This is a genomic window from Oceanospirillum beijerinckii DSM 7166, from assembly GCF_000422425.1.
In the GTDB taxonomy this organism is placed as follows: domain Bacteria; phylum Pseudomonadota; class Gammaproteobacteria; order Pseudomonadales; family Halomonadaceae; genus Oceanospirillum; species Oceanospirillum beijerinckii.
On the sequence record NZ_AULT01000033.1, the window covers coordinates 1 to 57,671 of the forward strand.

The 57,671-nt window shown below is 49.1% G+C and carries 50 protein-coding genes and 1 pseudogene (1 of these 51 running past the window's edge); 28 read left to right on the forward strand and 23 right to left on the reverse strand.

The genetic code is table 11. The annotated features are described in order from the left end of the window. The coding region (locus H579_RS29445; protein WP_036566081.1) for a hypothetical protein at positions 1-229 on the reverse strand (229 nt) is incomplete at its 3' end. A 308-nt stretch (positions 230-537) separates the two neighbouring features. After that, positions 538-684 (reverse strand): adenylyl-sulfate kinase, encoded by a 147-nt coding sequence (locus H579_RS30095; RefSeq protein WP_157834603.1) that lies wholly within the window; start codon positions 682-684, stop codon positions 538-540. A gap of 330 nt (positions 685-1,014) precedes the next feature. On the opposite strand from H579_RS30095, the gene H579_RS25275 reads away from it, so the two are divergent. Beyond that, the gene (locus H579_RS25275; protein ID WP_483814914.1) at positions 1,015-1,404 is read left to right on the forward strand and encodes a recombinase family protein; all 390 of its coding nucleotides are present in this window, start codon (positions 1,015-1,017) and stop codon (positions 1,402-1,404) included. Between the two features lie 296 nt (positions 1,405-1,700). Here H579_RS25275 and H579_RS25280 read toward each other — a convergent pair whose 3' ends face one another. The 3 genes from H579_RS25280 to H579_RS0110840 form a co-directional block, all read right to left on the reverse strand. Beyond that, complete coding sequence (locus H579_RS25280) at positions 1,701-4,604, reverse strand: bifunctional diguanylate cyclase/phosphodiesterase (protein WP_051227538.1); 2,904 nt, start codon at positions 4,602-4,604, stop codon at positions 1,701-1,703. A gap of 17 nt (positions 4,605-4,621) precedes the next feature. Then, positions 4,622-5,833, reverse strand: a complete 1,212-nt coding sequence (locus tag H579_RS25285; protein WP_051227539.1) for an MFS transporter — start codon at positions 5,831-5,833, stop codon at positions 4,622-4,624. Between the two features lie 79 nt (positions 5,834-5,912). Further along, positions 5,913-6,338: a YqaA family protein gene (locus tag H579_RS0110840; RefSeq protein WP_102049335.1), complete on the reverse strand. Its 426-nt coding sequence runs from the start codon at positions 6,336-6,338 to the stop codon at positions 5,913-5,915. A gap of 486 nt (positions 6,339-6,824) precedes the next feature. Here H579_RS0110840 and H579_RS0110845 point away from each other — a divergent pair, with 486 nt between their 5' ends. From H579_RS0110845 to H579_RS0110865, 5 genes and pseudogenes are all read left to right on the forward strand, one after another. Continuing rightward, positions 6,825-7,850 carry a hypothetical protein gene (locus H579_RS0110845; protein WP_028300698.1) on the forward strand — a complete coding sequence of 342 codons (1,026 nt, stop codon included), beginning with the start codon at positions 6,825-6,827 and terminating at the stop codon, positions 7,848-7,850. A 1-nt stretch (position 7,851) separates the two neighbouring features. Beyond that, entirely contained in the window at positions 7,852-8,217 is a 366-nt protein-coding gene (locus tag H579_RS0110850) for a CoA-binding protein (RefSeq protein ID WP_028300699.1), read from the forward strand. Positions 8,218-8,221: 4 nt separating this feature from the next. Further along, on the forward strand, positions 8,222-9,460 hold the full coding sequence (locus tag H579_RS0110855; protein WP_028300700.1) for an HDOD domain-containing protein: 1,239 nt from the start codon (positions 8,222-8,224) through the stop codon (positions 9,458-9,460). A gap of 150 nt (positions 9,461-9,610) precedes the next feature. Continuing rightward, positions 9,611-10,049, forward strand: a pseudogene (dtd, locus tag H579_RS25290) (D-aminoacyl-tRNA deacylase). Between the two features lie 37 nt (positions 10,050-10,086). Beyond that, entirely contained in the window at positions 10,087-10,866 is a 780-nt protein-coding gene (locus H579_RS0110865; RefSeq protein ID WP_028300701.1) for an SDR family NAD(P)-dependent oxidoreductase, read from the forward strand. 211 nt (positions 10,867-11,077) lie between these two features. On the opposite strand, the gene H579_RS0110870 is transcribed toward H579_RS0110865, so the two are convergent. After that, positions 11,078-11,893 (reverse strand): FadR/GntR family transcriptional regulator, encoded by an 816-nt coding sequence (locus H579_RS0110870; protein ID WP_051227540.1) that lies wholly within the window; start codon positions 11,891-11,893, stop codon positions 11,078-11,080. A 245-nt stretch (positions 11,894-12,138) separates the two neighbouring features. On the opposite strand from H579_RS0110870, the gene H579_RS0110875 reads away from it, so the two are divergent. From H579_RS0110875 to H579_RS25295, 3 genes are all read left to right on the forward strand, one after another. After that, the gene (locus H579_RS0110875) at positions 12,139-13,287 is read left to right on the forward strand and encodes an alpha-hydroxy acid oxidase (RefSeq protein WP_028300703.1); all 1,149 of its coding nucleotides are present in this window, start codon (positions 12,139-12,141) and stop codon (positions 13,285-13,287) included. Positions 13,288-13,436: 149 nt separating this feature from the next. Next, positions 13,437-14,042, forward strand: a complete 606-nt coding sequence (locus tag H579_RS0110880; protein ID WP_028300704.1) for a hypothetical protein — start codon at positions 13,437-13,439, stop codon at positions 14,040-14,042. 465 nt (positions 14,043-14,507) lie between these two features. Continuing rightward, positions 14,508-15,851 carry a glycosyltransferase family 4 protein gene (locus H579_RS25295; RefSeq protein WP_036566097.1) on the forward strand — a complete coding sequence of 448 codons (1,344 nt, stop codon included), beginning with the start codon at positions 14,508-14,510 and terminating at the stop codon, positions 15,849-15,851. Between the two features lie 218 nt (positions 15,852-16,069). Here the strand turns inward: H579_RS25295 and H579_RS0110890 are convergent, their stop codons facing one another. Next, positions 16,070-18,001 carry an ATP-binding cassette domain-containing protein gene (locus tag H579_RS0110890; RefSeq protein ID WP_028300705.1) on the reverse strand — a complete coding sequence of 644 codons (1,932 nt, stop codon included), beginning with the start codon at positions 17,999-18,001 and terminating at the stop codon, positions 16,070-16,072. A gap of 191 nt (positions 18,002-18,192) precedes the next feature. On the opposite strand from H579_RS0110890, the gene H579_RS27860 reads away from it, so the two are divergent. Together H579_RS27860 and bamJ are read left to right on the forward strand one after the other, a co-directional pair. Continuing rightward, complete coding sequence (locus H579_RS27860; RefSeq protein ID WP_028300706.1) at positions 18,193-18,729, forward strand: TIGR02444 family protein; 537 nt, start codon at positions 18,193-18,195, stop codon at positions 18,727-18,729. A gap of 266 nt (positions 18,730-18,995) precedes the next feature. Continuing rightward, the gene (gene bamJ / locus H579_RS0110900) at positions 18,996-19,712 is read left to right on the forward strand and encodes a BamJ family beta-barrel-assembly machinery protein (RefSeq protein ID WP_028300707.1); all 717 of its coding nucleotides are present in this window, start codon (positions 18,996-18,998) and stop codon (positions 19,710-19,712) included. Positions 19,713-19,799: 87 nt separating this feature from the next. Here bamJ and H579_RS25305 read toward each other — a convergent pair whose 3' ends face one another. Continuing rightward, positions 19,800-20,474: a prolyl hydroxylase family protein gene (locus H579_RS25305; protein WP_157834604.1), complete on the reverse strand. Its 675-nt coding sequence runs from the start codon at positions 20,472-20,474 to the stop codon at positions 19,800-19,802. A gap of 112 nt (positions 20,475-20,586) precedes the next feature. Continuing rightward, positions 20,587-22,407 (reverse strand): translational GTPase TypA, encoded by a 1,821-nt coding sequence (gene typA / locus H579_RS0110910; protein WP_028300708.1) that lies wholly within the window; start codon positions 22,405-22,407, stop codon positions 20,587-20,589. Positions 22,408-22,774: 367 nt separating this feature from the next. On the opposite strand from typA, the gene H579_RS0110915 reads away from it, so the two are divergent. The 6 genes from H579_RS0110915 (at position 22,775) to glnG (ending at position 29,390) form a co-directional block, all read left to right on the forward strand. Continuing rightward, the gene (locus H579_RS0110915; protein ID WP_028300709.1) at positions 22,775-23,824 is read left to right on the forward strand and encodes a tRNA (5-methylaminomethyl-2-thiouridylate)-methyltransferase; all 1,050 of its coding nucleotides are present in this window, start codon (positions 22,775-22,777) and stop codon (positions 23,822-23,824) included. Between the two features lie 275 nt (positions 23,825-24,099). Then, positions 24,100-24,330, forward strand: a complete 231-nt coding sequence (locus tag H579_RS0110920; RefSeq protein WP_028300710.1) for a sulfurtransferase TusA family protein — start codon at positions 24,100-24,102, stop codon at positions 24,328-24,330. Positions 24,331-24,565: 235 nt separating this feature from the next. Further along, entirely contained in the window at positions 24,566-25,972 is a 1,407-nt protein-coding gene (glnA, locus tag H579_RS0110925; RefSeq protein ID WP_028300711.1) for a glutamate--ammonia ligase, read from the forward strand. Between the two features lie 173 nt (positions 25,973-26,145). Beyond that, positions 26,146-26,580, forward strand: coding sequence for a DUF4124 domain-containing protein (locus tag H579_RS0110930; RefSeq protein ID WP_028300712.1), 435 nt, complete (start codon positions 26,146-26,148; stop codon positions 26,578-26,580). A 318-nt stretch (positions 26,581-26,898) separates the two neighbouring features. Continuing rightward, positions 26,899-27,969, forward strand: a complete 1,071-nt coding sequence (gene glnL / locus H579_RS0110935) for a nitrogen regulation protein NR(II) (RefSeq protein WP_028300713.1) — start codon at positions 26,899-26,901, stop codon at positions 27,967-27,969. Beyond that, positions 27,966-29,390 carry a nitrogen regulation protein NR(I) gene (gene glnG / locus H579_RS0110940; protein WP_028300714.1) on the forward strand — a complete coding sequence of 475 codons (1,425 nt, stop codon included), beginning with the start codon at positions 27,966-27,968 and terminating at the stop codon, positions 29,388-29,390. Before glnL ends, glnG begins: the two co-directional genes overlap by 4 nt. A gap of 90 nt (positions 29,391-29,480) precedes the next feature. On the opposite strand, the gene H579_RS0110945 is transcribed toward glnG, so the two are convergent. Continuing rightward, on the reverse strand, positions 29,481-29,945 hold the full coding sequence (locus H579_RS0110945; protein ID WP_028300715.1) for a tRNA (cytidine(34)-2'-O)-methyltransferase: 465 nt from the start codon (positions 29,943-29,945) through the stop codon (positions 29,481-29,483). 222 nt (positions 29,946-30,167) lie between these two features. Between H579_RS0110945 and H579_RS0110950 the strand changes: the two genes are divergently transcribed. Next, positions 30,168-31,796 carry a methyl-accepting chemotaxis protein gene (locus H579_RS0110950; RefSeq protein ID WP_028300716.1) on the forward strand — a complete coding sequence of 543 codons (1,629 nt, stop codon included), beginning with the start codon at positions 30,168-30,170 and terminating at the stop codon, positions 31,794-31,796. A 270-nt stretch (positions 31,797-32,066) separates the two neighbouring features. Further along, positions 32,067-32,603 carry a cell division protein ZapB gene (locus tag H579_RS29450; RefSeq protein ID WP_084624075.1) on the forward strand — a complete coding sequence of 179 codons (537 nt, stop codon included), beginning with the start codon at positions 32,067-32,069 and terminating at the stop codon, positions 32,601-32,603. A 40-nt stretch (positions 32,604-32,643) separates the two neighbouring features. Here H579_RS29450 and rimI read toward each other — a convergent pair whose 3' ends face one another. From rimI to H579_RS0110975, 4 genes are all read right to left on the reverse strand, one after another. Next, positions 32,644-33,111, reverse strand: a complete 468-nt coding sequence (gene rimI / locus H579_RS0110960) for a ribosomal protein S18-alanine N-acetyltransferase (protein WP_028300717.1) — start codon at positions 33,109-33,111, stop codon at positions 32,644-32,646. Beyond that, positions 33,108-33,920 (reverse strand): hypothetical protein, encoded by an 813-nt coding sequence (locus tag H579_RS0110965; protein WP_028300718.1) that lies wholly within the window; start codon positions 33,918-33,920, stop codon positions 33,108-33,110. Before H579_RS0110965 ends, rimI begins: the two co-directional genes overlap by 4 nt. Positions 33,921-34,114: 194 nt before the next feature. Beyond that, entirely contained in the window at positions 34,115-35,662 is a 1,548-nt protein-coding gene (locus H579_RS0110970) for a 2-isopropylmalate synthase (protein WP_211224706.1), read from the reverse strand. A 245-nt stretch (positions 35,663-35,907) separates the two neighbouring features. Beyond that, complete coding sequence (locus H579_RS0110975; protein WP_028300720.1) at positions 35,908-36,099, reverse strand: hypothetical protein; 192 nt, start codon at positions 36,097-36,099, stop codon at positions 35,908-35,910. 298 nt (positions 36,100-36,397) lie between these two features. On the opposite strand from H579_RS0110975, the gene dsbG reads away from it, so the two are divergent. The 3 genes from dsbG (at position 36,398) to rapA (ending at position 41,400) form a co-directional block, all read left to right on the forward strand. After that, positions 36,398-37,315 (forward strand): thiol:disulfide interchange protein DsbG, encoded by a 918-nt coding sequence (dsbG, locus tag H579_RS0110980; RefSeq protein WP_028300721.1) that lies wholly within the window; start codon positions 36,398-36,400, stop codon positions 37,313-37,315. 127 nt (positions 37,316-37,442) lie between these two features. Continuing rightward, on the forward strand, positions 37,443-38,264 hold the full coding sequence (locus H579_RS0110985) for a TlpA disulfide reductase family protein (protein WP_028300722.1): 822 nt from the start codon (positions 37,443-37,445) through the stop codon (positions 38,262-38,264). A 274-nt stretch (positions 38,265-38,538) separates the two neighbouring features. Then, a complete protein-coding gene (rapA, locus tag H579_RS0110990; protein ID WP_051227542.1) occupies positions 38,539-41,400 on the forward strand; it encodes an RNA polymerase-associated protein RapA in 2,862 nt (953 codons plus the stop codon). Between the two features lie 86 nt (positions 41,401-41,486). Here rapA and H579_RS0110995 read toward each other — a convergent pair whose 3' ends face one another. Together H579_RS0110995 and H579_RS0111000 are read right to left on the reverse strand one after the other, a co-directional pair. After that, positions 41,487-42,932, reverse strand: a complete 1,446-nt coding sequence (locus H579_RS0110995) for an HD-GYP domain-containing protein (RefSeq protein WP_028300724.1) — start codon at positions 42,930-42,932, stop codon at positions 41,487-41,489. A gap of 129 nt (positions 42,933-43,061) precedes the next feature. After that, complete coding sequence (locus H579_RS0111000; RefSeq protein ID WP_028300725.1) at positions 43,062-43,952, reverse strand: TIGR01777 family oxidoreductase; 891 nt, start codon at positions 43,950-43,952, stop codon at positions 43,062-43,064. A 117-nt stretch (positions 43,953-44,069) separates the two neighbouring features. Here H579_RS0111000 and H579_RS0111005 point away from each other — a divergent pair, with 117 nt between their 5' ends. From H579_RS0111005 to H579_RS0111020, 4 genes are all read left to right on the forward strand, one after another. After that, positions 44,070-44,438, forward strand: a complete 369-nt coding sequence (locus tag H579_RS0111005) for a sirohydrochlorin chelatase (RefSeq protein ID WP_036566086.1) — start codon at positions 44,070-44,072, stop codon at positions 44,436-44,438. 117 nt (positions 44,439-44,555) lie between these two features. Continuing rightward, complete coding sequence (locus H579_RS0111010; RefSeq protein WP_036566089.1) at positions 44,556-45,536, forward strand: YbgA family protein; 981 nt, start codon at positions 44,556-44,558, stop codon at positions 45,534-45,536. A 222-nt stretch (positions 45,537-45,758) separates the two neighbouring features. Then, positions 45,759-46,676, forward strand: coding sequence for a MerR family transcriptional regulator (locus H579_RS27865; protein ID WP_051227543.1), 918 nt, complete (start codon positions 45,759-45,761; stop codon positions 46,674-46,676). Between the two features lie 31 nt (positions 46,677-46,707). Then, positions 46,708-48,297 carry a cryptochrome/photolyase family protein gene (locus tag H579_RS0111020; RefSeq protein WP_028300728.1) on the forward strand — a complete coding sequence of 530 codons (1,590 nt, stop codon included), beginning with the start codon at positions 46,708-46,710 and terminating at the stop codon, positions 48,295-48,297. An 80-nt stretch (positions 48,298-48,377) separates the two neighbouring features. On the opposite strand, the gene H579_RS0111025 is transcribed toward H579_RS0111020, so the two are convergent. Further along, positions 48,378-49,949 carry a methyl-accepting chemotaxis protein gene (locus tag H579_RS0111025; protein WP_028300729.1) on the reverse strand — a complete coding sequence of 524 codons (1,572 nt, stop codon included), beginning with the start codon at positions 49,947-49,949 and terminating at the stop codon, positions 48,378-48,380. 376 nt (positions 49,950-50,325) lie between these two features. On the opposite strand from H579_RS0111025, the gene fabA reads away from it, so the two are divergent. Together fabA and fabB are read left to right on the forward strand one after the other, a co-directional pair. Next, complete coding sequence (gene fabA, locus H579_RS0111030; RefSeq protein WP_028300730.1) at positions 50,326-50,841, forward strand: 3-hydroxyacyl-[acyl-carrier-protein] dehydratase FabA; 516 nt, start codon at positions 50,326-50,328, stop codon at positions 50,839-50,841. A gap of 17 nt (positions 50,842-50,858) precedes the next feature. After that, a complete protein-coding gene (gene fabB, locus H579_RS0111035) occupies positions 50,859-52,076 on the forward strand; it encodes a beta-ketoacyl-ACP synthase I (RefSeq protein ID WP_028300731.1) in 1,218 nt (405 codons plus the stop codon). Positions 52,077-52,204: 128 nt separating this feature from the next. Here fabB and H579_RS25320 read toward each other — a convergent pair whose 3' ends face one another. From H579_RS25320 to H579_RS0111060, 6 genes are all read right to left on the reverse strand, one after another. Further along, positions 52,205-53,554 (reverse strand): DUF3369 domain-containing protein, encoded by a 1,350-nt coding sequence (locus H579_RS25320; protein WP_211224707.1) that lies wholly within the window; start codon positions 53,552-53,554, stop codon positions 52,205-52,207. Next, positions 53,538-53,738, reverse strand: coding sequence for a hypothetical protein (locus H579_RS29455; RefSeq protein WP_211224708.1), 201 nt, complete (start codon positions 53,736-53,738; stop codon positions 53,538-53,540). Before H579_RS29455 ends, H579_RS25320 begins: the two co-directional genes overlap by 17 nt. A 172-nt stretch (positions 53,739-53,910) precedes the next feature. Further along, complete coding sequence (locus H579_RS0111045; protein WP_028300732.1) at positions 53,911-54,786, reverse strand: AEC family transporter; 876 nt, start codon at positions 54,784-54,786, stop codon at positions 53,911-53,913. 132 nt (positions 54,787-54,918) lie between these two features. After that, positions 54,919-55,407 (reverse strand): universal stress protein, encoded by a 489-nt coding sequence (locus tag H579_RS0111050; RefSeq protein WP_028300733.1) that lies wholly within the window; start codon positions 55,405-55,407, stop codon positions 54,919-54,921. 178 nt (positions 55,408-55,585) lie between these two features. Continuing rightward, positions 55,586-57,472: a methyl-accepting chemotaxis protein gene (locus H579_RS0111055; protein WP_028300734.1), complete on the reverse strand. Its 1,887-nt coding sequence runs from the start codon at positions 57,470-57,472 to the stop codon at positions 55,586-55,588. A gap of 137 nt (positions 57,473-57,609) precedes the next feature. Next, positions 57,610-57,671 carry the final stretch of an FAD-binding and (Fe-S)-binding domain-containing protein gene (locus tag H579_RS0111060; RefSeq protein WP_028300735.1) on the reverse strand. Its footprint extends 2,770 nt past the window's final position, so 62 of the gene's 2,832 nt are visible here — the last part of the coding sequence; its start codon lies beyond the right edge, outside the window — the gene reads right to left on this strand; it ends in the stop codon at positions 57,610-57,612.

Consider the following 57,671-nt stretch of genomic DNA (forward strand, 5'->3'; position numbering starts at 1 on the left):
GATTGCCGTTTTCATCAGAACCCAGAAAAATAATGTGGCCCGACTGATAGGTTGACAGCACGAATGAGCCGCCTGTTTGTTTTAGCCATAGGTCAAACTGTGGCGACAGGTGAAACTGAGGCTTTCCTGCGGCTTTAATATTTTCCTTTGTACGTTGACCATCCTCATTAAAACCCGATTTTTTCAGGTCTGATGGTGTCCATTCATTTGGAGACTTGTTTGTTGTCAAAAGTGAGTCCTCTCGAATCCTTAAACTGTCTGCTTTCTAATAGTGACCGTTAGTTATACTTGCCAGAACGTGCTGCACAGAGGCATTAATGCTGAACTCTGTATCCAGCCTGAATTTAGGTCTCAGCGGGGTTCATAAGAGGGTTTCACACAGGTCAAGAGGCTTGAGCGTACGCTACCTAGGGTCAACGCTACTGAAATACCTCCAGCAATGTACTGAAGTGGACTTCTATAAAATGCCCTTCTGGTATCAGCTCCCTCACCATCACCTGCTGCCAGTTAAGCTGCGTAATAAAGAATGTCTGTGGGTTATTTAAGTGCGGCTGCCAACGTGGTTTTACCGCTGTCACTCAGGCCGGTAAACCAGATAAAGTAAGACTTACAAGATATCAGGTGATGCATAATATTTTGTGCAATAGGTTTATGGCTTTTGCTCCGCAGCGATATTTGACTCATCGTCAAAGCCTTCGCCAACAATACCTACCTGGACCAATATCGTCGCATTATAGGCATAACATATTGAATTATATAGATTTATAAAAAAAACAAGCTAAATAAATATATCAATAATACTCCTACTTATATATAAAGTAAAAATAACTATTCAGGTACCTAAAAAACCAGAGTAATCAATATGTTGAGTTTTTTGGCTTGACCCCACCTGAATAGTTACAATTTAGCTGTCTATAAATTAATAAGTTTGTAGACATTCAGCCTCCTCACACACTGTCTAAAAAATCGACTTAGGAGACAGTTTTCCATGCGACTCTTTGGATATGCACGAGTATCGACCAGTCAACAGTCATTGGATTACAAGCCAAGGTCCTCCAGGAAGAAAGCATAGAAGGCAAACGTATTTTTACCGACAAAGTGTCGGTCAGACATCTGGATCGTGAAGACCTACAGCGTCTCCGGGTAAAAGTGGAAGAGGGTGATCTCATTCTGGTAAAGAAGCTCAGCCAACTTGGCCTGGATACTGCGGATATGATTCAGCTGATTAAAGAGTTTGATGAGATGGGCGTGGCCATCCGATTCCTGGATGATGGAATCAGCACTGAGGGAGCCATGAGCAAGATAGTAGTGATGATCTTATCGGCAGTCGTCCAGGCAGAGCGGCAGCAGATATTAGAACGAACCAATGAGGGGAGACTGGAAGCGAAGGCTAAAGGGGGTTAAGTTCGGCCGCAAGCGCATTATCGGTAGGAAGCGAGTGAAAGAACTTCATTAAGGAAGGTGTAGGAGCTACGGATATCGCGAAGTAATTGGGGATCGGCCGATCGACGGTGTACAAGTTGCTTAAACTGTAGCCGTTGATAGTAATCGATGACGGTCTTCTTTAGCTCGGCATGAATCGGAGTAATTTTGACAATATTCCCCTAGCCGAGCTGTGTTAATACCTCCACCAGTAAGCTCAGTGCTGATTTGGGCATTTCAACAAAATGAGCCCCTTGTTTAAGCTATTTCAGGCTCATTCACTTTTTTTCTGTCTGATTTATGCCTGCCTCAGATTTTTTGCCCCCTACAGAGGTCGCCTCATACAACCGCTTAGCCGCATCTTCCGGCCACAGAGGCCGATCCAACAGATAACCCTGAGCAATATGGCAACCCTGCTCGTTCAAAAACGCCAACTGCTGCTCGGACTCGACCCCTTCCGCAACGGTCAACAACTTAAGGTTGCGAGCCAGTGCAATAATAGAGGAGGTAATCGCAATATCATCCGCATCCATTGGCAGATCACGGATAAATGCCTGGTCTATTTTCAGCTTATCCAACGGGAAGCTTTTCAGGTAAGACAGTGATGAGTATCCGGTGCCAAAATCATCCAGCGAGATCCACACGCCCAACTGTTTTAGCTCCCTCAATATCTGTACCGCCTGTTCAGCATCATCCATCAGAATGCTTTCTGTAACCTCAATCACCAACAAATGAGCAGGGAACCCACTGTCCTGTAACACTTTTTCCACCTGGGCCACTAAGCCATGACGGAACTGCAGCGCAGAAACATTAACGGCCATTTCCACTTCTATAAAGCCCTGATCCAACCATTCCCTGCCCTGTCGACAGGCTTCAGCCATCACCCAATCCCCCAAAGGCAGGATCAAACCAGACTCCTCCGCCAGAGGAATAAACTCATTAGGTGGCACCAAGCCTTGCTGCGGATGATGCCAGCGTACCAGCGCTTCCACACCACACAAACGGCCACTGTCGATACAATACTGAGGTTGATAGGCCAGACATAACTCTTCCTGTTGAATGCCCAGCCGCAAAGCGTTCTCCATCGCCAGGCGTTGAGACACTTCCTGATTCATCTTCTGGGTAAAGAACTGATACTGGTTACGCCCCTGAGCCTTGGCGTGATACAGCGCGGCATCTGCATTACGATACAGCGTCTCAAAGTCATCGCCATCTTCCGGGAAGAAGGCGATCCCCACACTCGGTGTACACGCGAGAGAATGCCCATCCAACTCAACCGGCGCAGCAACCACCTGAGTAATTCTATGGGCAATATTTGCTACCTGCCCCGGCAAACCCACTTCAGGGCACAGTACGACAAATTCATCTCCGCCGACACGACTGACTGAATCCTCATCCCGTACCGCCTGCTGCAGACGCTCTCCGATAACGCACAGCAAGCGGTCACCAATATCATGCCCCAGAGAATCATTCACATTTTTAAAACGATCAAGATCAACAAACAGTAATGCCAGACGCTGACCATTATGACGGGCCATATTGATCGCCTGAGTGGCTCTATCCGCTAGCAAACGACGGTTAGGCAGATCCGTCAAGGAGCCATATTCCGCTAGGTAGCGCAGGCGCTCTTCACTCTGTTTACGCAGACTGATATCGCTCAGAGTGGCAATATAGTTCTTCACCGCACCACTGCCGGAGCGCACGACACTCAGGGACAGCCATTCGGGAAACAGCACACCGTCTTTACGTCGGTTCCACACCTCACCCTGCCAACTGCCGCCCTCCAACAGTTTGCGCCACATCATCTGGTAGAAGTGCTCATCATGACTACCCGATGCCATAAACGAAGGGTCCTGACCAAGCGTTTCATGCTCCTGATAACCGGTAATCTCGGTAAAAGCAGAATTGACGGCAACAATACGATTATCAGGGTCGGTAATGATGATGCCTTCCGTAGCGCTTTCAAAGACCTGGGCCGCCAGTGATAACTCTCTGGCATTGGCCTTGAGCTGGCTGGCCTGCTGGTCAATATCCCTTTGATAACGTTTAAACAGCGTCTTCAGCCAACGCGAGAATACGATTGCCAGTAACAAAGTCGCCACACTTGAGAAGCACAGCACTAATAGAAAGGTCTGCAGGCTGTCCAGCCAGTCGCTCTCCAATTTGATCTTATGTTTTTCCAACAAGGGCGCAAGATCATCAGGATAAACCCCGGCTGTTAATATCCACCCCCACTCGGGCACTACCTTGATCATGGCCCGCTTGGTAACGGGGCCACGACCATCTGGATAAAACCACTGATACTCCGTCACTCCGCCTCCCTTGCGGGCAACATCCAGAATCTGCTCTACCGCAATTTGCTTCAATTTAGCCACAAGGGTGCTATCAGGCAGCATCTGCAAAGCGGTATTAATCAGCGTATCACCTTGTTGGTCCAGTACAGCGATATAACCGTGCTGACCAAACCGGAAATTGGATAAGCGGCGCAGGGACTCTTGCTTCAGATCATTTTCGATACGGTACAGATAGTCCCCGGCACCGATAATCCATTGGAAAGGCTCAAACAAACGCACATAAGCCAGCTTGTCAGCCATCTCCTGCGGGTTACCCGGTGGATACCAACGATAACGGGAGTAACCGGACTTATCAGGATTATTCACCGCATCAATCAGGCCGCGCATAATATAATGCCCGGTATCATCCTGATTGTCGTAAAGGGATTTGCCTTCAATATGAGGCGCGGTTGGCAACAGAATACACAGACCATCCATATCATCGATAAACAGATAGCCCCGACCATCAAAAAAGCGGATATCTCTTAACGCTTCACGAATCAGTTGCTTGATTTCAGCTTCAGGCAACTTATCTTTCTGCTGCTGGTAGATGCCCGTGGCCAGGGTGATCGCCTGATCCACCTGATTTTTAGCTTCCCGCTTCAAAACAGACTCTGTCCGAGTGCGCATATAGTGTATATAGCTGATTGAGGCCTCCAGCTCAGACTCCAACAGTGCCTCCTGCTGACTTAAAATCTCCTGCTCCAGCACAATCAACTGCTGCTCACGCTGCTGTTGCTGAGACCATAAAAAGTAGCCTCCCAACACCAAAGTAAACAGCAGTACAGTGGCAACCATGCCAATCATCTGCAAACGGGGAAAGCTATTGGCATCTACTTTAAATGACATAGCGTGAGAGGGATCCTTTAATCATCAAGACCCGACAAATGATTGTCGCGAGAGCACAACCAGCAGATCGGAAAGTTCATTGTGGCAAGTATTAAGAATAGCACGGGCAGAGACAGTTCCAGTATGCCTAGAATCACGATACCTAACGCTGCACTGGCAATCATAAATAACGCGTTATAGATGTTTGTCGCAGCGATCAGCCATGCGCATTCATCACCAGCAATCTGCTGTAAACGAGTGTACAGAGGCACCGCGTACCAGCCGCCACAAACACCCACTATGGCAAAGCCCAGTATGCTGGATAACACACTATCACTGAGCACCAGCAACCCCATAACCACAGATAAACCGACAGCGCCTGTCCACCAAAGCGAATTCACACCCATCCACTGTTTCAGATAACGACTGGACAGCGACCCGATACCCACGCCACTGGCGAAAGCAGCCAGGACCAAAGAGATCTGCCAGGGTTGAGCCTGAAGATGCTGACTGATCCAGGCCGGTAACTGAGTTAACAGGCTGGCGCCAATAAACCAGAACCAGCTGATCGACCATACCAGAGAGCGCATAGATTTGGAGTGATGACATAGCCTTAAAGTGGCGATAAAACCCAAACTATGGGCTTCGGGGTTATGATTGTTCAAAGGCGTTATCTTACGGCTCTGCCACCAGCCAGACAGTGCCAGGGCTATAATACTCAGGCAAACCAGGCCGGTGGCTTGCTCAGAAAAGCTCAAGAGTACGCCTGCAGTCAAAGAACCCAATAAAATCGCCAGAAAAGTGCCAAACTCCACCCAGGCATTGGCCTCTAACAGATCATCATGCTGAAACCACGCCGGTAATATGCTGTATTTCACCGGGCCAAACAGCGCGGATTGACTACCCATTAAAAACAGCAGTACCAACAGAACAGCGCCCTGATCCAGCCACAGCATCACTGCAGCCAATGACATCACGATGCACTCACTGAGCTTTAGGTACTGGATCAGGCGGGCATGATCATAGCGGGCAGCCAAATTGGCACCTATGGCCGAAAAGAGTAGAAAGGGCAAAATAAAGATCCCTGCGGCCAGATTATTGATCAGGCCGATATTGCCCACCGGCAGCGTTAACATACCGTAGGCAAATAAAATCAGCAGGGTATTTTTATAGACATTATCATTGAAGGCCCCCAGACACTGGGTAAACCAATACGCTCTGAAACTGCTGTGCTGCCGAATTAACATCATGATGATTATGTTCCCTGCCGCTTTTACTTGCCAGTTGTCCCAAATGCTTTCCCTGTAAAAGTCGACTCCCAAATCATTTTTAACTTAAAACACCAATCAGCAGAGCATACCTTAAACCTTTGCCCAGCGTTACCAGTACTAAAAACAGCACAAAAGGAACCCGCAACAAACCGGCTAACAGGGTTAACGGATCACCGACAACCGGCAACCAGGCAAGTAATAAGCTCACACTTCCCCAACGTAAAAAGTAGCCACGGGCTCTCTCTAGCTGAGCCTCAGCAACAGGAAACCAACGTCGATGCCGCAGATGATAACCAAAACGCCCCAGCCCCCAGTTCGCAACCGAACCCAAGACATTACCTGTCGTTGCCGACAACCATAGCAGGAGCAGGGATAAATCGGTATCCTGCATCAGGTATAACAACAACGCCTCTGATGAACCAGGTAATAAAGTGGCCGATAAAAAAGCCGAAGCAAACAGCGATAAATAGCTCAAATCAGGCACGTATGTTCTCTTCAAATCATATGGATGACCAATAAGGCAGGTTGGAACAAACCAGGCATTGTAGTGATTGTTTAAAGAAACAAAACCCTTTTTAGCAAGCAGATCACTTACTCTGTAACTGAACCTGCTCAATGATCTGCACTAATGAGTCGCCCTTCAAAAGAGACGTCTCTAGTCATTGCCTGACAATGGCCTAAACTATAAGCAGGACAAAAAGCAGTGAACCATTTTTCTTTTCACCGCTATACGCAGCTTTCCAGTACAAAACTGCTTCCCGCTGGCTTTTTTTACTTTTATCCTACCAAGGAGCGCGCTACATTAAGGCGTAAAGCAACAAACAGGGACGCTGCTAGACACCTATGCCAGACAGCAAAAAAGTCTGCGCACTGTTACAGGCTGAAACAGTCTTAGCCCTGACAATCAGGTTAACATTTGTTGTAGACCTCACATTAGTCACAAACTGAAGCTCAGTCAGAATTTGCCAGAATGGACGAAAAAAAATTAGCGGCCGAAAGCGGCTCACCCGATGACACAAAAGACAAAGTCAATATGCCGAATGTGGCAGGGGTTTACCCTACCCATCAGAAAATGACCGCTGAAGATGTCGCCGATATAGATGCGAGAAAAGAGCGGGAACGCATCAAGGCACAATGGGAAGCGCAAAAAGTCAAACAGAAGCAAGACGAGCGTAAAAAGGCTGAAGACGAGCGCCAAAAAGCGGAACGTGAAGCCCTGTATCGCGATTTGGACAGTTTCGACTATGATCTGCTCTCTCTGCGGGAGTATCCTACAGATTTTGAAATTGAAACCGCACGCCGTGCACGCCTGGGCTGGTTCATGGGACTGGGTTTTGCTGTCTTTCTCTTCACCAGTTCTCTGCTGAATCTGATTGATTCCTGGGTAGGAGGCATCGCAGGTGGTGTTGCTTTTGTGCTCTGGTTGAGCCGCGGCACTGGCATGCTCAGTATTCTTCCCGGTCTTTCACGGCACCCGGAGTTATTGGCAAAACGCCGCCGCATCAAAAATCAGGTCACAGAATATATTCAGCATATTGAAGGGAAACGCGGCTATATCCACCGTATCTACCCACTGGTACATCACAATGCTCGTCTACGCGCGCGTAAATTCCGTCGTATTGCCCTGATGTCCAAAGAGCACACCATCATCAGCAATATCAAGACCTTGCAGGATGTAGCCCTTTATAACGAATATCTGGAAGAGGCTAAAAAAGCCGCACAGGAATACTTCTTACGCGAAGCAGAAGATAAACTGTTAGCAGATGAAGGTATCGACCCGGATGTCGAAGATCTTGAGGTAGATTTGCATGAACAACAAGGAGAAGAGGATGAGGAAGGCGCTGTCAGCACTGCTCAGACTGACTCCGAGCAACCAGCCGAAGATCAAACCAACAAAAAACCGACTCACCTGAAGCCTGCGGCTAAAGATACTCTGAAACCCGCATCCATTGAAGACAGTGAAGCTCCAAAAAAGCACTCTGACAAGGAAGCATAACATGGGACAAACCGTTGCCGTTTTAGGCGCCAGCCCAAAAAGCGAGCGTTTTTCCAATAAAGCCGTTCGCCTGCTGAGTGAATATCAGCACCAGGTGATCCCAGTCAACCCGGGGTTTGATGTCATTGAAGGTTGGCCCTGCAAGAAACAACTGGCTGATATCGACACATCAGTGGATACACTCAGCCTGTATATGGGCGCAAAGAACGTTGAGCAACAACTCGAGGCCATTCTGGCATTAAAACCAGGCCGGGTATTATTTAACCCCGGAACAGAGTCTTACAAGGTGCAGTCAGCATTGACGCAAGCAGGTATTCCCTGGTTGGAAGGTTGCACACTGGTACTGCTTCGTAACAACCGGTTTTAATGCCATGTTTACCACAAGAATCCCCCCGGAACGCCTTGCCGTTTTCCAGCCTTTTTCCCGCCTGGCGGATGAGCAGCGTATCTTGCTCAGCCATCAGCTGGAGATACAGGAAGCATCAGCCGGTGCCATTATAAGTACCATAGGCGAGAACGGCCCCGATGAACTCTTTCTGCTCCAGGGCAGTGTTGTGGTGACCGGACCTGAAGCCAAACCGATAAAGGTCACAGCAGGCGATGGTCGCAGTCGCTACAGCCTGTTAAGCCTGTACTCCTGCAAGGTGACGGTGACGGCCAGTACTGATGTAAAGTTTTTTACGCTGGATGCCGATCTACTGCAATCCCTGCAATCGGAAAATGTCAGTGGTGATTTTGATAATCCAGAACTGATGGCAGGCTCTAACAGCCACCCTATCGTATTGGAGTTTTATCGTTCACTGATGAATAACCGGCTTGAACTACCCTCTCTGCCGGAAGTATCCCAACGCATCAGCCAGATTATTATTGATGAAGAGTTGGATATTAACCGCATTGCCGCATTAATATCCCTGGACGCCAGTATCTCAGCCCGTTTACTGCACCTGGCCAATAGCCCTATCTACCGGGGTCGCTATCCTGCAAGCCGATTACAAGATGCTATCAACCGCCTGGGTTTAAAAACAACGCGTCACCTGGTACTGGCTTTTGGTCTGAAACAACAGCATAAATCCAATGATCCCTGGGTGAAGCAGCAGCTGTTAACACGCTGGAAGAAAAGTGTACAAATGGGCGCCTTGTGCTTCGTACTCGCCCGACACTGCACCCAAATTCCACCTGAAGAAGCTCTGCTGGCAGGCTTACTGCATAATGTGGGCGAACTGCCACTGATTGAGTTTGCTAACCAATATCCAGAACTGCACTACGACAACGATTATCTGGAACAGATTTTACTGGAAGCCCGAGGACAGGCTGGTGCCATGATTCTACACCGCTGGAATCTATCGATGCCTCTGGTCACTGCCGTACAGCATGTCGACGCCTGGTTCTACCAATCCAATGCCACCGAGCCTACTCTGGCGGATATTCTGATTCTCGCCCGACTGCATACACTGTCTATGGAAACCCAAAGCCCTATGATCCCGGATATCAGTCAGGTCCCGGCTTTTCAGAAGGTTGCTCCGGGACAGCTGAGCGATGAGATGACACTGACTATTCTGGATAGCACCCGGGAACAGATTGCCGAAGTTAAATCACTCTTTAATCGTTAGAATTAAACTGTCAGGTACTCTTTATAACCGCCTATAACCGCCTATAAAATGACTTACATAACCGTGTAAGATACACAGCAAAGTACCACATCCGCCCTGTGCTGCGGTACTATAGGGCTCCCGATTAAGAGATAGACAAAGGAGTCGCAAGTGCGAGCACTCATCCAAAGGGTGACCCATGCCAAGGTTGAGGTTGACGGACAGTGTATTGGTGAAATCGACCAGGGACTGCTGGTGTTTATTGGCGTGGAAAAAGACGACCGCACGGAAGATGCTGATCGCTTGCTCAAAAAAGTGTTAGCCTATCGGGTCTTTTCCGACTCTGAAGATAAAATGAACCTAAGCGTCACCGATGTAAACGGTGGTCTGCTACTGGTATCCCAATTCACTCTGGCCGCCAATACCCAGAAGGGCCTGCGCCCCAGTTTTTCTTCCGCAGCCCCCCCCTCAGGAAGGCGAGGCGCTGTATAACTATTTTGTTGATCAAGCCCGAGAACAACATACCAAGGTGGCAACTGGCCGCTTCGGTGCAGATATGAAAGTCCAGCTACTGAATGACGGCCCGGTAACCTTTTTACTGGAAACCTGATTCGCTGGAAACTGAGTATAACGCTTAAGGTGTGAGAATGAGTCAAACGCCCACAAACAACAAGGTGGCCCTGGTCACTGGAGGCGCACAAGGCATAGGCAAGGCGATCTGCCAGGGCTTACTGAATCAAGGTATGACGGTAGTCTGTGCCGATATTGATATGGAAGCTGCTGAAGAGACTACGTTGGAATATTCGGAGTTGGGCACGATACAGGCGCTGGCTCTGGATTTAGCCGATGAACCCAGTGTAGAGAACTGTATTCAGGAAATTATCAGTGAGTTTGGCCGCCTGGATGTATTGGTTAATAACGGCGGGTTATCGACAGCATTTAATGATCCAATCGAAGACCTGTCGCTGGACGACTGGCAACGTTATATGGATGTTAATCTGACGGGTGTTTTCCTGGCTTGCAAACACGCGGTACCTTATCTGCGCGAACAGAAAGGTAACATCATTAATATTGCATCGACCCGCGCGCAGCAATCCGAGCGTGACACCGAGGCGTACTCCGCCACAAAAGGTGGTGTTGTCTCACTGACTCACGCTTTAGCGATCAGCTTAAGCGGTGATATCCGGGTAAATTGTATCAGCCCTGGCTGGATTGAAGTGGGTGACTGGCAGAAAGCCCGCACCCGTATTGAACCGATCCACTCACCATCGGATCTGGCACAGCATCCCGTAGGGCGCATTGGCCAACCGGAAGATGTGGCCTATATGGTATGTTACCTGGCCAGCGATGTATCAGGCTTTATTACCGGCCAGAACTTCGTTATTGATGGTGGTATGAGCATCAAGATGTCCTATAACGACAATTGATATCTACAGCGTTGATAATCCTGACGATTATCAACGCTGCTCAGCTACACTCAATAAAACAGAAGAGTATAAAAAGTGGTCATCAAAATTGACCACTCTCTTCTGCCTAAAACGCTTCTTCACTTTACCCTTTCCACACCGAGTGCTTTTTACACTGAGTGCCTGCACCTTAAAATCCTTCGGCTAAACCCCACGCCAATCTCAATAGCATCTATTCCCCAGAGGGAATAAATACCTGACGTGCCAGCGAACGCTTTTTCGCGTTGGCACGACGCTCCTGATTATCCTGTGCTTCCTTCATCGACCAGCGCACAAAATCAATATGTGCTTCTGCTGCTGCAGCGGCTTCGTCGGCACGACCGGCACAGATCTCTGTACAGATTTGCTGGTGTTGTTGCAGTAGCTTTTTCGACACTTCCTGCACATTGGACAGATGCTGACGATTCAGCGCCAGGCCTTTACGATTCAACTCATACAGAGAAGACATAGTATGGATCAGATGGCGGTTATGGCTGGCATCGACGACGGCCAGATGGAAGCAGATATCCAGTTCCGTTTCCAGGTCGCTATCTTTATTGTCATTCGCCTTTTCCATCTCCTCAACGATATTGGTTAGGGCCTGGCGATCCTCATCGGTGGCACGGGTGGCCGCCAAGCGCGCAGTCAGGCTTTCCTGTACGCGCCGAAACTCCAGGTGATCATCAATCGCCTTGGGATGACGCAGATAGAGGTCAATCAGCGCTGGGGACATGGCGTTTTTGGTCAACCGGGCGATCTCAGCGCTTTCCGCAGGGCCAGCGCAGATCAAACCACGCTCTTTTAGCTCGGTCAGGGCTTCACGCAGCTTAGGTCGGGATACCTGTAGCTGCTCGGCCAGGACCCGTTCCGACGGCAGTCGAACACCTTCCTTCAGGATTCCATTGAGAATCAACTCTTCGAATTGCCAGACAATGGAATCTGGGATGGATTCATTATGGATTGGCTCAAAGAGGGCAATTGGCATTTTGCCAGGGGCTTTAGTATTCATAGGTAAATAATATAAACCATTACCAGGCTTTTTTTAACCATCTTGAACACTACTAAAACGCTTTTTCAGTTATTTCGTGCAAAAATCAAAATCAATTGGTAAATTAAATTTACCATTTTGAGTTTTAGACCTGATTTGTGACTGTTCTAAACTAGGTTTTGAGACTCAATCATCAGTTGCTGGCCGGTTCAATGTGCCGCCGGATGTGCCGCCGGTGAAGCCGTCAGTTATAAGCGGAGCGTGTTATGAGATTAAGCCAATGCCACAACTTTCAGGATTTTCGTAAGCTGGCCAAGAAGCGCCTGCCGTCGCCGATTTTTAACTACATCGATGGTGCGGCTGATGATGAAGTGACTTATCGCAATAACACCCGTGCCTTTGAGCGCTGCGATCTAATCCCCAGTGTGTTGGCGGGTACTCAAGAGATTGATCTGTCGGTGACTGTTATGGGGCAAAAGCTGGCGATGCCATTTTATTGCTCGCCGACGGCACTACAGCGCCTGTTTCACCATCAGGGTGAGATGGCGGTCGCCGCTGCGGCTGAAAAATACGGCACCATGTTTGGCGTGTCTTCACTGGGCACGGCGAGTATTGAGCATATCGCTGAGAACTTTGACTGCCCGCAGATGTACCAGTTCTACTTCCACAAAGATCGTGGCCTGAATAAGGCGATGCTGGAGCGCGCCAAAGAAGCGGGCGTGCCCATTATGGCGCTAACGGTGGATTCCATTACCGGTGGCAACCGTGAACGTGATCTGCGTACCGGCTTTTCGATCCCGCTACGACTGACACTGGGCGGCATGTTGTCTTTTGCTATTCATCCGATGTGGGGCATTAACTACGTTACCCACGAGAAATTCAGACTGCCGCAGCTGGAAGAACATATCGGTATGAAGGGCGGCGCGACCACTACGGTCAGTGACTACTTTACCAATATGCTGGACCCAACCATGAACTGGAAGGATGTTGAAGAGCTGGTAAAAATTTGGGACGGTGAGTTCTGTCTGAAGGGTATTATGAGCGCGGAAGATGCCCGTCGAGCGGTAGATATCGGCTGTACCGGTGTCATTGTATCAAACCATGGTGGCCGTCAGCTGGACGGTTCCAGCTCCACTTTTGATCAGCTGAAAGAAGTAGTGGATGAAGTGGGTGATGAGATTGATGTGCTGTTTGATAGTGGCGTACAGCGCGGTACTCATGTGCTAAAAGCCCTGTCTATTGGTGCGAAAGCCGTGGGCGGTGGTCGTAGTTATCTGTTCCCTCTGGCTGCAGCGGGTCAGCCGGGGGTTGAACGTGCTCTTGGTTTAATGCGCGAAGAACTGGAGCGTGATATGCGCCTGATGGGCTGTCAGAATATCGGTGAACTGGGCCGTAAGAACCTGCGTTTCCGTTAACCATATCAAATGTTGTTGAGCACGTAACGCCCCCGGATCAGCAAAATGGCTAATAGGTATCTCGATGACTATGCTTTAGGGTATAGTCATTGACTACTTTTTAACCAGCATTGACTGATTGACGTGTGTTTAAACAGAAGGGAGGAAAGATGATGACAGCATTGAAGTTCTATGCCGCAGCAGCGGTTTTACTTGCAGCGACAGCGCCATCTGTATGGGCGCTGGATATTTATCGTCAGCAGGATAACCCCAATCTGTCTTCTCATCAGGAATACGCTTTGAGTGAAGCCTGGCATCTGAAATGCGAATCCAGGCGGGATGCCTATCAGCAATCGGCCAAGCTCTGTGAATTGGAAGCGACAACAGGGCGCAAACAGGACAGAGCTAATACCTACCAACTGCTGAACGGTTTAACCGTTAAAATCTGGAACGCTTACGATCCTTATAAAGGTATCGAACCCAGTACATCGGTACAAATTGATGGTGTAATGGCGAACCGTCGTATGGCAATCAGAGTGGGTGGGCAGGAGTTTGTCAAAATGGCCCGCAATCAGGCTCATGGCTTTGAGTGGCATGCTCAGGAAGCCAACAAAATTATTCTCCAGCTGCTTAATGCACCCGATCTAAGGTATGAATACGACCTGTTTGCCCGCCATGTAAACCGCAACACTCAGAGTCTGAACGGCTTTAAAGATGCCTGGGATTATGCGGTGAAGTTCACCCAATATAATCCTTTTCGTGGTATCGGTTTATAACGTCATTGCGTACAGCCAAGTGATAGCATCAAGCTCAGCTATCGTATAAATCTAAGCTATTGTATCAATCTAAGTTTTCGTATCAATCTAAGTAGGCATACAGTACTTTTCCCCGCATAAAGCCCGTATTATCCGGCCGAAAAATATCGGAATATTTATGCTCGGGTACTTAAGCGATCATGATTGCCCAATACTCTGCCCGATAAGCTTCTTGATATCAGAGCAGGCTGGATAAACGAAGCGCCATCCGACATTTTTCCAGTACCGGATGATTGTCGAAAGGCGCTTTGGGCTTTTTCGACCTACAACAACTTATCTTGTTTGGTATTATTATCTCTGGTCGTTATCTGTAGGGGATAGAATATTTTATATCGACGTGCTGAATCAGAACAGGTCTTGGTGTATGGTTAGAAAATACATTGTTAGTGAAAAATGGATTGGATCAGAAGTGTAAAGGATTAATAGATGAGAGTTTTGATTGAGTGTACTTTTGTATTTGAACATCCTGAAACGAATACAGGTATTCAACGAGTTGTAAGGAATATCATCAACAACCTGCCAGCCCCAACAGAAAGTATAGAGTTTATACCCATCATTATTCGCTATGGTGAAGTCTGGCGGCTTAATGACCTTGAAAGACTCAATCAACCTAAAAAAAATGAGAATAAAATAAGAAGGCTGGTTCGGCTTCTGGATAAACTGGAGGCTATGTTTAGAGACTATAAACTAAGCTCAAAATATAAACGCTTTTTCTCTCATAATGCCGTATTGAGATTTTTTGCAATAGTATTAGTTTATTTTGGTAAGCATATTTCACACGGCGTATCCCGACTGCTGGCATTATTTGTTATTGATCGCAGCCTGAGCGAAATCACTATAGAAGGAAATGAACGACTAGTGCTATTAGACTCCTCCTGGAGTACTGAGGTTTTCAAGCAGACTGAACGTTTGTATGAGAGAGGAGTCAAAGTTACAGCCGTTATTTACGACACTATTCCTATACGTTTTCCTCAGTACTGTGAAGACAGTCAGGTTACTCACTTTTCGTCATGGTTAGATAAAATTACGACTGTTGCTGATAGCTACCTTTCAATCTCTAATGCGGAAAAAGAGCTTGTAAGACAGGAACTCATAAGTCGAAAAGGCGAGCACTATTTTCAAGCCAAAAGCATCGATTATTTTTATCTTGGGGCAGATTTTAAAAAGCCTGATAGTGTTCAGACGATCAGAGAAGGTATAAATAACACCTTATGTAAAAAGACAAATGGGGGGTCTGTTTATATTGCAGTAGGTACTGTAGAGCCAAGAAAAAATCATCGCTATATGCTTGATGAGTTTGACTTATTATGGGAAAAGGGCAGTTCTGCTTCCCTGATAATTATTGGTCGGGTGGGTTGGATGTGTGATGAACTATTAGATCGCATTAACAACCATGAGCAGCTGAATGAAAAACTATTCTTCTATAATGATCTGAATGACAGCGAGCTGGAGCTGTTTTATTCTAAAGCGACTGCTTTGTTATTTACCTCAAGAGCTGAGGGTTTTGGTTTACCTATTGTTGAAGCTTTGCAGAAGAATATCCCCGTTATTTGCAGTGATATAGCCGTATTCAGAGAAATTGGTCGGGACTATTGCTTCTATGTCGATATTGATCAGAAGGCCTCCCTCGCAGGTTTGATCGAAAAGCTACATGACGGAAGGATTAGCTTAAGTACAGTTGATAGGCCTGACTGGAAATGGCTGTCCTGGTCAGAGGCTGCCGATGAATTCTGTCAAAAAATTGCGGCCATTAAATTAAGTAGTAGCTAAAGCCAGATCTTAAATAGTATTTTTCAGGTTTCAGCAGAAGCCCTAATGCTCGGGTTTTCTGCTTCCGTTCTGATCGTTAAGTGTTAGTCGTAACATAAAAGCGTTTCGATATTTAACCTTTTATCCTCTCCGGCGACAGGCCGAAGAGGATAAGAAATATTTATGTTGACTGCTTACTGGAGGCCGTCTGGTTTTAATCGGATATAGGGCCTCACCCGTTAGCTGCTTTCTAACTCAGCTTCTAAAGCTTCAAGCTCTTCCTGCACCAGCATCCACTCCTCTTCAATCGCTTCTGATTGCTGGCTGAGTTCGCCCTGTTTCTTCAGCAAGGCCTGCAGTTTGTCTTTATTGGTTGCATCATAGATATCCGGTTCTGCCAGAGCTTGCTCAACCTCCGACAGCTCGGATTGAGTGTTATCCAGTTGCTTCTCTAATTTATCCAGTTGCTTTTTCAGCGGGCGTAACTGTTCCCGGCGCTGAGCAGCTAAACGACGCTCTTCCTTGCGATCACGCTTAGGTTCATTGCCTTCAACGGTTGAGCTATTGGATTGATCATTGCTCTGCGCTTTGTTTTGCCCCAGCGTGCGCTGTTTTAACCACTGATGATAATCCTCAAGATCACCATCAAATGGCTGTACCTGGCCATCACATACGAGCCAGAATTCATCCACGGTATTGCGGAGCATATGGCGATCGTGAGATACCATAATCACTGCACCGGGAAAGGCTTGCAGGGATAGGGTCAGTGCCAGGCGCATCTCAAGATCCAGGTGGTTGGTGGGCTCATCCAATAGCAACAGGTTTGGTTTCTGCCATGCGATCAGGGCCAGAGCCAAACGAGCCTTTTCTCCGCCGGAGAAGCGTTTAACCTCGGTATCGGCATCATCCCCTTTAAAACCAAAGCCGCCGACATAGTTGCGGATCTCTTGCTCGGAGACCTTAGGAGATAAACGTTGTACGTGTAGCAGTGGCGTGGCATTCAGATCCAGCTCTTCCAGCTGATGCTGAGCAAAATAGCCTACTTTAAGATTTTCACCGGCAGTATAGACCCCGGATTGAGGCGAGACATCGCCCACCAATGTTTTAATCAGTGTTGATTTACCTGCACCATTAGGCCCCAATAGACCAATACGCATACCGGGTAACAGGCTAAGGGATACCGTATCAAGAATGGTTTTTTCGCCATAACCGATAGCGGCCTGATCCAAGACCAGCAGTGGTGAAGAGGTTTTCTCGGCGCAGGGAATCGTGAATTCAAATGGCGAGTCCACATGAGCCGGAGCGATCATTTCCATCCGCTCCAGCTCTTTCACCCGGCTTTGCGCCTGCTTGGCCTTAGAGGCTTTGGCTTTAAAGCGACGGACAAAGTTTTCGATCTGGGCAACACGCACCTGCTGCTTCTCAAATTGGGCCTGTTGTTGCGATAAACGCTCGGCTCGTAGCAGCTCAAATGCGGAATAATTACCGCGATACATATTGATCTTCTGTTGTTCCAGATGAGCAATATGATTGGCGACACTGTCGAGGAAATCCCTATCGTGGGAGATCAGTAACAGTGTACCCGGATACTGTTTCAGCCAGCTTTCCAGCCATAACGTCGCATCCAGATCCAAATGGTTAGTCGGTTCGTCCAGCAGTAGCAGGTCGGAGGGCATCAGCAGTGCCTGAGCCAGGTTTAAACGAATCCGCCACCCACCGGAGAAGGATTTTACCGGCAACTGTGTTTGCGCCATGGTAAAGCCTAAGCCCAGCAATAACTGCTCTGCACGATTTCGGGCGGTATAGCCGTGAATCGCTTCCATCTGTGCATGAAGATCGCCGGTTTTGCTATGATCACCGCTGGCTTCTGCATTCGCCAGCGCCTGCTCAATACGGCGCAGTTCTTTATCGCCATCTAGTACATATTCCAGAGCACTCTTATCCAGCGCGTGTACTTCCTGGGCCATATGGGCAATACGCAGATTACCCGGCAGCAGCAGATCACCGCTGTCAGGGTGCAGCTCACCCAGCAACAATTTAAACAAGCTGGACTTTCCAGCTCCATTGGCTCCGACCACCCCGATTCGTTGGGCGCGATGAATAATCACGGAGGTATCTTTTAAAAGGGTCAGAGTCCCCCGTTGCAGGCTCAGGCTTTCTAATGTAATCATGTGTCTCTACAGCTAAGTGCTTTGTTCAATTGAGTTAATACCTGGCGAAACAAAACGTCGTTCAAAAATGGCCATTCAGTAGCAGATAAAATGACACTTGTTATGCCGTATTTTGTTTCATTGCTTGGCACAATCGGGTTAATTTCATCATAAAATTAACCACTATTCACAGTGCGCCGGAGGCAGGCCCCATGTCAGATATCGTTTTGGAGTATGATAACCCATTCTGGCTTTTTTCTACGAAACTCTACCGATTGGATGAGGTAGAAGCTGCCTGCATCTATTTGCAGGAACATCAAAGCGTCATGGTTAATCAGTTACTGTTTTCCTGTTGGCTGGCGACCCAAAATACCTGCTTTGATGATGATTGGTCCAGTCAGGTTGAGCCTGTGCTGGGCTGGCATAATCAGTTTGTTGTGCCTTTACGTAAACAGCGTCGTCAGTTAAAGCCGATGGCTGCAGTGGGGAGTCGCCTGAAAGAGATGTGCGAACACCTGCTGGAAGCAGAGCTTTTGGCCGAGCAGCATGAGCAGGCCTTACTCTATCTGCTTTACACTGTTAAAAAAGGTCTGGCCCAATGCAATAATAGAGAAGAGGCGTTAGTAAAGAACCTGACCTTCGTTCTAAAAGACACCCGTTTAACACTGACATCTCAGAAACAGCTGCATGGGATCATTAATAAAGTGGTTGATGATGATGTCGCTGATGAAATTACGCGCCAATTGTAATAGACAGGGAAAGGCTCAGAGTGATACTTGGTATGGTATAAACTGTCTAAGCGGATTGGATCTCTGATGAGGCTGAACGAGACTGAGACTTAACCCGCAACTTACCGTTTAAATCCTTGTCAAAGCTTGATCTGCTAATAAAACCAGTACAGGATAGCTAACTGCTTACTCAGGCTTAATGTGTAGCAGCAGGTTCCTGAGTATTATTTATAGCTAAAATTACAGCAAAAAAGGGACTGAAGCCCAGATCCCGTTAAGGAGTTTTCATGAAAAAAGCGTTACTGACCCTGGCTCTGGGGGGGCTGCTGGCAGCCCCTATGACAGCTATGGCTGAGACTCAGTTAAACACTGAAGAAGATCGTCTGAGCTACAGCCTGGGCATGATTATGGGTCAGCGCCTGAAACAGGATGTTGAAAACCTGAATGTTGATGTTATGGCGCAGGCGATTAAAGATCTGTACGCTGGTAAAGAGATGAAAATGACCGAGGCTGAAGTAGGTCAGACTATGCAGGCTTTCCAGCAGCAGAAGATTCAGGCGCAGCAGGAGGCTCAGGCTAAAGCCGCAGAAGAGAACCTGAAAAAAGGTGAGGATTTCCTGACTGAAAATGGTAAAAAATCTGATATCAAAACTACTGAATCTGGCTTGCAGTATCAGGTGCTGACAGCGGGTAATGGTGCTAAACCTGCAGCAACGGATCAGGTTAAAGTTCACTATGAGGGAAAACTGATCAGCGGTCAGGTATTTGACAGCTCTTATCAGCGTGGTGAGCCGGTAACCTTTACTCTGAATCAGGTTATTCCTGGCTGGCAGGAAGGCCTGCAGCTGATGAGCGTAGGCAGCAAGTGGAAACTGTTTATCCCTGCTGGCTTAGCCTATGGCCCAGGTGGTGCGGGTGGTGCAATTGGTCCAAATGAAGTTCTGATTTTCGAAGTTGAACTGTTGGATATCAATCCGGAAAGCAAAGAAAAGAAAGAAGGCTGATCCAAGCGGTTGGCTTTTGAAAATAAAGCGAAGATGTAACTTCGCTTTATTTTCTTTTCCTGAAACATATCAGGGCATCATGCTCAGCTAGAATACTTTGCTTAGTTGCTGGCGTACTGGTGCGTCTGGCTTTACTGGTTGCTGTTGGTATGGCTTCTCTCTAAACCAGAGATTAACGGCCCACTTTTCACCTTTAACCACTGGCAAGCCACCATGCAGGCTATCAGGGTGACGCTTATTTGTCCCCTCATAGCAATTATGAAAAATTACCATGCGCCCCTGCTTCGCTTTGACCTCAACATCCAGCTTCGGAAAGCCAGTTCCGCCACCTGCTTCAACATCATTTAAATAGATCAGACAGGTGATTAATCGCTGCCCGCCTTTCTGCATGCAGCGCATACCGCGATCTGTATTGCCATCCCAGCCATCGAAATGTGCCGCATACTGCTGAGTTTCATCGTAATGAATGACCTGGAAGGATTCTGCCTGAACCAGCTCAATATCCACCAGCTCACTGATTCTCTGGGCAAGGTCCAGTAGCTGAGGAGTCTGGTTATGGGGTAACCAGCAGTTTTGACCTGTGCGCCCAGTACTTTCAACACCGGCTTTATCAGAACTTACCGTGGCCCGCTTCATTTTGGATTCAGCAGCCTTGATAATCATTTCTGAGTCTTCCTGAGACAGAAAATCTTCGAAAATATAGATTGGTGGCGTGTCATTTACTTTCAAGCCTGAGTCATACTCAAGTGGTATTTGGATCATCAGAGAGCCTCCTTTTCTGGTATGTATCTCCGCTACTTTAACTTGCTTTAATTGGTGAGCAAATAAAAAAGCCGACATCACTGTCGGCTTTTAGTATCAGGCAGAAAAGCTGTTACTTGTTCTTCGCGCGCTTACGCTCGTTCTCAGTCAGCAGCTTCTTACGGATACGGATCGATTCCGGTGTTACTTCTACCAGCTCATCGTTTTCGATGAATTCCAGAGCCTGCTCCAGGGTGTGCTTGATAGGTGGTGTCAGGGTCAGCGCTTCGTCAGTACCGGAGGCACGTACGTTAGTCAGCTGCTTACCCTTAGTTGGGTTAACCACCAGGTCGTTGCTACGGGAGTGGATGCCGATCACCTGACCTTCATACACTTCTGCACCGTGACCCAGGAACAGACGACCACGATCCTGCAGGTTAAACAGACCGTAAGACAGCGTCTTACCTTTAACCATAGAGACCAGAACACCGTTCTGACGCTTGGCAACCTCACCATCTTTAACCGTGTCGTAACGGTCAAATACGCTGGTCATGATGCCGGAACCGGATGTCAGAGTCAGGAACTGGCCACGGAAACCGATCAGGCCACGGGAAGGTACGGTAAATTCCAGCTTAACGCGGCCTTTACCGTCTGGCTCCATGTTCGTCATTTCACCTTTACGCAGCCCCATCTCTTCCATGATTGAACCCTGGTGCTGATCTTCAACATCGATCACCACTTGCTCATAGGGTTCCATCAGAACGCCGTCGACTTCTTTCTGAATTACTTCTGGGCGGGAAACACCCATCTCGAAGCCTTCACGACGCATAGTTTCGATCAGAACCGACAGGTGCAGTTCACCACGGCCGGACACAACAAATTTATCCGCAGTATCGCCCTGCTTAACACGCAGTGCTACGTTGTGGATCAGCTCCTGATCCAGACGCTCTTTGATATTACGGGAGGTGACAAACTTACCTTCTTTACCGGCAAACGGAGAGTCGTTCACCATAAAGGTCATGCTTACGGTTGGCTCGTCAACAGACAGAGGCGGCAGTGCTTCAACTTGTTCAGGATCGCACAGCGTATCGGAGATACCCAGACCATCGATACCATTGATACATACGATATCACCGGCTGTGGCCAGATCAGTATCTACACGCTCAAGGCCCAGGTAACCCTTAACGTTCAGGACTTTACCCTTACGCTCTTTACCTTCGATATCTTTAATAACCACTTGCTGGTTTGGCTTCAGACTACCACGGGTAATACGGCCAATACCGATAACACCTACATAGCTATCGTAATCCAGTGCAGAGATCTGCATCTGGAAAGCAGCTTCAGGGTCAACGTCTGGTGCAGGAACACGATCAATGATCATATCCAGCAGTGGCTTCATATCATCCGCCATCTCTTCTGGGTCGTCACCGGCGATACCATTAATTGCAGACGCATATACCACCGGAAAGTCCAGCTGCTCTTCCGTCGCACCCAGGCTATCAAACAGATCAAATACCTGATCCATTACCCAGTCAGGACGTGAGCCCGGACGGTCGATCTTGTTGATCACAACGATCGGCTTCAGGCCACGCTCAAACGCTTTAGAAGTTACGAAACGGGTTTGCGGCATAGGGCCGTCCTGAGCGTCAACCAGCAGCAGTACGCAGTCAACCATGGACAGTACACGTTCTACTTCACCGCCGAAGTCAGCGTGTCCAGGAGTGTCAACGATGTTGATACGGTAGTCGTTCCACTTGATGGCGGTGTTTTTCGCCAGAATGGTAATGCCACGCTCTTTTTCCTGATCGTTGGAGTCCATAACGCGCTCTGCGCCAGCGTCACGACGATCCAGGGTGCCGGAGTACTGAAGAAGGGCATCAACCAGAGTAGTTTTACCATGGTCAACGTGCGCAATAATTGCAATATTGCGTAACTTACTGATATCTGAAGACATTCGGAGTATTTCGCCTGCTCAAAAATAAGAGACCGGCCACACCACACGATAGATAAACCCTAAAGCAACCTAAAGAGCGGACCCAGATCTCTGGACGTTTTTGCCATCCCAAAGATAGCAAAGGAAAAATAAAAAGGTTGGAGATTGTACACACTTTACCGTTTCGGTTATATGAATTTCTTCGTCTGTAATCCAGATCTCTGTACCTTCAGGTTCAGGCCTATGCAAGTTTTAAACAAAAACAGTTAGTTACGAAACTTCTGAACAAAAGGATCACAATGCATCGATAAAAAGTCGTGATTTTAACTTTCTATCTGGCGTCGATTCGGTAAAATCCCGCTTTTTTGTCATTCTAAACGGGTGAGACATGAGTAAACAACGCAAGGCCGTTTCTCTGATTTCCGGCGGACTGGATTCCATGCTGGCTACAAAGGTTATTCAGGATCAAGGCATTCACGTTGAAGGTATCAACTTTTACACGGGATTCTGTGTCGAGGGGCATACCCATGCCATTCGTAAGAAGGATAAGGAAAAGCAGAAGAAAAACAGCTCCCTGTGGGTGGCTGAACAGCTGGGCATCAAGCTGCACATTATCGATATCTCCGAAGAGTATAAAGATATCGTATTGAATCCAAAACACGGTTACGGTCAAAACCTGAATCCGTGTCTGGATTGTAAAATCGATATGGTAGCCCGCGCCTGGCAGTGGTGTATGGATAATGACTTTGACTTTGTGATCACCGGTGAAGTGATCGGTCAGCGGCCGAAGTCTCAGCGTAAAGAAACCATGCCGATTATTGCCCGTGAGTCCAAGATTGAAGATCGCCTGCTGCGCCCTCTGTGCGCTCAGCATCTGACTGAAACGCTTCCAGAGCGTGAAGGCTGGGTTAACCGTGACGAGCTGTTCGACTTCCATGGCCGTAATCGTAAACCTCAATTAGCCCTGGCTAAAAAACTTGGTTTTGACGAATGGTCACAGCCTGCCGGCGGTTGCTGTTTCCTGACCGACGAGAGTTACAGCAATAAACTACAGGATATGTGGGATGCCCGTGGTGAGCGTAACTACGAAGTCGACGATATCATGCTGTTGAAAGTGGGCCGTCATATTCGTCCGGCGAAACACTTTAAGCTGATTGTCAGCCGTGAGCAGGGTGAAAACAACTTTATGCGCGGCTATCGCCCTATGTACAGCTACCTGTATCCAACCAGTCACGGCGGCCCTCTGACCCTGATCGACGGTACACCAACGGAAGAGGATATTCTGACCGCAGCCCGTGTTGTTGCCCGTTTCAGTCAGGGCCGTGACGCGGATGAAGTGGCGGTAAACTATGTCGCCAAACACAATGAAGGCGAACAAGAGCTGAAGGTTAAGCCAATGCCTGTAGCAGAAATACCTGATGACTGGTATATCCACTAAGCCAGGCTGACGCGAAGACCTTACTGGCCTTCAGGCTTTAACTTAAAGCCTTGAGTAGATCAGTTCAAGAGCACCCATGGGTGCTCTTTTTCTATCCATCTTTGTTGAACAAACCTTTATTCTATCGGCCAAATAGCTGGTCACTATGCTGCAGTCTGATGCCCTCATTAAACGACTTGTCACAAACCGGGCCACGTCTGGTGCATCTTCAACCTCTAAAACGATAGAATTCATCGAACTGCACAAAAACTGCGCACTTTATTGGGTAATTTTTTATGAGTAAACATGAATTAAATGCACGCAACCTGCTGCGTCCCCTGCCGGTTATCCGGACACAGAATAAGATCGCGTCTCTTGATGCAGGTGATCATTTGGTAGTGTATTGTACAGACCCAGGTACTCTGCACGATATTCCGGCCTGGTGTCGGGTGCATGGTCATACTTTGGTCTCAACGGCAGAAAGCGCCGATGAGATTATTATAGAAATAGAAGTCGTTAAAGATTAAGGCACCAAAATAGTGCACAGCATTTCCAATGCGCACTATTTTAGAGCAAAAGAGCATAACAGATTTCTCACAAAGCGTTCTAACTTATTGGTTATCTTTGCTTTTTTTATAATGGCATCGATATTGCTTTAAGAGAGACAATTCCGAAGAAAGGTATTTAAACCTTTCAATCGTGATAAAAGAATTATTTACACGATTTTGACAACCAAGCGAAAGCTCCATTGGAGGACAAGCAATGTCAGAGCAAACTCTGAAGCTAATCGAAGAGCATGATGTTAAATGGGTTGACCTGCGTTTTACTGACACGAAAGGTAAAGAGCAGCACGTAACCATCCCTGCCCGCTACGTTGACGAAGAGTTCTTCGAAAACGGTCAGATGTTTGACGGTTCTTCTATCTCAGGCTGGAAAGGCATTAACGAATCAGACATGATTCTGCAGCCTGATGACAGCACTTGCTTCATCGATCCATTCTTTGAAGATAAGACTCTGGTTCTGCGTTGTGACATCATTGAGCCTGCAACTATGCAGGGTTACGAGCGTGATCCACGTTCTGTAGCTAAGCGTGCTGAAGAGTACCTGAAGTCTACAGGTCTGGGGGACACGGCATTCTTCGGTCCTGAGCCTGAGTTCTTTATCTTTGACGACGTACGTTGGGATTCCAACATGTCCGGTAGCTTCGTTAAGATCGATTCTGAAGAAGCAGCCTGGAACTCTGAGAAGTCAATGGAAGGCGGCAACATGGGCCACCGTCCACGCGTTAAAGGCGGCTACTTCCCAGTACCACCGGTTGACTCTGTTCACGACATCCGTGCCACCATGTGTAACGTGATGGAAGAGATCGGTCTGAACGTAGAAGTTCACCACCACGAAGTGGCGACGGCTTGTCAGAACGAAATCGGCGTAGCGTTCAATACTCTGGTTAAGAAAGCTGACGAAGTTCAGATGCTGAAATACGTTGTACACAACGTAGCTCACGCATACGGCAAAACGGCTACCTTTATGCCTAAGCCTCTGGTTGGCGATAACGGTTCCGGTATGCACGTTCACCTGTCTTACTGGAAAGACGGCGTAAACCAATTCGCAGGTGATCAGTACGCAGGTCTGTCTGAGTCTGCACTGTTTGCGATTGGCGGTATCATCAAGCACGCTAAAGCTCTGAACGCTTTCTGTAACCCAGGCACCAACTCTTACAAGCGTCTGGTTCCAGGTTTCGAAGCACCGGTAATGCTGGCTTACTCTGCCCGTAACCGTTCTGCTTCTCTGCGTATCCCTTACACGACCAGCCCTAAAGCTAAGCGTGTTGAGGCGCGTTTCCCTGATCCAATCGCTAACCCATACCTGTGCTTCTCTGCACTGCTGATGGCGGCTCTGGACGGTGTACAGAACAAGATTCACCCTGGCGATCCTGCTGATAAAGATCTGTACGATCTGCCAGCAGAAGAAGCGGCTGAGATCCCAACCGTTGCAGCGTCTTTGGAAGAAGCGCTGACTGCTCTGGATGCGGACCGTGAGTTCCTGACTAAAGGCAGTGTATTCACCGACGACATGATCGATGCTTACATCGAGCTGAAGAAAGAAGACGTTGCACGCGTAAACATGACAACTCACCCAATTGAGTTCGATCTGTACTACAGTGTATAAGCACCGTTTATAAGCTTTCAGCTTATGCTCTTCTTCGGAAGAGACAAGACCCTCGCTTCGGCGGGGGTTTTTTTCGCCTGTTTAAACCTATACCCTTATCTTCCTCCTGTTACTCTCCATCAAAACTCTGTCATACTTTATCCAAAGACGATTAACTATCCACAGCGACAACCATGATAAAGCCTTATGCTATCACCGTTACTCTCTGCTCAATCCTGGGTTTCATGCTGACCTCAGGTCGCTTATCTGCTGCAAGTGAGATTTATCATTGGAAGGATGCTGAAGGGAATCCGGTTTTTTCGGACCAACCCAAGGGGCAGCGCTATCTGGCAACCTATCAGCGTCGCTATCAGGATGTGCGCCTGGTCAGCTACCAAACCCAGATGCCGGGGCAGCGTATTATTCGTATCTACTCCCAACCCAAGCTGCAACCGGGTGATACCATCGAGCTGCAACTGAATGGCGAGACCTATCAGAGCCCATTGCACAGTCAATTTTTCCTACTGCACCACCTGCCACGGGGCCATCATAAAGTTCGCGCCTTGGTTCGCAATAAAAATAAACGCATACTGTTCACCAGTCGCTCAACCAGTCTGAATATCCCCTGATTTAACAATACTGAGACCAGAAGAAAGACCACACCTGATAACACACAGGCTATTTTAAAGTGCATTAAAGGCTTAATTCACAAGTAGTTATCACCTTGTGAAAAACCGGAATGCACTATAACGGCCTATACCGCACCACAAAAAACAAAGCTATGCACTACAATGGTGCGTATAGTTTTATTAAATGCGGACTTCTGGCTACAGCAGAAAGGCTGAAACATCCATTCTAAGGAGTACAGACACCAACTCGCTATTTTTTAAGCACTTACTTTGTATTGGTTCGCTTTTTGCTTTTGCTATCAGTAAGGAGGGTTTTGTGTGGCTAGTCTAGACAATCATAAATTACTACTGGATAACCTGACCACGGCGGTTATCCAACTAAACAGCGAACTGGCTCTGACCTATCTCAACCCAGCGGCTGAGATGTTATTTGCCTGCGGCGCTAATCGCGCCATCGGTCATTCCTTATCTGATCTGTTTGTAGAAAGTGATGATACTGATAACGCCTGGCAGCAGGCTGCCAGAGAGGGGCACCCTTTTACCAAACGGGAGACCCGCGTAATACTGCCCAACGGCAACCAAATGATTGTCGATTACACCGTTAACCCCATTCTCACCCCTGGCGGTTATAGCCTGGTGGTGGAGCTTCAGGCCCGAGACCGTTTGTTGCGTATCAGCAAAGAGGAAGAACTGGTCGCTCAACAGGAAACCCTGCGCACTCTGGTACGGGGCATGGCCCATGAAATTAAGAACCCCCTTGGCGGTATTCGTGGTGCCGCGCAGTTACTGGAGCGCGCCCTGCCGGAAGAGAGTCTGAAAGACTATACAGAGGTAATTATCAGCGAAGCCGATCGCCTGAGAAACCTGGTGGATCGGATGCTGGGGCCACGAAAGGTGCCCGATTTCAGTGCAGTGAATATCCATAAGGTACTGGAGCATGTTTTTGCGCTGATCTCTGCCGAGACAGGTCCAAAAATCAAGCTGATCAGAGACTACGATCCCAGCCTGCCTGATATGACCGGCGACCAGGAGCAGTTGATCCAGGCCATTCTGAACATTGTACGCAATGCCATGCAGGCCCTGCAGGAATCCGGGATGGAAAATGGCAGGATCACCTTCCGCACACGAGCCAAACGCCAGTTTACCCTGGGCTCTGAACGTCACCGTCTGCTGTGTCAGGTCGATATTATCGATAATGGTCCAGGCATCCCGAAAGAGCTGATGGAAACGATCTTCTACCCTTTGGTGACCGGGCGGGCGTCCGGCACAGGCCTTGGGCTGTCGATAGCCCAGACCATTATGCACCAACACCACGGATTGATTGAGTGTAAGTCCAAACCAGGAAAAACCGTATTTCGACTAATGATTCCTCTGGAGCATAAAAAATGAACACCCCAAACAACGTATGGATTGTCGATGATGACCGTTCTATCCGCTGGGTATTAGAACGCTCCATGGAACAGGAAGGCATGAATGTTAATGTTTTTGAGCAAGCTGAAGATGTCCTGAAAGCCTTTAATAGCGGCTGTCCGGATGCGCTGATTACCGATATCCGTATGCCGGGCATGGACGGCCTGGAGCTTCTGGCCCAGATTCAGGACAGCCACCCCAATCTGCCCGTGATCGTGATGACCGCACACTCAGACTTAGAGAGTGCGGTTGCGTCTTATCAGGGTGGTGCCTTCGAGTATTTGCCCAAGCCGTTTGATGTGGATGAGGCTGTGGCGCTGGTTAAACGAGCCATCAACCATGCTCAGGAGCAAGCGTCAGTACAGCCAGAAGCAAAACCTCTGCCCAGCACTGAAATCATTGGTGAAGCCCCGGCGATGCAGGAGGTCTTCCGCGCTATCGGTCGCCTGTCTCACTCCAATATCACCGTATTGATTAACGGCGAGTCAGGTACCGGTAAAGAGCTGGTCGCTCATGCGCTGCATCAGCACAGTCCCAGAGCGAAGAACCCCTTTATACCGCTAAATATGGCGGCAATTCCCAAGGATCTGATTGAGTCCGAACTGTTTGGCCATGAAAAAGGGGCCTTTACCGGTGCAAATACCCTGCGTCATGGTCGCTTTGAGCAAGCCGATGGTGGCACCCTGTTTCTGGATGAGATCGGTGATATGCCTGCTGATACTCAAACCCGACTGCTCAGGGTATTGGCCGATGGTGAATTCTATCGTGTCGGTGGTCATACGCCAGTGCAGGTAGATGTGCGTATTATCGCAGCGACTCACCAGGATCTGGAAAACCTGGTGCAGGAGGGTCGTTTCCGGGAAGATCTGTTCCGCCGTCTGAACGTGATCCGTGTTCACCTCCCTAAGCTGAGCGAACGCAGGGAAGATATCCCTCGCCTGGCGGATTTTTTCCTGAGCAAAGCCGCGAAAGAGCTGGAGGTAGAGCCTAAGATTCTACTGCAGAGCACCGTGGATTATATGCAGCAGCTAAGCTGGCCCGGCAACGTGCGTCAACTGGAAAACACCTGTCGCTGGATTACCGTAATGGCCTCTGGCCGAGAGGTGCATCTGGATGATCTGCCACCGGAGCTGATGGAGCAAAAACAGTCCGAGCAGGCCACCGGCAGTCGTTGGCAGTCTGCGCTGAATAACTGGGCGGATCAGGCGTTGGCACAAGGACAGAAAGGCATTCTGGATACCGCTGTCCCTGAATTTGAAAAAGTGATGATTGAAGTAGCCCTGAAGCATACCGCTGGCCGTCGTCGGGATGCTGCAGAGTTACTGGGCTGGGGCCGCAATACCCTGACCCGCAAGATCAAAGAGCTGAACCTGGAAACAGCCAGTGAGGATGAAGATTAATCCTTGCTCAGTGTTATGACTTGTGGGGTTGCCAATCGACTCCACAAGCCATACCCCTTACGCCATTAATGCCACCGGCCCATAGCGCTCTTATATCGCACCTTCAAAACCCAGCTGACGCCAAGCCTCATAAGTAATTACAGAGACCGCATTGGATAGGTTTAAACTGCGGCTGGTTGGCATCATAGGAATTCTTAACCACTGTTCCTGTTCAAACTGTGCCAGCACCTCAGCCGGTAATCCTCGGGTTTCCGGGCCAAACAGTAATACATCCCCCGCCTGAAACTGCATATCCGAAGCAAATCCCTTCGCCTTGGTCGTACAGGGAAAAACCCGCTTACCACTCACCACAGCGATAAAAGCATCAAAGTCTTTATGACGACTGACATTAGCCAGATCGTGGTAATCCAACCCCGCTCTTCTTAGCTTTTTTTCTTCCAGATCAAAACCCAGTGGCTCGATCAAATGCAGATAACAGCCTGTGTTAGCGCATAGGCGGATAATGTTGCCCGTATTTGGGGCTATTTCAGGTTCGTACAGGGCAATTTCAAACATAAGTTTTCTACACAGTCATAGTAACGCTTAGAAATTTCGGGAGTTATTACTGAAATACCAGCGAAAATCAAACATGACTTACTAGTCATATTAAAAAACAATTTAAATGCGCATTTAGCTAATTAGATAGTATTCAGCATGTTTACATAAGGATACAATGAGTGCATGCACTACTTTAGTGCATTAATTCTAATAACACCCAGGACCTTGGGGGATAATAACATGCTTAATCAACTTTCAGTGGGCAGGAAGCTGGCTTTAATGATGGTGATGCCAATTCTCGGTTTAATCGCAACCTTTATGGTCGCGGAAGCCGAATTGCAAGCAGCAAATAAAGGCGTCAGCAGTATCTATGATGACCGTGTAGTACCCTTAAAAGATCTTTACACGATAGGTACGGATTATGCCGTACTGATTATTGATGCCGTGAATAAAACCAATGCGGGGCAGATGAAGGCGGAGGATGCCTACAAGGGAATTCAGGAAGCACAGGCCCGTATCAAAAACACCTGGAGCAAATATACGTCAACCGAAATGACGCCTCAGGAAGCCCGGTTAGCCAAGGAAGCTCAAGCGCTGTTTAAGGCCGCTGATGACTCCATCAACCAGATGCTTCCCACTCTTTCCCAAATGCAGGGAATTCAAAAAGGCCAGTTAAATCAGTTTGACGGACCTCTCTACGCTACCATCGATCCGATCAGTGATAAAATCGCACAGCTGTTAGCACTGCAACTGGATGTTGCAGGTCAGGTACAGAACGAGCTCAAGCAGTCCTACAGCGATGCCAAGACGTTGATGATAGTTGGCATCCTGGTGATTCTCGCGATCGTAGTCGTCAGCAGCTACCTTGTGGCTCAGGCGATCACTAAGCCGCTGGATAAAATGCGCTCAACAATTAGTCATATCGAAAAAAATCATGATCTGACGACTCGTTTGGATGTATCAGGCAACGATGAGATCACAGCGATTGGGCGTGCTTTTAATACTATGCTGGACCAGTTCCAGCGCCTGGTGACTCAAGTTTCGACTTCAGTTCAACACCTGTCTCAGGAGGCGGAGAATATGTCCCGTGCCAGCCAGCACACCAGTGATGGCATGAATCTACAGCAGGCAGAAACGGACCATGTTGCCACGGCTATGAATGAGATGGTGGCCACTATTCAGGATGTGGCGCGCAATGCCACTGAAGCGGAATCTGCGGCTCAAACCACACGCAGAGAATCTGAGTCTGGTGACCAGATCCTGCAGGAAAATAACCGCATCATCGAAACCCTGGCTCAGGAAGTCGAAAATGCAGCAGAGGTCGTGGGCTCTCTGGAGCAGAAGGCACAGAATATTGCTCTGGTGATTGATGTGATTAAAGGTATCGCCGAGCAAACCAATCTGCTGGCACTGAATGCTGCGATTGAAGCGGCCCGTGCCGGAGAGCAAGGACGCGGTTTTGCCGTTGTGGCGGATGAAGTGCGCAGTCTGGCGCAACAGACTCAAAACTCTACTCAGGAGATTGAGGATGTGATCCAGCGTGTGCAACAAGGCAGTCGTGACGCGGCTAAGGTGATGAGTAGCAGCAAAGAGAGGGCTCAGCAAGGGCTGGCACAAAGTGCCAAAACCAGTGAAGCACTGGCCCAGGTGACCCATCACGTTACTATGATCAGCGATATGAACAGCCAAATCGCTGCCGCGGTAGAGCAACAGAGCGCCACGGCCGATGAGATGAACCAAAGTGTTGTTAAGATCGCTGAGTTCTCGCGGGAATCCAGTGCTGCAGCCAATCAAACTGCGGCGGCGAGTGAAGAACTGTCACAGCTGTCGGGTGAGCTTCACTCTATGGTGCAGCTGTTTAAGGTTTGAGGCAGAGGGCTGCTAGTGGTTAAAGGATGGGAAGTAATTGGTTAAAAGGTGGGAAGTATCTTCTGTCTTATCGGACTTTAAACTTAGTATTGAACAGCCAATAAAGCTTTAGAGAGGGTTTTAAATAGCTCTCTAATAATGGAAGAGGCGGGATTTAGTATCAGGGTTGTGCTGGTGCGTAAATCCCGCTTTTTTTCATGGCCCACATCGCTCTATAATGAGCATCAGGAAAGCCAATTTGCAAAGCAAGACACTTAGGAGTGTTCAAATATGAGCCTGGATTTGCTGAATGAATTAGAAAAGCGCGTTCAATCTGCAGTGGATACCATTGGGACCCTGAAGCTGGAGATTGAAGAGCTGAAGGAAGATAACGCTCAACTGCAAGACGACAATGCCCAGCTGCAGGAAGAGAAAACGGCTTGGGAATCCCGTCTGGGCGATCTGTTAGGTAGGTTTGATCTACTGGATGATGACGCTGTTTCTGAAGACGCCACAAACGATGACGCTGTTTCTGAAGACACCATAAACGATGACGCTGTTTCTGAAGACACCATAAACGATGATGCGGTTGAAGATGGCATCGCAGAAGATGAGATTGCCGCTACGGCATCTTCGGAAGGCGAGCTGATGGATCAAAGCCGCGCGGAAGAAGCGCTGATTGAGCAGGATAGTGCTCTTGATGAGCTTGAAGACCTTGGTGAGCTTGATGACCTTGATGACCTTGGTGAGCTTGATGACCTGACGGCAGAAGAGGAAGCGGAGCTGGAAGCTCAAACAGCACCTTCATCTCCGTTTAATAATCTGTAAGTACAGATCCTCGGACTTAAGTGCTGCGCTGCTAAGGCGCTTAGAGATTCAGGTCCTGCTCAAGCTCGACTGGGCAGGACATCATCACCGCATCCTCCCTATCACCACCGGGCACTGAGTAATATTTTGGTCGCACCCCATCTTCGACAAAACCCTGCTGCTGATATAGATGGCGTGCTGCGCCGTTACTCTCCCGTACTTCCAACAGAATAATCGACAGACCCTGCTGCTGCGCCTGAAGCTTGATCTCTTGTAATAAGAAATGCCCGATACCCTGCCCCTGTAGCGCGGGATTAACCGCAATATTATGCAGGTGCCATTCATCTGCGATCTTTTGCAGCATGGCATAACCGCATAACCGCTGCTCAATATAAACACCTAATAATGTGTCATTGCGCTGTAACCCCAGCTCAAACATCAAACGGGTCCAGGGGGTCAGATGAGCCTCACGCTCAATATTCATTACCGCATCCAGCTCCAGAATGCCGACTTCTCTGATCTTCTTCACTGATTGGCCTCTTGTTGCTCCGTTGGCGCTTTGATCGTTAATAGTTGCTGCAGTAGTTGTGCCTTAGCTTCCGGCTGCTCCAATAACTGCACCAGGCTGAGTGGATAATGCAGCTCGATCTGTAATAGGCCGCCTTGCTGGATCAGTTCAGGCAACTCACCAAACCACCAGCATCTCTGTCCTGGTTGGCACTGTAAGCGGGCACCGGATAACAGAGCTTTCAGCACCGCCAGAAACTCCTGTTCGGAGCATTTGGCACTGCTGCCTGGGAAGGGCCATTCAAAGGGTAAACAGATCTGGCTGGCTGGCTGCTGCATAAAGTGCAGCATCTGACCGACCATCGGCATCACCTTATGCTCTGGCCAATCCTGACCTGTGATATTACAGATCAACAAAGGCCCCTGATCGGCGGTACGAATCAAGCCTAAGCGCAGTTGATCCGGTACACGAGAGGAATCCACTATAACCGGGGCGGGCGCAACCTGTTCACTGCTAGCGCCATCAAAGATAGCGGGGCGATTCACCTTGGTCGAAGCATCACCAGAAAGAAAGCTATCGACAGGACTGGTAGCCTGACCAACCATTCCTGTATGAGATTGGGCCTGGACTGCACCCTGTATACCACCTAAAGCGGTACTGCTATCCAGAGCGGCTACAGCAGACATCACCGCAGCCTCCCCCTCAACAGGAGGTATGCTTTCTTCACAGACAAGGTATTCGGATGGCAAGGCTCCGGGCAGAGGCTGCCGGGGCATCCAACTGACCACTCCTAGCTGTTCCAGATAAGCCACACGCTGCGCTTCATTCATCTTGTCTGTTTAAACCCCGGCTAAACGCCTGTCTCAGAAAATAAAAATGGCGACAGATTATACCTGTCGCCATTGTTTATGGGTATCACAATACCCTATTGCGCTTATACCCCTTAGCAATCTGCATCCTGTCCTATTAACAAGACAGCTAAACAGCGGTAAACAGTCACCTCAGTCACTGTTTACCACCGCGCTTAAACAGACGCTTCTTGCGGGTGGGTACGATCAGAGTGGCTGAACAACGCATTCAGCGCATGGATATACGCCCTGGCAGAAGCGATTACGATATCGGTATCTGCACCCAGGCCGGTCACCAGACGACCGCCTTTATCCAAACGCACTGTCACTTCACCCTGAGAATCGGTACCACTGGTGATCGCATTCACCGAGTACAGCTCAAGAACCGTTTCACTGTTAGCGACTTTTTCGATCGCTTTAAAGGTCGCATCCACAGGGCCGCTGCCTTCAGATTCCGCCGTCACTTCCTTGCCATCGACGTTCAGTACCAGTTTAGCTACCGGAATTTCGCCGGTTTTGGACTGGACTTCCAGCGTTTCCAGCTTAAAGCGCTCAACCGCATCGGTCACACGGGAATCACTGACCAGCGCCTGCAGATCTTCGTCATAGATCTCATGCTTTTTATCCGCCAGCTGTTTGAATAGGGCAAAGGCATGGTTCAGCTCTGCTTCGGAATCGAAGGTGATACCCAGCTCTTCCAAACGGGTACGGAAGGCATTACGGCCCGAGTGCTTGCCCAGTACGATGGCATTGGTGTTCCAACCCACATCCTGAGCTTTCATGATTTCGTAGGTTTCACGGTGTTTCAGAACACCATCCTGGTGAATACCGGACTCGTGGGCAAAAGCGTTCTTGCCGACAATTGCTTTGTTTGGCTGTACCGGGAAACCGGTCACAGTGGATACCAAGCGAGAGGTTGGTACGATATGTACCGGATCGATACGGGTTTCCACAGCAAAGATATCCGGGCGGGTGCGAATACCCATCACAACCTCTTCCAGTGAGGCATTACCGGCACGCTCACCCAGGCCATTGATGGTACACTCCACTTGACGGGCTCCCGCCTGTACTGCCGCCAGGGAGTTAGCCACAGCCAAGCCCAGATCGTTATGGCAGTGAACAGAGAAGATCGCTTTATCCGCATTCGGAATACGATTCAGCAACTGACCAATAGTTTCGGCAAACTGACCGGGAATGGCATAACCCACGGTGTCAGGAATATTAATAGTCGATGCGCCAGCATCAATCGCGGCTTCAATAATGCGGCACAGGAAATCGATCTCGGAACGACCGGCGTCTTCACAGGAGAACTCTACATCGGCCATCAGGTTACGGGCTTTTTTCACTGCGCGTACCGCTTGCTCAATTACCTGATCCGGTTGCATCTGCAGTTTGTGCTGCATATGAATCGGAGAGGTCGCGATAAAGGTGTGGATACGACCTGAATTGGCACCGGCCAGGGCTTCTGCGGCACGTTCAATATCTGCGTCCAGTGCACGGGACAGGCTACAGATGGTGCTGTCTTTTACGCTATCGGCTACGGCTTTTACCGCCTCAAAATCACCTGGACTGGCGATGGCAAAACCCGCTTCGATCACATCCACCTTCATCTTTTCCAGGTGTTTGGCGATACGTACTTTCTCGTCCTTGGTCATGGATGCGCCAGGGCTCTGCTCACCATCACGCAATGTGGTATCAAATATCACCAGATGGTCTTTGCTCATGATTAACTCCTGCAGACTGTCGGGCAGTCAGATCAAACTAGGGTTCATTCAAACCACGAAACAACCCATTCCAGAGTCAATTTTCTGCTATGGGCACTATCAAAATATCGTAGTTTCGTGCTTTGTCTTGGTATTCGTTATTTTATTGTCGGGTCGATCTGATAACGGGTAGCCAAGCAGAGCTGAACCGTAACAGGGACCTCAAGTATGAGCGGATTCTATCAACCGTACGATCAGATAGAAAACTACTCTTTATCTTTCAGGCGCTTATTTTTGCGATACTGGCGGATCAACCAGATCGAAAAGGCGCTTAACAGCATTAAGACTAATACACAGCCCTGCCAGAAGCTGTCCACCTCATAGGTGCGCATTAGAAATATAATGATAAAGCCTAATAGCTGACTGAACACGGCCAGCAAGCGCAAGTTATCCTGCATCTACTTTTCCCACCTTCTATCTTGCGTTGAACTCTTGTTTCTTCTTAAGCACCAGCACAAAGTTTTTTCGACCTTGATACCCTTACCCTGTCCAGACGCGGGTCGGGAAGGACGGATAGGCCAGATATATTGCTATTGGCGTGCTTACTGTTACACCTAGTGAGATCTGTTTGTTTCATAGAGCTTATTACCTTACAGGGCGTAAAATACACCGTTGGGGGAATTTTCAGGTCTCCATGTGTTCTGATTTCAAATCGTTTACAATTCTTGCTTTTATTTAGTCAAAAATGGCGACGGAATGTTTTATAAAACGACTCTTTTCTGGCTGTTAACCTTGGGCCTGGTATCAATGACCCCAGCCTATGCCAATATCTCTGCCGATACTCTAACGGAAGAACAGGATAAACAGGCTTTATCGGTGGATCAGTCTGCAGAGGCTGAACAGAATCAATCCAGTACTTATCGTCTGCCAGATGCACTTAAGCGCATTCTGGTTCCCGGTATCAGTGTCAGCCAGCAGTTTTCAGCACAATCTGGTCTGACAGGCTGGGTGTTGAGTCGAGAGGACAACCATACACTGGTGTATACCACTGCAGATGGGAAAACCCTGATTACGGGTACTCTACTGGATCATAAGGGTAATAACCTCTCTGAGTTTTACACTAAACGTTATCTGCCTGAGGCTGATTTTGCTTTGCTGGCGCAAGCTTATAGCATTGCTCAGAAGAGTGAACTCCAGGAGCGCAAGGCTAAGAGCCAAGGCGCAGGTGGTAGCGATAATTCGGTACTGTATGTTTTTTTTGATCCCAACTGCCCTTACTGTCAGTTTGCCTGGCAGGCGTTGGAGGTCTATCAACAGCAAGGCGCTGAGATCCGTTGGATTCCTGTGGCTTATCTGCAACCGGACAGCCGCATAAAAGCAACTGCTTTACTGCAGTCAGAACAGCCGGAACATTCATTGAGGGCCGTTATGATGCAACAGGAAATATTACCTATTCCTGAAGAGGGGATCGGCATAGAGAGTGAACAGGCCCTGAGTTTTAATATGCAACTGATGAAGCGTTTTGCTCTACAGGGGACACCTGCATTCGTTTGGCTGGATAGTGAACAACAGCTGCAAAGCTATAGCGGTATGCCTAAGCTGGCGACCTTTGCTGAGATGACAGGGCAGAAAGAGCAGCCACAAAAAGCACCTGAGTTGGCCCGCTTTCGCTAGGTCCGGTTCCAGGGGTAAGGGTTGGGATAGGGATTAAACTGAGATAGATTAAAACTCAGCCAAGCCCTAATTGGGGCGTAATGCTTGCCCGGCTTTATAGCGGGTATAAAACGGGAATAAGTCAATTATGGGTGCAATCAGTCTTGGGCCTTTGATGTTATCAACAGATCGTCTTTATCTGATAGGGGCTATGTTGATATTTTTTCTGTTTGCAGAAGGGCTGAATAGGGCGTTCCGATCCTCGGATACTGAGTTGGATTTCTCACGCTGGGCACAGCACTGTTTCTGGTATGGCCTCGTGGCCGCCCGTTTAGCTTTTGTTGCTCAAGACCCATCGGCTTTTAGCTACGACTGGTTGAGCATTCTTTATTTCTGGCAGCCCGGTTACTCACTGACCGCTGCGCTAATCACTGCTGGAGTGGTCACACTGATGCATTTTAAAACCCAACCTAAAGCTCTCGGTGCAGCATCAGCTATATTGTTGGTTGCTGTTGTTGTTTGGGCTGGTTTAAAGCTCTGGCAACCTCTGGATCGCGATCAGGTACAAAACCTGCCTGACATCCAGTTGCCAACCCTACAGGGGCAGGCGGTTAATCTGAGTAAACAGAAACAGCCGTTGATCATCAATTTATGGGCCAGCTGGTGTGCGCCCTGCTTGCGTGAGATGCCTGCACTGGTTTACTTTGCTCAGCAAAACCCGGAGTTAACGGTCTGGTTAGTCAATGCCGGAGAATCCAGCATCACTGTTGAAAACTTTGTGCGGAATAACCCTGATCTGGCGTTACCGGATAATATGCTAGTGCTGGACCCCAATCAGCAACTGATGCAGCATTTCAATGCTCCGGGTTTGCCGGTAACCCTGGCATTTAATCAGGGGCGATTGATTGATAGCCATATCGGTGAACTCAATCCGGCCCGTTTGCAGGCGATGGCGCAGCAGATTCAATAAGCACGCCTGTCGCTTTGCCTGCCATTGATATGTAAGTCGGCACAAAATGGAATTTAGGCATACACTGCAAGGAGATTTTTGCTGAGACTTCTGTTGACGCTTTTACAATACCTGAGTTGATGTTTTAGGAGTGGCTTTTATCGACGTACTTATCAAGGCTTTTTCAGAATAGTCTCGCGGTGAAAAATCCCTAAATGAGACTAGGGATTAACTCTCAAATCCGCTAAGATATCGCCCCTTTTTTGCCCCCAAGCCATTTTTTTCAGAGGTGTACATGCTGCCTTATATCCCCGGACAACGTTGGATCAGTGACGCGGAAAGTGATTTAGGTTTAGGAACTATTCTGACCTGTGATGCCCGTAGTGTAACCGTACTGTTTCAAGCTTCCGGTGAAACCCGGGTTTACTCCACCCGCACTGCCCCCCTGACCCGCGTTGCTTTTGCTATTGGAGATCAGATTGAGCATCACGAAGGCTGGATGCTGACGGTCACAGAGGTAGAAGAGGATAACGGCCTGCTGGTCTATCTGGGCGTCAAACAGGATGGCACACCTGAAGAGATGAGCGAAGCGCTGCTCAACAACCATATTCGTTTCCATAAGGCTAAGGACCGTCTGTTAACCGGTCAGATCGACCGTAATGACTGGTTTAATCTGAGATACCGCACCCTGCTGGATCAGGATCGTCTGAATCACTCCACGATTCGTGGCCTGAGCGGTGCCCGTATGGCACTGATTCCACACCAGCTCTATATCGCACACTCCGTGGCCAGCCGTTATGCGCCACGGGTACTGCTGGCTGATGAAGTTGGCTTGGGGAAAACCGTTGAGGCTGGCCTGATTCTGCATCAGCAGTTACTGAGTGGCCGTGCAGAGCGTGTACTGATCGTGGTGCCGGAGTCGCTGCAAAACCAATGGCTGGTCGAGATGCTGCGTCGTTTCAATCTGAAGTTCAGCCTGTACGACTATGAACGTTGCGCTCAGTATCCAGGGCAGAACGCCTTTGAACAGGCGCAGCTGGTGATTTGTAGCCTGGAGCTACTGACCGACCACCCAGAGCTGCAGCAACAGGCCGTTGCTGCAGAATGGGATCTGCTGGTGGTGGATGAAGCCCACCACCTGGAGTGGAGCGAAGAGGCGCCCAGCCAAGCCTACACCTGTATTGAAAGCCTTGCTCTGGATACCCCAGGGCTGTTACTGCTGACTGCAACGCCTGAGCAGCTGGGCAAGGGTAGCCACTTTGCCCGCTTGCGCCTGTTAGATCCCGAGCGTTATAACAGCTTTGAGGAATTTGAGCAGGAAGAACAACAGTATCAACCCATTGCGCAGGCGCTGGAGATGCTGGATCAGGATACCCTGTCTGACACTGAAGTTGCTCAACTCAAAGAGCTGTTACCCGAGAGCGATGCCCAGGCACTGCTGGAGCTGCTGAGTCAGGCAGAAGCCGACGACGAACAGAAACAGTCCGCGCGCAGTCAGCTGCAGGATCAACTGTTGGATCGCCATGGTACGGGTCGGGTACTGTTCCGTAACACCCGTGATACGGTCACAGGCTTTAAACAGCGTGAGCTGCACACCTATGAGCTGGAACTGCCCTCTCAGTATCGTGCACCACTGAATACCGGTGGTTTTAAGGCCCACCTGGCACCGGAAAGCAGTCTGCCGGGTATTCTGCACGATACCTGGTGTGAGTTTGATCCGCGCTTTAACTGGTTACTGGATCACCTGCATGAAAACGATATCGATAAAACCCTGTTGATCTGTCACAGTGCGGAGTCGGCTCTGACATTATCCAATGCACTAAAAGAAGCCACAGGTATTCATGCTCCGGCTTTCCATGAAGGTCTGAGTATTCTGGAGCGTGATCGAGCGGCGGCCTGGTTTGCTGATCACGAAGCGGGTCCTCCGGTACTGATCTGTTCCGAGATCGGTAGTGAAGGCCGTAACTTCCAGTTTGCCCGTCACTTGGTGCTGTTTGATCTACCGGCTAACCCGGACCTGTTGGAGCAGCGTATCGGTCGTCTGGATCGTATTGGTCAGCAACACGATATTCAGATTCATGTACCTTATTTTGCCGGTACGGGGCAGGCGCATATGCTGCAATGGTACAACCAGGGACTGGATGCCTTTAGCGCCCCTTGCCCTGCTGGTTCTGCCCTGTTTGCCGAATTTGGTCAATCGCTGGAAGAAGCGATTCTGGCACAAAATGCCAGCGCCCTTGAAGCTCTGATGACACAAACCCAGCAACGTCGTGATGAGCTGAATGAAGCGATGCAGGCCGGTCGTGACCGCCTGCTGGAGCGTAACGCCTGCCGTCCACAGGCAGCGGCTGAACTGGTGAATGAGATTGAAGCCCAGGATGATCCAGAAGCGATGCAGCAGTGGCTGGAAACCGCACTGGATATCTTTGGTGTGAACAGTGAAGAAACCAGCCCAACCAGCTGGCACCTGACCCCAGGTGAACATATGCTGAACTCCGATCTGCCGGGTCTGGATCACGAGGATGGTTTCTCCATGACCACCCATCGTGATGTCGCTCTGGTACGTGAAGAGTTGCAGTTCTTCAGTCATGAGCATCCATTTGTGCAAACCCTGCAGGAGCAGATTGTGCAGGGTAGCCTAGGCAACAGCGCGGTCAGTATCTTTAAAACCAAGGCGCTGCCGGAAGGCACTCTGCTGCTGGAAGTGATCGCCAGCGTTCAATGCAGTGCGCCGAAACATCTACATATTGGCCGCTACCTGCCACCAAGCACGCTTCGCTTCCTACTGGATGAGCGTGGTAACAACCTGGCCGCCAAGGTGAGTTTTGAAGGTTTAGCGCCAAAACTGGATAAACTGAAAAAAGCGACCGCCCGTGAGGTTGTTAAATTGCGTCAGGAGCAGATTCGTACGCTGGCGGATAAAGCCGAAGAGCTGGCTAACGATCACCTGCCGACGATTATCGAGCAGGCACAGCTGAATATGCAGGCACTGCTCTATCCTGAATTGCAGCGTATCAAAGCGTTGCAAGAGGTGAATCCATCGGTGCGGGATATCGAAGTCAAGGCTCTGGAGATGGAGTATCTGTCGGTGGCTCAGGCATTAGAAAATGCCCGTATCAATATCGAAGGTATTCGTGTGATTATTGTGACGGCTTAATCTCTGATAAAAAAACGCCTGCTATTGCAGGCGTTTTTTATTCATTTAATGTTTTTGAAGTAAGCCCTCATTGTCTTCACTCAGGACTAGCCTTCTGTAGTAGGGGCTTGTTCAGCAGGTGGCTCATTAGAGCCTGCTTTAGCCTCATCAGTCTTAGCACCGTCAGAGCTAGCAGCCGCTTGCTTAGAACCATCCAGATCAAAACATAGGTTAGGCAAGAGCGCACTCATAGCGTCAAACTGTTTTTTGATCTGGGCCTGATGCTTCGCTTCAAGTTTATCGCTCCAGTAGAGTTCTACAGCTAAGCGCCATAATCGACGAAAGCGCCAACGTAACCCCTGAAGCAGATTGTGGATCTCTGACAGTTCTGCTTCGCTGCTATCTTCTGGATTGTCTTTGCTCCAGGTTAGCCATTCACTCAGGTGATCAGAGCCAAGCCCTGCCGAATCTTTGACCCAGTTTAATTGCGAAATGGTTTCGCTGACGCCTCGGGCAATTTTCACACGAGGGTAATGCCCTGCAATCTCATCCAGGTCTCTGATGCAATCGAACAGTCGTGCTATCTGGCTGTTTTCTTTTGCCACTGTTTCCAGTTCAACAGGCGTTTTCTCTTGAACGCTAAGCCGATCAGCTATATCCGGCTTTTTAAGTAATGCCAGCATGAACTCACTGGCACTGCCAAAGGTTCCCAAATTAATTTCCAGATAAGAGATCCACTCATGAGCGGACTTCTGTCCCCGCTCGGGGTCAAAATAGAGCTTAAACAGCTGATCACTCATACTCAGAATCTGAGCCAATTGATTCACTTGTTGGCTGGCTTTATAAGCTGGGTAACCCGAGCGGTCACAGCGCTCGTGATGATCGGCAACGGCATTGAGCATGTCGTCACTGTAAATATTGCGACTCTCCAGGATCATACGAGCCACAATCGGGTGTGTTTTTAAGGCTCGCCACTGTTGTTTCGTTAAATCCTGAGTGGCAGTAGCGGCTTCGACAGGGATATGCATTAGGCCAATATCGTGCGCCAAACCTGCAGAAAATGCAGAGAAATAGGTGTTGTAATGATGCCCCATCAGCTTGCACAGCAGAGGTACCAGCCAGCTGCAGAACAGGCTCCGCTGGTATACCAGAGGCATTACCCGGCTCATAACCGTTAGGCGCTGCAATATTTGGGACGGTATCGGCTTATTAAACAACAGTTGGCGCAGAGTGACTTCAAAGTCTGCATGGCTATGTAATAACCGCAGATCAGGTTCACTTTCAACCAGCTCTAAGGTCTGGTTCAGCACATCGTATACCGTCAAGGTATTGGCTACGACTATCGACTGATCCAGTTCTTTTTTTAGCTGATGGTGTATCAGGTGCCCGGCAACTCGTTTGGTAATAACAGAGCCTTTACTGAGCAGCAAAACCCCCTGATCGTTATAAATATCTTCCGATGCAGTGGTGGGATTAGTATCTTTAACCTCAGCCAGATGATTGACGTATTCGTCAGTCTGATTCGGTTGATAATCGCTGGTCTCTTCCGACATTCAGGCACCCTTAATGCACTGAACCCGGTTCAGTGTGTGTTTATGTCCTAACATGAATACAGCATGATAACAAAAACTAAGTATTTTCAAATATACAGAACACTGTCTAGGTGTAGAAATTACAGTCTGTTAAAGAATTTGTTGTAATGCAGGACGCAGTGTTTTGTATTGAAATTCAAAGCCATTTTGCAGTAAACGTTCAGGCACAACCCTGGCTCCGGTCAATAGCATCTCAGACATCTCACCAAAGACAAGGCGAAGAGTAAAGGCCGGCAGAGGCATCAACAGAGGTCTTTTTAATGTGCCTGCCAGGATTCGGCTGAAAGTCCCATTGCGTACAGGTGTTGGTGCTGTGCCATTAAAAGCCCCGCTCAGGTCTTCCCGTTGCATCAGAAAATAGATGATATTGAGCAGATCCTGGCGATGAATCCACGGCATATAGTGATTACCGTTACCCATACGTCCACCCAGTCCCATTTTAAAAGGCGGCAACAAGCGGGCTAATAGTCCTCCATCGGCTTCCAATACCAGACCTGTGCGCAGAATACAGACTCGTACCCCATGTTTTTCTGCCGCCATAGCTTCAGCCTCCCAGGCCAGGCACAAGCGATGGGCAAACTCATCGTGGCAACTGCTATCTTCAGATACCTTTTCACTGCCATGGGCGCCATAGTAGCCAATAGCAGAACCACTGATCATCACCCTGGGTTTATGATCGGCTTGCTCGATATAGCTCACCAGCTGGCGGGTGGGCCCTAAGCGGCTATTCATCAGCAACTGTTTGCGCTTCTCACTCCAGCGGGCATCAGCAATAGGTGCACCGGCCAGATTGATTACTGCATCCATCGCTTGGCCCAGCCAACCAAAAGGGTCAGTAGCAGCATTGACAGTATGCCCCAATACTTCATTAACCTGATCTGGACGTCGGCTTACTACGTATAGCGTATGGCCTTGGGTGATGAGCTGGCGACAGAGAGCCTTACCAATAAATCCTGTACCACCGGTAATCAAAATATGCATGATCTTCTCCCTTACAGCAGTCTCAAAACCGGAATAAATACAGCGTGCCTGTATTCAAGTATTATTCACAATAACTATTTTGTATAACTTTTTACGTCATCTATTTGCGAGCCGATTATGCAACAGCAAAAAAAAGTTCTTGTTCTACTGGCTCATGGCAGCCGTGACCCTCGTTGGCAGGAACCCTTTCATCAACTGACTCAACAGATTATTGAAAATCAGAGCAACCCGGTTTATCTGGCTTTTATGGAGCTGTGCTCGCCTAGTCTGGAAGAAGTTGTTGCACAGGTTGATAGTCAGCAATACCAACAGCTAGAGATTATTCCACTGTTTTTCTCGGCAGGTCGCCATTTGCGTCATGATGTACCTCAACAGATCGAAGAGCTGGCCCGGAAGTACCCGCAGCTGTCGATTCATCTGCAAGGCCCTATTGGACTGCATCCTAAAATGACTCAAACCCTGACTGAGTTGATTCAGGACATGTAAGCGTGAAAATAAAACTTGTACAAATTATTTTTTATGTACAATAATAAATTCAGCGCTTGGAGTGAGTAACGAACAAATCAGGCCAATACATGACCCATTTTGTCGAGGGACAGAGCCATGAATCAGACTGTTGAACAGTGGGATTTTCCACAACGTGATATTCAGATTGGCATTAGCCAATGCCTGTTAGGTGACAAGGTGCGTTTTGATGGCGGGCATAAGCAATCCCGCTTCTGCACCGATACTCTGGGCCAATTTGTGAACTTTGTACCGGTCTGCCCTGAGATGGGTACCGGTATGGGGACCCCCCGTGAAGCGATCCGTTTGGTTGATCGGGAAGAACTGGGCGTACGTGTTGAGGGCAATCGCACCGGAGATGACTATACCGAAGCCTTGACTCAATTTAGCGAACGGGCTGTGGAGCGCCTGCCCCATCTGGGCGGTTATATTCTGCTGGGCAAATCACCCAGCTGCGGCATGGAACGTGTAAAGGTCTATCGTACAAATGGTCATCTGTCGGATGTGCGTAGAAGTGGCGTCTTTGCTGAGAAACTACTGGAACGTTATCCGTCACTGCCGGTTGAAGAGGTGGGTCGCCTGAATGACCCTATCCTGAGGGAAAGCTTTTTAACCCGTGTTTTTGCCTACAGTACCTGGCAACAGATCCAGCAGGAAGGCATGACTCCGGGCAAGCTGATCGAGTTTCATACTCAGTACAAACCGATTCTGATGGCTCATAATCAACAGGGCTATCGGGACCTGGGCGCTTGGTTGGCGGGTGTAGATAAAGAAAATATTGAACAAAAAGCTGAACAGTATCTGCCGAAGTTTATGGCGATTCTGAAGCAACCCGCCAGCCGGAAAAATCATACCAATGTGCTGATGCATATGCAGGGCTACCTGAAACGCTTCCTGGCCAGTAGAGAACGCCGGTTATTGAGTCAGACTATCGACCAATATCGCACCGGAGCCCTGCCTCTGATTGCCCCGCTGGTACTGATGCGCCATCTGTTTCAGGTACATGGTTGTGATTATAGCGGTAACTATCGTTATCTATTTCCTTATCCAGAGCCTTTAGCGATTAATGAGCAGCCTTGAGTACTCAACAAATAGTTTTTAGCGATTAATGAGTAGCCTGGAGCGCTTTATTCAGTTTCCTGACTGAATACCCAATAACTGCAATACATACGCTGCCAAGGTCATAGGCAGTGCAAAAAATAAAATGCCAAAGAAAAAAGTGCCAGAGGACAAAGAGTAAGCCTGCGCGATCACTCTGCTTCTGGCTACTCCTGCACAAAGATAAGAAAGAGCCGTATTCCTATGACTGAATCCGCGATCGAAATACCCGAAACTCCTGCGCCACAATCCAGTATGCCGATTCGGGATGTGGCGGAAAAAACCGGAGTCAATCCGGTAACCCTGAGGGCCTGGGAGCGCCGATACGGTTTATTAACGCCACTCAGAACCCCCAAAGGACACCGCCTGTACCGCCAGAAAGATGTAGAACGTATTATTCAGATCCAACAGTGGTTGAATCGTGGCGTTGCGGTGAGTCAGGTAAAGCCCTTGTTGGAAGACACTCAGTCTCTGACCCAGGCCCCGTCAGACAGCAGCGATTCAACAACCGATTGGCAGCCAACGCTGAATGAGGCTTGCTCAGCGTTACTACACGGTCAGATATCGCGCTTTGACCAAACCGTTAATCAGATTGGCGCAATTTATCCGGTTTCACTCTTGGTGCGCTTTTTTTGGCTACCACTAATGGATTGGCTGAACCAGCAAAGTGATAGCGAGCGGCGCATGCTGGCTGAAACACAGCTGGAGGGCTATCTGCGCAGTCGCGCCGGTGCCCGTATGCTGCATCGACAGCCTCCTGGTCAGCAGCAGCACAAGCTTTTGATTACACAACGGCCTTCACAGCAACCGCAAATTCTGCCCTGGCTGGCAGTGCTGGCGTGTATCGATCGCAACATTCCAGTCATTACCCTGGAGCAGTTACCCAGCTGGTCATTACTGCATCTGATGTCGGAGCAGCAAGCAATCTCAGGGCTACTGCTTTTTAGCAATGACAGACTACCTAAACTGAAAGCCCGCGAACAGCAACAGGTTAATAGCCTGTCCTTTCCTTGCTATCTATCAGGCCCTGCCAGTGCATTGCCGCAGGAGCAACTGACGGATAAACAATGGCGTGTGGATTCCGATTGGTTAACTGTATTGGAACAGCTGAAACTAAGCTGAGGCTGGAGCAATCCAAGCATAGGATATTTTTATGACTCATCACCCCCAACGTATTTTAGTTTGGTTTCGCTCCGATCTAAGAGTGCATGACAACCCCGCACTGTGGAGTGCATATCAGGCCCTGATTGATGTCAGGCAACAGGGCTTGCACAATGCTGAGTTAATCGCTTGCTTTCTTCGCCCACAACGGCAGTGGCAGCAGCACGACTGGGGGTATAATAAGCAGCGTTTTGTTGAGCGCTGTTTATTGGACCTGAAACAGTGTCTGGCAGAATATAATATCCCTTTGTTAACACTGGACTGTGACGACTTTCAGTGTCAGCAAGCACTGCTCATTCAGCTGTGTCAGCAGTTGAACTGTAAGCATATTTTTGCCAATGAAGAGCCGGAGTTTAATGAGCGCCAGCGTGATTATCAGTTGGAGCAGCAGGCCTTAAATCTGGATATTCACTGCCAGTTCTTCCATGATCAAAGCCTGATTCCCATGGGCCAATTGCTGAAAAATGATGGTACACCTTATCGGGTCTACTCCGCTTTTCGTAAACGAGCACTGCAATCTCTGGAACAGAACCCGGTGCAACTCGTTTCCAGTATCCCGAAAGAAGCAGTTAACCCAGCCACCTCTAATATAGACGCGCCTAACCCCACTGCATCAATCAGACAATCGAGCGCTTTGCCACTGGAGCAACAGCTGATACAAACGCTAGAAAATGCAGGACAAGCAAGTAGTTATACTGGTAATAATCACAATGAGGTTAGCAACCAGATACAGTGCTACCGCTTTTTCCAGCCTCAGGCTTATTCATCCGATCCGATACAACAGCAGTGGCCTTGTTCTGAACGACAGGCGATTACTCAGCTGAATCAATTCTGCCAGGATGGTATCGGGCGCTATGCCCACAGCCGGGATATTCCCTCTGATCGATCAGGAACCAGTCAGCTGTCGGCTCTGCAAGCCGCCGGTAAACTATCCATGAAACTGTGCTGGCAAGAAACTCTGAGAGTACTGGTGACCGAGCCGGGCAGTGCGGAATCTGCCGGACGCTGGCGGGATGAACTGCTATGGCGGGAATTTTACCGCCATCTGCTGGTGCTGTATCCCCAGCTGTGTCGTTATCAACCTTTTAAGACTCAGACCCAAGCCCTTGTCTGGCGGGATGATCAGGAAGGCTTAGAACGTTGGCAACAAGGTAAAACCGGATTTCCGCTAGTGGATGCGGCCATGAGGCAACTGCTGGAGACCGGCTGGATGCATAACCGCCTGCGTATGCTAACGGCGGTATTTCTGAGTAAATATCTATTGATCGATTGGCGACACGGCGAACGCTGGTTTATGCAGCATCTGGTGGACGGTGATCTGGCGTCGAATAATGGCGGTTGGCAGTGGGCGGCCTCAACAGGCACCGATGCGGTGCCCTATTTCCGTTTATTGAGCCCTTATCGACAGGCGGAACGCTTTGATGCTAAGGGCACGTTTATCGCGCGCTATGTGCCAGAGCTGGAAAAACTGCCTGCTAAGCAGAGAATTCAGCCCAAAGGTTATGTGCAGGGCTATCCCTCACCTATGGTAGACCTTTCGGAAGCACGTGAGCGTATGTTAAGCGCTTTTAAGGCGTTATAAGAGCCATCAAAAACCATTAAATTAAAGCAGATCAGCACACTGGTCTGCTTTAGTTCAATGGTGTCCAGTTGTCGCTCTATCTAGCCTTTACCCTGGTTCAGTGCTTTTAGCAGGGAGTCCAGTTCGGCAATCTCTGCCGCCAGGCGATGATTAGACTCTGCCGATGCCTGAGACACCTCTTGAGTGCCGTGAGCCAGATCCCGTAACTGGCCGATATTGTCATCCATCTCATCCGTGGCTTTAACCTGAGCGGAGACTTGCTGAGCAATACGATCACTGCGTTCAGTTGCTGCCAGTACGGCATCAACAACGGATTGCAGGGTATCACCGGCCTTCACAATGCGATCCGCACTGTCCTGAGCCTTCTGCTGACTGGTCTCCATCTGCTGCACCGACTCTGCCACCAGTTGGCGAATACGCTCAATACGCTCAACAATCTGTACAGTGGCACCCTGGGTTTTCACCGCTAAATTACGCACCTCGTCGGCAACTACCGCAAAGCCCCGGCCTTGTTCGCCAGCACGGGCCGCTTCAATGGCCGCATTCAGTGCCAGCAGATTGGTTTGATCAGCAATATCAGTAATCATCTGTACAGTATCAGCGACCTGATCCGATTCATCCTGCAGCACCTGAATAGACTCTGCCGCCTGGGCTACCGCCTGACTGACCTCACTGACCTGGTCAACCCCCACCTGGACCGCCTGACGCCCCTCGTTAGCCTGGTTTTCCACTGAATGCATCAGCTCATTAATCTCTTGCAGCTCAGTTTCTACCTGATGGAAACCTTCGCTCACTTGATGAGCACCAGAAACCAATCCATCCAATTCCAGTTCCTGTCTGACCATCGCCTGAGCAAAAGCACTCATCTGCACCTCCGCCTGTTGTGCCACATCCGCCAGGCCTTTACTGGCTTCATCGATCCGGCCTGTGAAGGTCCGGATCTGGGACTGTTGCATCGTGACGGCCAGATCAATAGCCCCAATTTCATCCATGCGGCCTGCATAGATCTGTTGTGTCACCGGATTATCGATAATCGATAGTGCCCGACAGTACAGACGCTTCAACGGTTGTAACTGCAGGTTTTGCCAAGCTAAAGCTGCGAAGCCTAAGAGCCCGATGGCAAAAGCCAGCAGGTTCTTATCATCAATAAAGAATACGCATAACAGCGATAGCAGCGTCATAAGCAGCGTTGCGGCTAATGTCTGTGTAAACGCCGAGCGACGTTTTTTCGGACCGGTTTGTTTGCCCTTATTGATTGCCTGATAAACGGACTCGGCACGCCGCACCAGCTCGGAATCGGGCTTGGCGCGAACAGATTGATACCCTACCACCTGGTCACCCTTAAACACGGGGGCAACATAGGCATCGACCCAGTAATAGTCACCGTTGATCGCACGATTTTTTACCGCACCAATCCAGGACTCGCCCTGCTTGATGCGGGACCATAAGTCCGCAAAGGCCAGAGGCGGCATATCCGGGTGTCGGACAATATTATGGTTTTTACCTAACAACGCATCACGGTCAAAACCACTGATCTGACAAAACTCATCATTGGCAAAGGTGGTAATCCCCTTCAGATCAGTCGTGGATACCAGACGGGCATCATCACTTAAACGACGTTCGTTTTCTGTAATAGGCAGATTCTTCTTCATGCTTATCCTATTGCCGCCCCTGATGCACTCATCTCTATCCTAATTGACCACGGTTATCAGCCGCTCAGGATCATCGCTATTTAAACACGTAGAGTAGTGAGCATCGCACTCAAAGAGCCAAAGTTTTCGCAATTGTTAAAAATAGGTATCAGCTTACCTAGGTGCAGGTTTCTGCGCCAGACTGCAGAAAGTTGAATTTGCGACAAAATTCAACCTCCCAGTCAGTCGTAGACAGATAATAACGCCCTTCAGATGGCTAATATCGGCCTATCAACCGATTTATTGACCTCGCAAACGTGCAATATAGCCTCACAAGATTTAGACTATGCCGGATTATTTCAAACAGAAAACACATAACAAACACTGGATTTTTTCTGTGACCAAGCAAAATTCGTACAACCGTGAAGAGTTGCTGCAATGCAGCCAGGGGGAGCTGTTTGGCCCGGGTAATGCTCAGTTACCGGCACCAAATATGCTCATGCTAGACCGTATTGTCAGCATCACCAATGATGGTGGTGAGCATGGCAAAGGCGAGATTATCGCAGAGCTGGATATCACTCCGGATCTGTGGTTCTTCGACTGCCACTTCCCTGGCGACCCTGTCATGCCAGGCTGTCTTGGCCTGGATGCGATGTGGCAGCTGGTTGGCTTTTTCCTTGGCTGGGTGGGCAATCCAGGCAAAGGACGCGCCTTGGGCAGCGGTGAAGTGAAATTCACTGGCCAGATTCTGCCGACCGCAAAAAAAGTGACTTACAAGATTACGATGAAGCGTGTGATCTCCCGCAAACTGTGCCTGGGCATTGCCGACGGCTCCGTTTCTGTTGACGGTCGTGAGATTTACACTGCCAAAGATCTGCGTGTAGGTCTGTTTACCTCAACAGACAGTTTCTAAATTTCAGAGGACATATCATGAGACGAGTAGTTGTAACCGGTATGGGCATTGTGTCCTGTCTGGGTAATGACATTGCCTCCGTTCTGGACTCCCTGCGTCAGGGCCGCTCTGGTATCAAGTTTAACGAAGAATACAAAGAGCGCGGTTTCCGCAGCCACGTTTCCGGTTCTGTAGATATCAATCTGGATGAACTGATCGACCGTAAGCTGAAACGCTTTATGGGTGATGCCGCTGGTTACGCTTATCTGTCCATGCAACAGGCAATTGAAGACTCTGGTCTGACTGAAGAGCAGGTTTCTAACGTACGCACCGGCTTAATTGCAGGCTCCGGCGGTGCATCTTCTGCCGATCAGGTTGAAGCCGCCGATATTCTGCGTGAAAAAGGTCTGCGTCGAGTGGGGCCATACCGTGTGACCCGCACCATGGGCAGTACCGTGTCTGCTTGTCTGGCCACGCCATTCAAGATCAAGGGCGTAAACTACTCGATCTCATCCGCCTGTGCCACCAGTGCTCACTGTATTGGTGCTGGTGTTGAGCAGATCCAACTGGGTAAACAGGACATCATCTTTGCCGGTGGCGGTGAAGAAGAGCACTGGACCCTGAGCTGCCTGTTTGGTGCCATGGGCGCGCTGTCGACTAAATACAACGAGACGCCTGACAAGGCCTCCCGTGCCTACGATGCTAACCGTGATGGTTTCGTGATCGCAGGCGGTGGCGGTATGCTGGTTCTGGAAGAGCTGGAACACGCTAAAGCCCGTGGTGCCAAAATCTACGCTGAAGTCGTTGGTTACGGTGCAACGTCTGACGGTTATGACATGGTTGCCCCTTCCGGTGAAGGCGCACAACGTTGTATGGAACAGGCGCTGTCTACGGTTGAAGGCGGTGTTGACTACATCAATACTCACGGCACCTCAACCCCTGTGGGTGATGTTGCCGAGCTGAAAGCGGTACGTGCCGTATTTGGTGACAACAGCCCTGCGATGAGTTCCACTAAATCCCTGACCGGTCACTCTCTGGGTGCCACCGGTGTACAGGAAGCGATCTACAGCCTGCTGATGATGGAAAATGATTTCATCACTGCATCGGCTAACGTTGAAGAGCTGGACGAACAGGCCGAAGGCCTGGATATCGTGACGGAACTGCGTGAAGGTGTGAAACTGAACCGCGTGATGTCGAACAGCTTTGGTTTTGGTGGTACCAACGCCACTCTGATCATGCAGCGTTACGAAGACTAAGTGATCCGGTGACTCAAGTGTGCGGGCTTCTTAAGAGCCCAGATGCCTGAAGACACAAAAAAGCCCTCTGCTATTCAGAGGGCTTTTTTATTCACTTAAATCTTTACGCTTAACTATATTGAAATGCATCAAGCATCGGGATAGCGTTCATTAATCTCCAGCATGGTATCGATATTGGCGATAAACAGATCAACGAGTTCAGGATCAAAATGTTTGCCTTTCTCAGACTCGATGACTTTCAATACTTCTCCCAGCGGCCAGGCTTCTTTATAACAGCGCTTATGAATTAAAGCATCAAACACATCTGCGATGGCGACGATACGGGCATAGAGGTGAATATCTTCTCCCTTCAGCCCATTGGGATAACCTGAGCCATCAAAGCGTTCATGATGTTGTTCCGCAATGATAGCTGCAGCATAGAGCAGGGGGCGCTCAGAGCCCGCTAAGATTTCAGCGCCCAGATGAGCATGAGAGCGCATTACATCCCACTCTTTATCATCCAGCTTACCCGGTTTTAGCAGTACGGAATCAGGAATAGCGATCTTCCCCAAATCATGCATTGGTGATGCTTTTCTCAACAGCTCTGCATCATACTCATCCAAACCGGCAACCTTGCCTAAGGCATAACTGAACTCAGCCATACGCACCACATGGTTGGCGGCCTCCTTTGAACGGTTCTCTACTACATCCCCCAGGCGATGGATCAGCTCTGCCTGAGTATCTTCGATCTCTTTATCCAGCAGTAGGTTTTCAAAGGCGATGCTGACATTGGTAGAGAAAATATCCAGCAGCTGCTGATCCAGCTCATCAATATCATATACACCTTGAATATAAAGCAGGGTAACCTTGTCCTGCTTACTGGGGAAATAACCAATAAAGCAACCGTTTACTACCTGACTACGTTGACTGCTTAAGGCAACCTGGATACCGCTGACCACATCCTGCGGCATCTCTGACAACCCTAACAGGGAACCACTGGCAGCCAGAATATCCAACTTGTTGGCTACCAGGTCCTGCATACCTGAGATACCATCCACCTGAAGCAGGACACTGTCTTCACTCATATGCAGCAAAGAAGCGATCTGCAGTAACAGACCACTGGCAAACTCTTTTAGTGAGCGTTGTTCAAACAGATTGGCTGAGGCATGAAGCACCCGTTCCAGGCCCTGACGGCTGCGTTCCTGATAACGACGGGCTTTATCGACTAATTGAATATCACGGTAGGCTCTTAATGCCGCATAGGTCGTCGCGAATAGCTTGTTGTTGTCCAGCTCGGTTTTTTCTTTGTAATCGTTGATATCGTATTCAACAATGACCCGGCTTTCAGGCGCCTGCCCCGGCTGACCTGTGCGCAACACAATACGACTGAACTGGTTTTTCAGCTCCTCACGTACGTACTTAGCCACCAACAGGCCCGCATCATCAGTTTCCATCACCACGTCCAGAAAGATAATGGCAATATCATCGTGTTGTGCCATAACCTCTTTGGCTTCCTGGCCGGAATAGGCATGCAGAAAGGAAAGCCCCCCGATCATTAAGACGGAACTTACGCAGCGCCATTTTGGTCACTGAGTGGATATCGGGTTCATCATCCACAATCAGAACCTTCCATGGTGGCAGGCTGTCCACCACGGTGGCTGTATCGTCCTGTTTAAACAACATGCATACTTCCTCAAGCCGCCCCTTTACCTAAGCACTCACACAAAAATTTCTCTTTAGCAGATGGCTTCATTCTTCAGCCGTTGGCCGAAAAATATCAAAATATTTTTGTGTAAGTATGTATATAAACGTATAACTCAGAACCCTCGCTCTTGCCACCTTTAAGCCATCGTTTTCACAATACAAACGACAATACCAAGGGCAGCGTTAATACACTGGCAAAATTCCCCAGTAATACGATAGATGCGACACGGGCAGGCTCCTGAGCATACTGTTCTGCCACCATATAGTTTAAAACAGCCGGTGGCAATGCACTGAAAACTAACAAGATTGCCCACTGCTGTGCATCAAATTCCCAGATCATGCCTGAGAGCCAGGCCATCAATAAGCCTGATAGAGGGCACAGAATGGCACCTGTTAGCCCGATCCGCCAATCCGACAAGTCCACCGATAACAGGCGAACACCAAGAGTAAACAGCATCAGCGGGATTGAGATCTGTCCCAGCATCTCCATTGGAATCGCAATAGGCTCCGGTAGGGTCCAGCCCATAAAGCTAAAGATAAAACCCAGTATCGTGGCCTGCACTACCGGCATTTTCAACAATGCAGAAAATTTGGTTTTATGATCCAGAATATACAGGCCGATACTGAAATGCAGCAGCATCTCAACAATAAACACCATCACCGCTGCAGGTAGAGCTGCTTCACCAAAAGCCAGTACGATCAAGGGAATACCCATATTCCCCGTATTATTGAACATCATGGGAGGCAGAAAGGTTTTTGGGTCCCAGCCGAGCAGCTTTACCAGCGGGAACAACACCAGACCGGAACCGAGCACGACAACTCCGGCAGCCAGTGCCAGATCCTGATAAGCCACCAGGTCAAAGGATTTATCTGCCAGCACTGCAAACACCAATGCTGGTACAAACACATCCATATTCATACGGTTGGCAACTGAAATATCCGTACTTTTCCAGCGACCATAAAATGCACCTATAGCCACCACAACAAACAACGGAAAAACCGTTACCAGTAATTTTTCCACAAGCATCTGTTTTCTTCCTTACTTCCCGCGGTGGATAAAACATGGGGAGCCTGAAGCTCCCCTAATAGTACAAGAACGAACAGTATCGACTTATAAAACTTCTAGAATTAGTGAAATGATTAAAGTCGGGGGGAGGAGTTAGTTGTTTGGTACCAGTAATACAGGTACTTTAGTATGCAGGCTGACCTGTTGTGCAGTATTGCCCATCAGTTTTTGACCAAACATACCATGATGGCTGTGTGAGCCGATGACGATCATATCGGCGCCTACTTCTTTTGCCGTATCCAGGATCAGTTCCTCTGGGTTGGCTTCTTCAACCACAATATCGACAGTGAGTTGATCCACATCAGGCAGGCCTTGCAGCTCTTCATCACGAAAGGCCTGTACGCGCTCCTGCATAACACTCTGAATACGTGCCATACCACTGCTGTGAATCTCTTCCAGCGTCTCTTTTGGCAGGTAGTGTTCAATAATAGCATGACCAAACTCGCTCACCGGCTCCAGGGCATGCACCATAACGATACGGGCGTTATAGGTACGGGCCAGGTTAACCGCATGACGAAATACAGGTCGGGTGTTTTTGCCTAAAGTGGTGGCATAAACAATGGTGTTGATCTCCGGAAGCATGGTTCACCTTCTCTTTTCCTTCTTCCTGATTGAATATCAGGAACACAAAATCAAATACGTAAAGTCTGCAGTCTGCCAGAACTCGATTTAAGCTCTGACCGCCACTTTCCTGATGGGAACGGTAAGGACTTCTTTCTACCGCGATAGGGAAGGCAATGCAATGCCTTCCCTATCGTGGCTAGATCTGGAAGCGCTTGGTTAATCGTTCCAACTGGTCTGCGCGCTCATGTACCGCCTGACTGGCAGAGACAATCTGTCCGGTTGCCTGGTGATTATGGTCAATCTCATGGGAGATCTGATCCATATCCTGTGCCATCTGACGGGTGGTTTGGGCTACTTCGCGTACCGCATTCATAATTTCTTCGGTCTGATCGGCTGCATCCTGGGTCTGCAATTCAATATCGCGCACCGCATTCACCGCCTGATCGCCCAGTAAACGTCCCTGCTCGACACGATCCCGGCTTCTTTGCATCGATTCAATCACCTGACGGGTATCCTGCTGAATCGCCTCAACCTTCTGAGTGATATCGCTGGTCGCTTTTACGGTTTGCTCCGCCAGGGTGCGCACCTCATCGGCCACAACCGCAAAACCACGTCCGGCTTCACCAGCACGGGCGGCTTCAATGGCTGCGTTCAGTGCCAGCAGGTTAGTCTGCTCCGCCACGCCAACAATCAGATCGATTACCACATCGATCTCTTTTGAGCGTGCACCCAGCTGCTCAACGGATTGACTGGTTTCGTCTACGACCTCAGCTACATCGGCCAGAGCCTGAATCGCCTGGCTGATCACCTGAGCACCCTGATGAGCGGTCTTAAAGGCATTTTTCGCCGAATCACTCACATGCTGAGTCGTTTCCGCCACCTGATCTGCCGTTGCGCTGATCTCTTCCGTTGCGGCTACCAGGGAGCTGCTGCGCTCACTGATCAGCTGACTGCCACTGACGATCTGCTGTACGGAGTGACCCATGGAGTCAGCCGTCTCTACCAAGTCATGGTTGCTTTGCTTCAGGTGGCCGATCACATCACGCAGACCCTCGGTCATGGTGTTGGTGGCTTTAGCTAACTGATTAAACTCATCCTGCTCATTGCCATTATCACGACAGCGGGTGGTCAGATTGCCCCGGGCTACTTCATTCAGTGCGGCTAATGCCTGCTTCATATTGCGAGCAATAGACATCGCCACTGAAGCTACAATCAGGCCCACGATAATTGCCAGACCCGCGCTACCGATCAGAATTGAAGTCCGCGCAGAAGACGCTTCCTGTTGAGCATGTTTCTGCGCTTCCACCAGCAGCGTTCCCTGCAGGTATTGTGCACTGTTTTGCATCAGTTCCGAGACCTGTTGTCTGGACTGTGCCAATTCAGCGTCCAGTGCCGCTAACTGCTGCCTCAGCTCGATCATCTGCTTCAACACAACTTCGTACTTATCGACAAAAGCAAAAAAGATATCGTCAAAGCCCATCGCCCGAATATCGCTTCTCAGCTGATCCAGACTCGCCTGAACAGATTTTTTGTGCTCTTCGTCAGGATAGATCAGAAACTCTTTCTCGTTCGCCCGCACCTCACGCAAGCGTGCAGCAAACGAACGAAATACCTCAAGCTCGGCTAGAAGTGCAGCCGCTTCTTTTTCCACCTGCAAAAAGACACCGGTATCAGAGCTGAGTCCCAACTGTTTACGCACTTCCACCCAATTGGCCAACTGCTGGAGATAAGGCTCCAGCGCGGTACGGTTTTCAGCCAGCATACCCTGTGCTTTCTGGTCCCCTGCTTTGGACTCTACCTCTGCCAGCTGATTGACTGCGTTCTGCTGTAACTCGGCCAGGGCACTATCGATCTGCCCGATAGTATCCGGAGTGGCCGCTTCTCTCTGTTTCTCAAACTGCAATATTCTCACTTCCAGGTTGCCTACCACCTGAGTCACATGACCCAGTTGGCTGACATGCTCGGAAGCCGTCACCAGTCCCGACAGGCTCAGGATGGCGTACCACCCCATAGCACCAAATCCCAGAACGACGACCAGTACAATTGCAATCAGTTTTTGACGTAATGAGAGCTTTAAACTCATTGTCAGGGCTCCTCAAGCCTCATTAGAGGCGGATTGTTTTTGTTATATAAAGTGGCTCACCCTGTCGAGCCTATGACAGGCAGGATGAGCCGAGCCGTGATCAATCCTTATCGTTGCAACATTCTGATACTCAATGCTTAAGCAGATCTGTTCTGCGCCAAGCGGTCTACCAGATAGATAATCGACTGGTAGGGGATAC

Coding starts and splice junctions, on each gene's coding strand:
- H579_RS25285 (WP_051227539.1), bottom strand. CDS start 5,833: ATGATGTTAATTCGGCAGCACAGCAGTTTCAGAGCGTATTGGTTTACC.
- H579_RS0110855 (WP_028300700.1), top strand. CDS start 8,222: ATGTTTACCACAAGAATCCCCCCGGAACGCCTTGCCGTTTTCCAGCCT.
- glnA (WP_028300711.1), top strand. CDS start 24,566: ATGTCAGAGCAAACTCTGAAGCTAATCGAAGAGCATGATGTTAAATGG.
- H579_RS25280 (WP_051227538.1), bottom strand. CDS start 4,604: ATGTCATTTAAAGTAGATGCCAATAGCTTTCCCCGTTTGCAGATGATT.
- H579_RS29455 (WP_211224708.1), bottom strand. CDS start 53,738: ATGTTGTTTAAACAGGACGATACAGCCACCGTGGTGGACAGCCTGCCA.
- H579_RS30095 (WP_157834603.1), bottom strand. CDS start 684: ATGAGTCAAATATCGCTGCGGAGCAAAAGCCATAAACCTATTGCACAA.
- H579_RS0111020 (WP_028300728.1), top strand. CDS start 46,708: ATGACTCATCACCCCCAACGTATTTTAGTTTGGTTTCGCTCCGATCTA.
- H579_RS0111010 (WP_036566089.1), top strand. CDS start 44,556: ATGAATCAGACTGTTGAACAGTGGGATTTTCCACAACGTGATATTCAG.
- glnG (WP_028300714.1), top strand. CDS start 27,966: ATGAACACCCCAAACAACGTATGGATTGTCGATGATGACCGTTCTATC.
- H579_RS25295 (WP_036566097.1), top strand. CDS start 14,508: ATGAGAGTTTTGATTGAGTGTACTTTTGTATTTGAACATCCTGAAACG.
- H579_RS0110875 (WP_028300703.1), top strand. CDS start 12,139: ATGAGATTAAGCCAATGCCACAACTTTCAGGATTTTCGTAAGCTGGCC.
- H579_RS0110845 (WP_028300698.1), top strand. CDS start 6,825: ATGGACGAAAAAAAATTAGCGGCCGAAAGCGGCTCACCCGATGACACA.
- H579_RS0110850 (WP_028300699.1), top strand. CDS start 7,852: ATGGGACAAACCGTTGCCGTTTTAGGCGCCAGCCCAAAAAGCGAGCGT.
- H579_RS0110950 (WP_028300716.1), top strand. CDS start 30,168: ATGCTTAATCAACTTTCAGTGGGCAGGAAGCTGGCTTTAATGATGGTG.
- dsbG (WP_028300721.1), top strand. CDS start 36,398: ATGTTTTATAAAACGACTCTTTTCTGGCTGTTAACCTTGGGCCTGGTA.
- H579_RS0111000 (WP_028300725.1), bottom strand. CDS start 43,952: ATGCATATTTTGATTACCGGTGGTACAGGATTTATTGGTAAGGCTCTC.
- H579_RS0110945 (WP_028300715.1), bottom strand. CDS start 29,945: ATGTTTGAAATTGCCCTGTACGAACCTGAAATAGCCCCAAATACGGGC.
- H579_RS0111055 (WP_028300734.1), bottom strand. CDS start 57,472: ATGAGTTTAAAGCTCTCATTACGTCAAAAACTGATTGCAATTGTACTG.
- H579_RS0110880 (WP_028300704.1), top strand. CDS start 13,437: ATGATGACAGCATTGAAGTTCTATGCCGCAGCAGCGGTTTTACTTGCA.
- H579_RS0110970 (WP_211224706.1), bottom strand. CDS start 35,662: ATGAGCAAAGACCATCTGGTGATATTTGATACCACATTGCGTGATGGT.
- H579_RS0110870 (WP_051227540.1), bottom strand. CDS start 11,893: ATGAATACTAAAGCCCCTGGCAAAATGCCAATTGCCCTCTTTGAGCCA.
- H579_RS0110995 (WP_028300724.1), bottom strand. CDS start 42,932: ATGTCGGAAGAGACCAGCGATTATCAACCGAATCAGACTGACGAATAC.
- H579_RS0111045 (WP_028300732.1), bottom strand. CDS start 54,786: ATGCTTGTGGAAAAATTACTGGTAACGGTTTTTCCGTTGTTTGTTGTG.
- H579_RS27865 (WP_051227543.1), top strand. CDS start 45,759: ATGACTGAATCCGCGATCGAAATACCCGAAACTCCTGCGCCACAATCC.
- H579_RS0110975 (WP_028300720.1), bottom strand. CDS start 36,099: ATGCAGGATAACTTGCGCTTGCTGGCCGTGTTCAGTCAGCTATTAGGC.
- H579_RS0110930 (WP_028300712.1), top strand. CDS start 26,146: ATGATAAAGCCTTATGCTATCACCGTTACTCTCTGCTCAATCCTGGGT.
- H579_RS0111050 (WP_028300733.1), bottom strand. CDS start 55,407: ATGCTTCCGGAGATCAACACCATTGTTTATGCCACCACTTTAGGCAAA.
- typA (WP_028300708.1), bottom strand. CDS start 22,407: ATGTCTTCAGATATCAGTAAGTTACGCAATATTGCAATTATTGCGCAC.
- H579_RS25305 (WP_157834604.1), bottom strand. CDS start 20,474: ATGATCCAAATACCACTTGAGTATGACTCAGGCTTGAAAGTAAATGAC.
- H579_RS27860 (WP_028300706.1), top strand. CDS start 18,193: ATGTCAGATATCGTTTTGGAGTATGATAACCCATTCTGGCTTTTTTCT.
- bamJ (WP_028300707.1), top strand. CDS start 18,996: ATGAAAAAAGCGTTACTGACCCTGGCTCTGGGGGGGCTGCTGGCAGCC.
- rapA (WP_051227542.1), top strand. CDS start 38,539: ATGCTGCCTTATATCCCCGGACAACGTTGGATCAGTGACGCGGAAAGT.
- H579_RS0110965 (WP_028300718.1), bottom strand. CDS start 33,920: ATGAATGAAGCGCAGCGTGTGGCTTATCTGGAACAGCTAGGAGTGGTC.
- H579_RS0110920 (WP_028300710.1), top strand. CDS start 24,100: ATGAGTAAACATGAATTAAATGCACGCAACCTGCTGCGTCCCCTGCCG.
- H579_RS0110985 (WP_028300722.1), top strand. CDS start 37,443: ATGGGTGCAATCAGTCTTGGGCCTTTGATGTTATCAACAGATCGTCTT.
- H579_RS29450 (WP_084624075.1), top strand. CDS start 32,067: ATGAGCCTGGATTTGCTGAATGAATTAGAAAAGCGCGTTCAATCTGCA.
- H579_RS0110865 (WP_028300701.1), top strand. CDS start 10,087: ATGAGTCAAACGCCCACAAACAACAAGGTGGCCCTGGTCACTGGAGGC.
- H579_RS0111025 (WP_028300729.1), bottom strand. CDS start 49,949: ATGAAGAAGAATCTGCCTATTACAGAAAACGAACGTCGTTTAAGTGAT.
- H579_RS0110890 (WP_028300705.1), bottom strand. CDS start 18,001: ATGATTACATTAGAAAGCCTGAGCCTGCAACGGGGGACTCTGACCCTT.
- fabB (WP_028300731.1), top strand. CDS start 50,859: ATGAGACGAGTAGTTGTAACCGGTATGGGCATTGTGTCCTGTCTGGGT.
- H579_RS25320 (WP_211224707.1), bottom strand. CDS start 53,554: ATGGCACAACACGATGATATTGCCATTATCTTTCTGGACGTGGTGATG.
- H579_RS0111005 (WP_036566086.1), top strand. CDS start 44,070: ATGCAACAGCAAAAAAAAGTTCTTGTTCTACTGGCTCATGGCAGCCGT.
- H579_RS0110915 (WP_028300709.1), top strand. CDS start 22,775: ATGAGTAAACAACGCAAGGCCGTTTCTCTGATTTCCGGCGGACTGGAT.